This is a genomic window from Microbacterium sp. NPDC055442, assembly GCF_053644215.1.
In genome coordinates, this window is record NZ_JBSHLF010000006.1 from 114,964 (window position 1) to 162,596 (window position 47,633).

The 47,633-nt window shown below is 70.2% G+C and carries 48 protein-coding genes (1 of these 48 running past the window's edge); 31 read left to right on the forward strand and 17 right to left on the reverse strand.

What is annotated here, in order from left to right:
• On the reverse strand, positions 1 to 418 hold the start of the coding sequence (locus ACWIBS_RS14010; protein WP_454137038.1) for an FUSC family protein. The gene continues 668 nt to the left of window position 1, outside the view; 418 of the gene's 1,086 nt are visible here — the first part of the coding sequence; it begins with the start codon at positions 416 to 418; its stop codon lies beyond the left edge, outside the window.
• 41 nt (positions 419 to 459) lie between these two features.
• Between ACWIBS_RS14010 and ACWIBS_RS14015 the strand changes: the two genes are divergently transcribed.
• On the forward strand, positions 460 to 606 hold the full coding sequence (locus ACWIBS_RS14015; protein WP_376128703.1) for a hypothetical protein: 147 nt from the start codon (positions 460 to 462) through the stop codon (positions 604 to 606).
• Between the two features lie 2 nt (positions 607 to 608).
• On the opposite strand, the gene ACWIBS_RS14020 is transcribed toward ACWIBS_RS14015, so the two are convergent.
• From ACWIBS_RS14020 to ACWIBS_RS14035, 4 genes are all read right to left on the reverse strand, one after another.
• Entirely contained in the window at positions 609 to 1,025 is a 417-nt protein-coding gene (locus ACWIBS_RS14020) for a CBS domain-containing protein (RefSeq protein ID WP_376128701.1), read from the reverse strand.
• Between the two features lie 123 nt (positions 1,026 to 1,148).
• Positions 1,149 to 1,970: a MetQ/NlpA family ABC transporter substrate-binding protein gene (locus ACWIBS_RS14025; protein WP_376128699.1), complete on the reverse strand. Its 822-nt coding sequence runs from the start codon at positions 1,968 to 1,970 to the stop codon at positions 1,149 to 1,151.
• A gap of 45 nt (positions 1,971 to 2,015) precedes the next feature.
• Positions 2,016 to 2,687, reverse strand: coding sequence for a methionine ABC transporter permease (locus tag ACWIBS_RS14030; RefSeq protein WP_376128697.1), 672 nt, complete (start codon positions 2,685 to 2,687; stop codon positions 2,016 to 2,018).
• Complete coding sequence (locus ACWIBS_RS14035) at positions 2,684 to 3,448, reverse strand: methionine ABC transporter ATP-binding protein (RefSeq protein WP_376128695.1); 765 nt, start codon at positions 3,446 to 3,448, stop codon at positions 2,684 to 2,686. The genes ACWIBS_RS14030 and ACWIBS_RS14035 overlap by 4 nt, the downstream gene beginning before the upstream one ends.
• Before the next feature lie 73 nt (positions 3,449 to 3,521).
• On the opposite strand from ACWIBS_RS14035, the gene ACWIBS_RS14040 reads away from it, so the two are divergent.
• The 3 genes from ACWIBS_RS14040 (at position 3,522) to ACWIBS_RS14050 (ending at position 6,417) form a co-directional block, all read left to right on the forward strand.
• Positions 3,522 to 3,938 carry an OsmC family protein gene (locus tag ACWIBS_RS14040; protein WP_376128694.1) on the forward strand — a complete coding sequence of 139 codons (417 nt, stop codon included), beginning with the start codon at positions 3,522 to 3,524 and terminating at the stop codon, positions 3,936 to 3,938.
• A 62-nt stretch (positions 3,939 to 4,000) separates the two neighbouring features.
• Positions 4,001 to 5,719: an acyl-CoA dehydrogenase gene (locus tag ACWIBS_RS14045; protein ID WP_376128692.1), complete on the forward strand. Its 1,719-nt coding sequence runs from the start codon at positions 4,001 to 4,003 to the stop codon at positions 5,717 to 5,719.
• Positions 5,720 to 5,757: 38 nt separating this feature from the next.
• On the forward strand, positions 5,758 to 6,417 hold the full coding sequence (locus ACWIBS_RS14050; RefSeq protein ID WP_376128691.1) for a hypothetical protein: 660 nt from the start codon (positions 5,758 to 5,760) through the stop codon (positions 6,415 to 6,417).
• Between the two features lie 10 nt (positions 6,418 to 6,427).
• Here the strand turns inward: ACWIBS_RS14050 and ACWIBS_RS14055 are convergent, their stop codons facing one another.
• Positions 6,428 to 7,129 carry a GTP pyrophosphokinase gene (locus ACWIBS_RS14055; protein WP_376128689.1) on the reverse strand — a complete coding sequence of 234 codons (702 nt, stop codon included), beginning with the start codon at positions 7,127 to 7,129 and terminating at the stop codon, positions 6,428 to 6,430.
• A 206-nt stretch (positions 7,130 to 7,335) separates the two neighbouring features.
• On the opposite strand from ACWIBS_RS14055, the gene ACWIBS_RS14060 reads away from it, so the two are divergent.
• Genes ACWIBS_RS14060 through ACWIBS_RS14075 form a run of 4 tightly spaced genes read left to right on the forward strand, consistent with a single transcriptional unit; the run spans position 7,336 to position 10,422 of the window.
• On the forward strand, positions 7,336 to 8,319 hold the full coding sequence (locus tag ACWIBS_RS14060) for a zinc-dependent alcohol dehydrogenase (protein WP_376128687.1): 984 nt from the start codon (positions 7,336 to 7,338) through the stop codon (positions 8,317 to 8,319).
• Positions 8,316 to 8,717 (forward strand): 6-pyruvoyl trahydropterin synthase family protein, encoded by a 402-nt coding sequence (locus tag ACWIBS_RS14065; protein ID WP_376128685.1) that lies wholly within the window; start codon positions 8,316 to 8,318, stop codon positions 8,715 to 8,717. Before ACWIBS_RS14060 ends, ACWIBS_RS14065 begins: the two co-directional genes overlap by 4 nt.
• Positions 8,714 to 9,715 carry a glycosyltransferase gene (locus ACWIBS_RS14070; protein ID WP_376128683.1) on the forward strand — a complete coding sequence of 334 codons (1,002 nt, stop codon included), beginning with the start codon at positions 8,714 to 8,716 and terminating at the stop codon, positions 9,713 to 9,715. The genes ACWIBS_RS14065 and ACWIBS_RS14070 overlap by 4 nt, the downstream gene beginning before the upstream one ends.
• Positions 9,712 to 10,422, forward strand: a complete 711-nt coding sequence (locus ACWIBS_RS14075) for a RibD family protein (RefSeq protein ID WP_376128681.1) — start codon at positions 9,712 to 9,714, stop codon at positions 10,420 to 10,422. Before ACWIBS_RS14070 ends, ACWIBS_RS14075 begins: the two co-directional genes overlap by 4 nt.
• 20 nt (positions 10,423 to 10,442) lie before the next feature.
• Here the strand turns inward: ACWIBS_RS14075 and helR are convergent, their stop codons facing one another.
• Both helR and ACWIBS_RS14085 read right to left on the reverse strand, forming a co-directional pair.
• Positions 10,443 to 12,605: an RNA polymerase recycling motor ATPase HelR gene (helR, locus tag ACWIBS_RS14080; protein ID WP_376128679.1), complete on the reverse strand. Its 2,163-nt coding sequence runs from the start codon at positions 12,603 to 12,605 to the stop codon at positions 10,443 to 10,445.
• A gap of 138 nt (positions 12,606 to 12,743) precedes the next feature.
• Positions 12,744 to 14,192: an aminotransferase class I/II-fold pyridoxal phosphate-dependent enzyme gene (locus tag ACWIBS_RS14085; protein ID WP_376128677.1), complete on the reverse strand. Its 1,449-nt coding sequence runs from the start codon at positions 14,190 to 14,192 to the stop codon at positions 12,744 to 12,746.
• A 72-nt stretch (positions 14,193 to 14,264) separates the two neighbouring features.
• On the opposite strand from ACWIBS_RS14085, the gene ACWIBS_RS14090 reads away from it, so the two are divergent.
• Genes ACWIBS_RS14090 through ACWIBS_RS14105 form a run of 4 tightly spaced genes read left to right on the forward strand, consistent with a single transcriptional unit; the run spans position 14,265 to position 17,935 of the window.
• Positions 14,265 to 15,029, forward strand: a complete 765-nt coding sequence (locus ACWIBS_RS14090; protein WP_376128675.1) for a DUF2520 domain-containing protein — start codon at positions 14,265 to 14,267, stop codon at positions 15,027 to 15,029.
• Complete coding sequence (panC, locus tag ACWIBS_RS14095) at positions 15,026 to 15,883, forward strand: pantoate--beta-alanine ligase (RefSeq protein WP_376128673.1); 858 nt, start codon at positions 15,026 to 15,028, stop codon at positions 15,881 to 15,883. The genes ACWIBS_RS14090 and panC overlap by 4 nt, the downstream gene beginning before the upstream one ends.
• Positions 15,880 to 16,767 carry a 3-methyl-2-oxobutanoate hydroxymethyltransferase gene (gene panB / locus ACWIBS_RS14100; RefSeq protein WP_376128671.1) on the forward strand — a complete coding sequence of 296 codons (888 nt, stop codon included), beginning with the start codon at positions 15,880 to 15,882 and terminating at the stop codon, positions 16,765 to 16,767. The genes panC and panB overlap by 4 nt, the downstream gene beginning before the upstream one ends.
• 40 nt (positions 16,768 to 16,807) lie before the next feature.
• A complete protein-coding gene (locus ACWIBS_RS14105) occupies positions 16,808 to 17,935 on the forward strand; it encodes a glycerate kinase (protein ID WP_376128669.1) in 1,128 nt (375 codons plus the stop codon).
• Positions 17,936 to 18,000: 65 nt separating this feature from the next.
• On the opposite strand, the gene ACWIBS_RS14110 is transcribed toward ACWIBS_RS14105, so the two are convergent.
• Positions 18,001 to 18,651, reverse strand: a complete 651-nt coding sequence (locus tag ACWIBS_RS14110; RefSeq protein ID WP_376128667.1) for a GntR family transcriptional regulator — start codon at positions 18,649 to 18,651, stop codon at positions 18,001 to 18,003.
• 71 nt (positions 18,652 to 18,722) lie between these two features.
• Here ACWIBS_RS14110 and ACWIBS_RS14115 point away from each other — a divergent pair, with 71 nt between their 5' ends.
• The 3 genes from ACWIBS_RS14115 to ACWIBS_RS14125 all read left to right on the forward strand — a co-directional run bounded on the left by ACWIBS_RS14115 (position 18,723) and on the right by ACWIBS_RS14125 (position 23,226).
• On the forward strand, positions 18,723 to 20,135 hold the full coding sequence (locus ACWIBS_RS14115) for an FAD-dependent oxidoreductase (RefSeq protein ID WP_376128665.1): 1,413 nt from the start codon (positions 18,723 to 18,725) through the stop codon (positions 20,133 to 20,135).
• A 98-nt stretch (positions 20,136 to 20,233) separates the two neighbouring features.
• Entirely contained in the window at positions 20,234 to 21,826 is a 1,593-nt protein-coding gene (locus tag ACWIBS_RS14120) for a dihydroxy-acid dehydratase domain-containing protein (RefSeq protein ID WP_376128663.1), read from the forward strand.
• Positions 21,827 to 21,861: 35 nt separating this feature from the next.
• On the forward strand, positions 21,862 to 23,226 hold the full coding sequence (locus ACWIBS_RS14125; RefSeq protein ID WP_376128661.1) for an MFS transporter: 1,365 nt from the start codon (positions 21,862 to 21,864) through the stop codon (positions 23,224 to 23,226).
• A gap of 73 nt (positions 23,227 to 23,299) precedes the next feature.
• Here the strand turns inward: ACWIBS_RS14125 and ACWIBS_RS14130 are convergent, their stop codons facing one another.
• Together ACWIBS_RS14130 and ACWIBS_RS14135 are read right to left on the reverse strand one after the other, a co-directional pair.
• Positions 23,300 to 24,148 carry an SDR family NAD(P)-dependent oxidoreductase gene (locus tag ACWIBS_RS14130; RefSeq protein ID WP_376128659.1) on the reverse strand — a complete coding sequence of 283 codons (849 nt, stop codon included), beginning with the start codon at positions 24,146 to 24,148 and terminating at the stop codon, positions 23,300 to 23,302.
• A 96-nt stretch (positions 24,149 to 24,244) separates the two neighbouring features.
• The gene (locus ACWIBS_RS14135; RefSeq protein ID WP_376128657.1) at positions 24,245 to 24,910 is read right to left on the reverse strand and encodes an RraA family protein; all 666 of its coding nucleotides are present in this window, start codon (positions 24,908 to 24,910) and stop codon (positions 24,245 to 24,247) included.
• Positions 24,911 to 25,114: 204 nt separating this feature from the next.
• On the opposite strand from ACWIBS_RS14135, the gene ACWIBS_RS14140 reads away from it, so the two are divergent.
• On the forward strand, positions 25,115 to 25,633 hold the full coding sequence (locus tag ACWIBS_RS14140; RefSeq protein ID WP_376130979.1) for a gluconokinase: 519 nt from the start codon (positions 25,115 to 25,117) through the stop codon (positions 25,631 to 25,633).
• A 236-nt stretch (positions 25,634 to 25,869) separates the two neighbouring features.
• On the opposite strand, the gene ACWIBS_RS14145 is transcribed toward ACWIBS_RS14140, so the two are convergent.
• A complete protein-coding gene (locus ACWIBS_RS14145) occupies positions 25,870 to 26,325 on the reverse strand; it encodes an SRPBCC family protein (protein ID WP_376130976.1) in 456 nt (151 codons plus the stop codon).
• Between the two features lie 195 nt (positions 26,326 to 26,520).
• Between ACWIBS_RS14145 and ACWIBS_RS14150 the strand changes: the two genes are divergently transcribed.
• Positions 26,521 to 27,696, forward strand: a complete 1,176-nt coding sequence (locus ACWIBS_RS14150) for an alcohol dehydrogenase catalytic domain-containing protein (RefSeq protein ID WP_376130974.1) — start codon at positions 26,521 to 26,523, stop codon at positions 27,694 to 27,696.
• Positions 27,697 to 27,716: 20 nt separating this feature from the next.
• Entirely contained in the window at positions 27,717 to 29,924 is a 2,208-nt protein-coding gene (gene glgX / locus ACWIBS_RS14155) for a glycogen debranching protein GlgX (protein ID WP_376130985.1), read from the forward strand.
• On the opposite strand, the gene ACWIBS_RS14160 is transcribed toward glgX, so the two are convergent.
• Positions 29,900 to 30,763 carry a helix-turn-helix domain-containing protein gene (locus ACWIBS_RS14160; RefSeq protein ID WP_376130971.1) on the reverse strand — a complete coding sequence of 288 codons (864 nt, stop codon included), beginning with the start codon at positions 30,761 to 30,763 and terminating at the stop codon, positions 29,900 to 29,902. The genes glgX and ACWIBS_RS14160 overlap by 25 nt on opposite strands.
• Positions 30,764 to 30,954: 191 nt before the next feature.
• Between ACWIBS_RS14160 and ACWIBS_RS14165 the strand changes: the two genes are divergently transcribed.
• A complete protein-coding gene (locus tag ACWIBS_RS14165) occupies positions 30,955 to 32,124 on the forward strand; it encodes a thiolase family protein (RefSeq protein WP_376130968.1) in 1,170 nt (389 codons plus the stop codon).
• A gap of 402 nt (positions 32,125 to 32,526) precedes the next feature.
• Here the strand turns inward: ACWIBS_RS14165 and ACWIBS_RS14170 are convergent, their stop codons facing one another.
• On the reverse strand, positions 32,527 to 33,159 hold the full coding sequence (locus ACWIBS_RS14170) for a TetR/AcrR family transcriptional regulator (RefSeq protein WP_376130965.1): 633 nt from the start codon (positions 33,157 to 33,159) through the stop codon (positions 32,527 to 32,529).
• 115 nt (positions 33,160 to 33,274) lie between these two features.
• On the opposite strand from ACWIBS_RS14170, the gene ACWIBS_RS14175 reads away from it, so the two are divergent.
• The 11 genes from ACWIBS_RS14175 to ACWIBS_RS14225 all read left to right on the forward strand — a co-directional run bounded on the left by ACWIBS_RS14175 (position 33,275) and on the right by ACWIBS_RS14225 (position 43,659).
• Entirely contained in the window at positions 33,275 to 34,021 is a 747-nt protein-coding gene (locus ACWIBS_RS14175) for an enoyl-CoA hydratase/isomerase family protein (RefSeq protein WP_376130962.1), read from the forward strand.
• Entirely contained in the window at positions 34,018 to 34,923 is a 906-nt protein-coding gene (locus ACWIBS_RS14180) for a 3-hydroxyacyl-CoA dehydrogenase family protein (RefSeq protein WP_376130959.1), read from the forward strand. Before ACWIBS_RS14175 ends, ACWIBS_RS14180 begins: the two co-directional genes overlap by 4 nt.
• A complete protein-coding gene (gene paaZ, locus ACWIBS_RS14185) occupies positions 34,920 to 37,082 on the forward strand; it encodes a phenylacetic acid degradation bifunctional protein PaaZ (protein ID WP_376130956.1) in 2,163 nt (720 codons plus the stop codon). Before ACWIBS_RS14180 ends, paaZ begins: the two co-directional genes overlap by 4 nt.
• Positions 37,079 to 37,498, forward strand: coding sequence for a hydroxyphenylacetyl-CoA thioesterase PaaI (gene paaI / locus ACWIBS_RS14190; RefSeq protein ID WP_376130954.1), 420 nt, complete (start codon positions 37,079 to 37,081; stop codon positions 37,496 to 37,498). Before paaZ ends, paaI begins: the two co-directional genes overlap by 4 nt.
• A 44-nt stretch (positions 37,499 to 37,542) precedes the next feature.
• Complete coding sequence (gene paaA / locus ACWIBS_RS14195; protein ID WP_376130951.1) at positions 37,543 to 38,514, forward strand: 1,2-phenylacetyl-CoA epoxidase subunit PaaA; 972 nt, start codon at positions 37,543 to 37,545, stop codon at positions 38,512 to 38,514.
• A complete protein-coding gene (paaB, locus tag ACWIBS_RS14200) occupies positions 38,514 to 38,819 on the forward strand; it encodes a 1,2-phenylacetyl-CoA epoxidase subunit PaaB (protein ID WP_376130948.1) in 306 nt (101 codons plus the stop codon). Before paaA ends, paaB begins: the two co-directional genes overlap by 1 nt.
• Before the next feature lie 200 nt (positions 38,820 to 39,019).
• Positions 39,020 to 39,805 carry a 1,2-phenylacetyl-CoA epoxidase subunit PaaC gene (gene paaC, locus ACWIBS_RS14205; protein WP_376130982.1) on the forward strand — a complete coding sequence of 262 codons (786 nt, stop codon included), beginning with the start codon at positions 39,020 to 39,022 and terminating at the stop codon, positions 39,803 to 39,805.
• Positions 39,799 to 40,281, forward strand: coding sequence for a 1,2-phenylacetyl-CoA epoxidase subunit PaaD (gene paaD / locus ACWIBS_RS14210; RefSeq protein WP_376130945.1), 483 nt, complete (start codon positions 39,799 to 39,801; stop codon positions 40,279 to 40,281). The genes paaC and paaD overlap by 7 nt, the downstream gene beginning before the upstream one ends.
• Positions 40,281 to 41,402: a 1,2-phenylacetyl-CoA epoxidase subunit PaaE gene (gene paaE / locus ACWIBS_RS14215; RefSeq protein ID WP_376130942.1), complete on the forward strand. Its 1,122-nt coding sequence runs from the start codon at positions 40,281 to 40,283 to the stop codon at positions 41,400 to 41,402. Before paaD ends, paaE begins: the two co-directional genes overlap by 1 nt.
• A gap of 39 nt (positions 41,403 to 41,441) precedes the next feature.
• A complete protein-coding gene (locus ACWIBS_RS14220) occupies positions 41,442 to 42,212 on the forward strand; it encodes an enoyl-CoA hydratase/isomerase family protein (protein WP_376130939.1) in 771 nt (256 codons plus the stop codon).
• A 352-nt stretch (positions 42,213 to 42,564) separates the two neighbouring features.
• Complete coding sequence (locus ACWIBS_RS14225; RefSeq protein WP_376130936.1) at positions 42,565 to 43,659, forward strand: FAD-dependent oxidoreductase; 1,095 nt, start codon at positions 42,565 to 42,567, stop codon at positions 43,657 to 43,659.
• 55 nt (positions 43,660 to 43,714) lie between these two features.
• Here ACWIBS_RS14225 and ACWIBS_RS14230 read toward each other — a convergent pair whose 3' ends face one another.
• Genes ACWIBS_RS14230 through ACWIBS_RS14240 form a run of 3 tightly spaced genes read right to left on the reverse strand, consistent with a single transcriptional unit; the run spans position 43,715 to position 46,318 of the window.
• The gene (locus ACWIBS_RS14230; RefSeq protein ID WP_376131493.1) at positions 43,715 to 44,899 is read right to left on the reverse strand and encodes an acetyl-CoA C-acetyltransferase; all 1,185 of its coding nucleotides are present in this window, start codon (positions 44,897 to 44,899) and stop codon (positions 43,715 to 43,717) included.
• Positions 44,896 to 45,546, reverse strand: a complete 651-nt coding sequence (locus tag ACWIBS_RS14235) for a CoA transferase subunit B (RefSeq protein ID WP_376131490.1) — start codon at positions 45,544 to 45,546, stop codon at positions 44,896 to 44,898. Before ACWIBS_RS14235 ends, ACWIBS_RS14230 begins: the two co-directional genes overlap by 4 nt.
• A 1-nt stretch (position 45,547) precedes the next feature.
• Complete coding sequence (locus ACWIBS_RS14240; RefSeq protein ID WP_376131487.1) at positions 45,548 to 46,318, reverse strand: CoA transferase subunit A; 771 nt, start codon at positions 46,316 to 46,318, stop codon at positions 45,548 to 45,550.
• A gap of 199 nt (positions 46,319 to 46,517) precedes the next feature.
• Here ACWIBS_RS14240 and ACWIBS_RS14245 point away from each other — a divergent pair, with 199 nt between their 5' ends.
• Positions 46,518 to 47,303, forward strand: coding sequence for an IclR family transcriptional regulator (locus ACWIBS_RS14245; RefSeq protein WP_376131484.1), 786 nt, complete (start codon positions 46,518 to 46,520; stop codon positions 47,301 to 47,303).
• Positions 47,304 to 47,633: the final 330 nt, after the last annotated feature.

The following is a 47,633-nucleotide window of genomic DNA, read 5'->3' on the forward strand; positions in this document are numbered from 1 at the left end:
CGACGAGGACGAACAGCGCGGCGAGCGCGATCCAGTCGCGGCCCGCGCCCAGACGACGGAACCCGCCGATCAGGATCGCGATCAGCACGATACCGGCCAGCACGAGACCCGCCGGCATATCCAGGCGCGCGAGCGCCATGCCGCCGAGTCCGAGCGCGATGCCGAGCGCGAGGCCGAGCAGGGCCTGCGCGCCGACCCGCAGCGATCGCGCGACCGTGGGGTGCATCGTGACGAGCACGCCGAGGGGTCCGTAATAGGAGTACTGGTCCTCGGCGAAGGGGATGAGAGGCGCCAGGTACCAGGCCAGCGTCGCGGCGAGGGCCGTCTTCGCCGCCAGCAGCAGGCGAGGCTGTCCCGCCACGCGCGCCATCCACCCCGCGGCACGCCGCAGCGGCGGTGGATCGTCACGCCGTGTCAAGGGCGTTCCCCTCTCGCAGGGCGCGACGCACGATGGTGGGTATGGACAGAGACGACCCGAACCGTACCGGCCCAGGATCCGACCTCGCGGGCGACGACTTCACCGAGCAGATGCACGAGGGGGAGCAGCAGGCCGACGCCGCGAGCGGAGCGACCGAGGGTGCCACCGATGCCCCACAGGACCGTTAGCGTCAGTCCTCCGAGATCTCGGCGACCGTCTCACCCGTCTGAGTGGCGGACAACTCGCGGGCGATGTCGGCCTGACTGATGATCCCGACCAGGTCATGGCCGTCGATGACGGGAAGACGCCGCACCTGGTGGTCCTGCATCACCGTCAGCGCCTCGCGGATGTCGTCGTCGGCGCCGATCGTGACGGGCTTGCCCTGCGCGAGGCTGCCGGCCGTCGTCGTGACGGGGTCGCCGCCGTCGGCGATGCAGCGCACGACGATGTCGCGGTCGGTGAGCATGCCCTTCAGTCGGTCGTCTTCGCCGCAGATCGGGAGCGCGCCGACGTCGAGGTCCCGCAGCAGCCGGGCCGCGTCGACGAGGGTGTCGTTCTCTCGCACGCACGTCGGGTCGAGGGTCATGATGTCGCGTGCAGCAGTCATGGGATGACTCCTTTCTCTCCTGCACGCGACGCTAGGCGAGCCCGCGCACCGCAGCACCGGGGTTGACGTCCGGCCCATCGCGTGGATCGACCCGGCGCCGCCCCCGGTGCATCCGGCTTCCGGTCAGAAGGCGGGCTGGATCGTGCCGTTCGATTCGATGACCTCGCGCACTTCGTCGCTCGCGAACGCTGTCTTGAGGGCGGCCGTGGCGGCGGAGTCGGCGTCTTCGTCGCGCACGACCAGGTGCAGCACGAAGCGGTCGTCGAGCTCGGTGATGAGGCCGTCCTGCTCGGGCGTGAGGCCGAGTGCGGCGATGTGCGACGGCCACTGGAAGACGAGATCGGCCTCGTCGTATGCGGCGTTGAGGGCACTGATGCCGACCTCGAGGAACTCGAGGTTCTTCGGGTTCTCGGCGATGTCGGCGACGGTCGCGTCGTAGGGATCGACGGAGGCGTCGAGGGTGATGACCCCCTCATCGGCGAGCAGCTTCAGCGCGCGGCCCCGGTTGGACGAGTCGTCGGGCACCGCGACCGTGCCGCCCTCGGGAAGATCGGCGATGTCGTCGATCGTCTTCGAATAGAACGCGATGACGAAGTTGTAGACGGGCTGCACCGCGACGAGGGTGCCGTCGTTGCCGGCGTTGAACGATTCCATGTACGGCTCGTGCTGCGAGAAGTTCGCGAACACGTCTCCGGCGTTCACGATCACGTTGGCCGTCACATAGTCCGACACCTCCACGAGCTCGATCTCGTAGCCGTCCTCGATGGCCTCGGCGGCCGCCGTGACGACATCCGTCATGGGAGAGGTGACCGCGGCGACCTGGATCGTCACCGTCTCATCGCCGCCGGGCTCGGGCTGCGCGTCGTCGCCGCCCGACGCGCAGCCTCCGATGAGCAGCGCGGAGGCGACGAGGCCGGCGAGGATGCCGAAGCGGGCTTTTGCCATGGTGGTACTTCTCTTTTCTGTGGTGGGGGTTCTGTGCGCTGAAGATCAGCGGTGGTCGAGGCGCTGCGACGTGCGGTAGCCGACGGCCTGGATGGCCAGGACGCACACGATGATGATGAGGATCGTGATGTACATGAGGGCGTCGTTGTATTCCTGGTAGCCGTAGCGCATCGCGAAGTCGCCGATGCCGCCGCCGCCCACGACACCGAGCACGGTCGAGTACGACAGCAGGCTGATCGCGGCCGAGGTCAGCGCGTAGACGAGACCGGACCGCGCTTCGGGGAGGAGCACGCGGAACACCGCCTGGGGAAGGGTCGCGCCCATCGCATCGGCGACACGCGATATGCCCGCGGGGATCTCGCGCAGGATCTGCTCGACCAGGCGGGCGTAGATCGCGACGGCGACGAAGCACAGGGGGAGGGTCGCCGCCTGCGTGCCGAAGCTCGTGCCCATCACCAGGCGCGTGAATGGGATGAGGAACACCACGAGCAGCAGGAACGGGAAGGAGCGCACGATGTTGATGAACATGTTCGCCGCCGACCAGAACACGCGGTGCTCGGCCAGTCCGCCGCGCTGGGTCAGGAAGACGATGACGCCCAGCGGCAGACCGATGAGCACGGCGGCGGCAAGAGACACGACGAGCATGTAGCCGGTCTCGGCGAGCGACTCGACGATCGCGTCGCCGTACTCGTCGAACAGCTCGGTGAGCCAGGTCATCTCATCAGCTCCCGTCGCACCTGTTCGCGGTAGCTGGGAAGGGTCGGATACTCCGTGCGCGCGACGCGGAAGAGCTCCTGCAGCACGCCGCGCTCGAGCAGTGCCGCACGGTCGCAGAGCGCCTTGACGACGTCGAGGTCGTGCGTGATGACGACGACGGTCGTGCCGAGCTCGTCGCGAGCGTTGCGCAGCACACGCAGCACGTCGGAGGTCGTCGCGGCGTCCAGTGACGAGGTCGGCTCGTCGCACAGCAGCAGGGCGGGTCTGGCCACGAGCGCCCGCGCGAGACCGACGCGCTGCTGTTCGCCGCCGCTGAGCTGAGCGGGGTAGTGGTCGGCCCGATGCGAGAGCCCGACGAACGCGAGGATCTCGTCGACGGCTTCCCGCTGCGCCCGGCCGTTCGTCCGCTTCGCGAGCGTGAGGGGCAGGGCGACGTTGTCGCGCACGGTCCGGCTGCTGAGGAGGTGGATGCCCTGGAACACGACGCCGATGTCGCGACGCAGCATCCGGAGCGCTCGCCGACCGAGCGTCGCGACGTCGGAACCGTCGACCGTGACGGTTCCCGAGGTCGCGGTGGTGAGCCCGTTGACGAGCTGCAGCAGTGTCGACTTGCCGGCGCCGCTTTCTCCGATGACGCCGAAGATCTCGCCGCGCTCGATCGTGAGATCGATGTCGCGCAGCGCGGGCCGTCCCTCGGCGGGTGCGCCGAAGTGCTTCGTGACGGCGTCGAACGTCACGATCGCCGGCTCGGCTGTGCCCATCGCGTCGGGTCGCTTCCTGCTTGCGCCGCGCATTCCGGCGAATTGATGTACAGCGTCCAATTATACTGGCCGGATGCGTGCACGGTACCGGACGGCGGCCTTCAACACAGACGGCGGTGACGGCGTGAGCCGCGTGCCCGGAGGGCTCGAGGTGGCCGTCGCGTCGCCGCTGTCGGATGCCGCGGACTCAGACGCGACCAATCCGGAGCAGCTGCTCGCCCTGGCCTGGGCGACGTGCCTCAACGCGACGGCGCAGGTCATCGTCGGCGGTGCTCGGCGCACCGCCGTGCGTGTCGAGGTGGCGCTGCACGATGCGCGGCCCGGCCCCGGACTGGAGTTCCATGTCGACGCCTACCTGTCCGCCGAGGGTGCCGGGGTCGCCGAGGTGGAGCGCGTGCTCGCCGCCGCGCACGCGCGCTGCCCCGTCTCGAAGCTGCTCGCCGGCGCTGCCACCGTCCGCGTGCACACCGAGGACTACGCCGCCGCGTGACACCTAGTCTCACGTAGACTGAACCGCAGTCCCACTGCCGTCGTCGTGTGAAAGAGGCTCTCATGGTCGATTCGTACCGTCCCCCGATCGAGGACTACACGTTCCTGCTGAGCGAGGTGTTCGGCACCGACCTCGTCTCGCGCGCGACGGCGGGAGAGCTCACGGCCGACGACGCGACCGAGATCCTCGCGGCAGCCGGAGAGTTCGCGGCATCCGTCATCGCTCCCCTCGAGCGGATCGGCGACGAGGTCGGCGCACGCCTCGAAGACGGCGACGTGCGCCTGCCCGACGGCTTCGCCGAGGCGTATCAGGCCTTCGTGGAGGCCGGATGGGTCACCGCCGAGGCTCCCGTCTCGGCCGGCGGCGACGGGCTGCCCGGCGGCATCCGCGCGGGCCTCGGCGAGATGTGGAACGCCTCGAACGCCGCGTTCGCGCTGTGCTGGCTGCTGACGGCGGGACAGATCCACGCCCTCGACGCCGCGGCATCCGAGGATCTGCGCGAGACCTACCTGACACAGCTGGTGTCCGGGCGCTGGACGGGCACGATGAACCTCACAGAGCCCGCCGCCGGCACCGATCTCGGCGCGATCCGCACGCTCGCGACGCCGCGCGATGACGGCAGCTGGGCGATCCGCGGGCAGAAGATCTTCATCACGTGGGGCGATCACGACATCGCCGAGAACATCGTGCACCTCGTGCTGGCGCGCACGCCCGGAGCGCCCGAGGGGGCGAAGGGCCTGTCGCTGTTCGTCGCGCCGAAGTTCCTCGTCGGCGGCGACGGCTCGCTGGGGGAGCGCAACGCCATCACGACGGTCGGGATCGAGCACAAGCTCGGCATCCACGGCAGCCCGACCTGCGTGCTCGACTACGCCGACGCGACCGGCTACCTCGTCGGCGAGCTGCACGGCGGCCTTGCCGGCATGTTCGTCATGATGAACTCGGCGCGCGCCGGCATGGGCTTCCAGGCGACCGGCATCGCCGACCGCGCCTACCAGGAAGCCGCCGACTACGCCGCGCAGCGCCTGCAAGGACGCGTCCTCGACCGGCCCGCCGGCACGCCGATCGCCGAGCACCCCGATGTGCGCCGTCTGCTGCTGTCGATGTCGAGCAAGATCTTCGCGATGCGCGCGCTGGGCGTCTACGTCGGCGACCTGCTCGATCGCGGCGAGACCGACCCCGCTGTCGCGACCCTCGCCGAGTTCTTCGTGCCGATCCTCAAGGGCTGGACGACCGAAGACGCCATCGGCGTCACGAGCGACGCGATCCAGGTCTTCGGCGGGATGGGCTTCGTCGAAGAGACGGGGGTCGCACAGCACTATCGCGACGTGCGCATCACGACGATCTACGAGGGCACGACGGCGGTCCAGTCCAACGACCTCGTCGGCCGCAAGGTGCTGCGCGACAACGGGGTGACGGCAGAGCACCTGTTCGACCTGATCGACGAGACGGTCGCCGGACTGCGCGCGCGGGATGCGCCGACGGCCGCACGCACCGCCGACCAGCTCGCGCGCGCCGTCGATGCGGCCCGCCGGGCGACGACCGATCTGCTCGCGTTCGAGGGATCGCGCGACGCGTACGCCGTGAGCGTGCCGTACCTGATGCTCCTCGGCACACTCGCCGGCGGATGGATGCACGCGCAGGCGGTCGCCGCTGTGCTCGCGCACCCGACCGAGACCGAGACGGATGCCGCGCGCCTGACGGCCGCTGACTTCTACGGCAGCCACCACCTGCCGCGCGTGCACGCGCTCGCCGAAACGGTCGCGAACGGCGAGATCGCCTGATCTCTGCGACGCGGAATCGCCCGCGTTAGGCTCGAACGATGGGTTCCGGGAAGAGGAAGCGAGCTGCACGGCGGGCCAAGCCCGGAGACGGCCATGTGCTGCCGGGATACCGGTGGTGGCAGCCCCTGTCTCGGTCGCTGTTCCACCTGCGACTGGCCGACGAGCACGGAAGACCCCAGGTCTGGTCCGTCGACGTGCGCCTGTGGGGCGACTCGAACGGTGAAGTGATCGCCCAGCTGTACCGTGACGGCCGCAACCTCGCGCGGTCGAAGCTTCCCGCAGCCTTCGCCGTGCCCGGCGGCACGATCGAGGTCGTCGCCAGCAGCTTCGGGCTCAAGCGCTGCCACTACATCGCCGACGACGGGACCGAACGGCAGCTCAGCCCCGATTCGGCGTCTGCGGAGGGCCGGCGCTCACGACTGAACACGACGCGCCCCGCGCTCAGTCGTGGCATCGGGATCGCCTCGGTCGCGGTGCTCCTCGTCGCCCTCGTTATCGGCGTGCCGCAGATCATCGAGCAGATCACGCGGATTCCGCCCGTCGCCGAAAGCGTCGGCACGTTCATCAGCCCGATCCACCTCCCCGCCTGGGCGAATATCTCGCTCCTGATCGCGACGCTCGTGGCGAGCACGGAGCGCGCGCTGCGGCTGCGCTACAACTGGCTCCTCGACGGCGGTGTCTTCGACGGCGGCGAATGACCCGTCTCGTCTAGACCGCCATGAGTCCGCGGCGATCCGGGGCGCGCAGTTCGCCGTGGAGTCGCTCCATCCGGGCGTCGAGTTCCGCGGCGGAGTCCGCCGCATCCTTCAGCTCGGCCAGCAGCCCGTCGGGGACGACACCGTCGTACTTGTAATAGATCTTGTGCTCGAGACTGGCCCAGAAGTCCATGGCGATCGTGCGGAACTGCACTTCGACCGGCACGCTGACGCGACCCGTGGACAGGAAGACAGGCACGTCGACGACCGCGTGCAGGCTCTTGTACCCGTTGGGCTTGGGCTCGGCGATGTAGTCCTTGACCGTGCGTACGGTGATGTCGTCCTGTCCGGCGAGAAGGTCGAACAGGCGGTAGGCGTCCGGGGCGAAGCTCGTCGTCACGCGCACGCCGGCGATGTCGGTGACCTCCCGGCGGATCGTGTCGAGTGAGGGGTCGATGCCCTTGCGCACGAGTTTGTCGATGAGGCTGTCGCTGGTCTTGACACGACTGGACACGTGCTCGATCGGGTTGTAGTCGTGAACGAGGAGGAACTCGTCGCGCAGGATGCCGAGCTTCGTCTCGACTTCGCGCAGTCCGAACTGGTAGTCGAGCAGAAAGCGCTGGAACTCGTCGCGCATCGTCCGCAGCTGATCGGGCGAGAACACGCTGGGCCCGTCCTCGGTCATGACGGTCACGGATTCCGGCCTCGCGCGCATGACCGAAACGTTAGCCGCCGGGCATAGGCGGGCGCTGTGAGCAACAGCGCTCCGCGGAAGCGACCGCTGTAGCCGAGCCGCGCGGCAAAGCAAGCCCTCGCGACCTCGCGCAGGATGCGGGAAGGTGGGGACGTCGGCCGATCACCCGCGAGACGTGGGCGCTGACCGGCCTGTGGCCGCGACCGAGGTGATGACGAACGGAGGGGATGGCGGTGCAGGCGACGTCGTTCTGGATCGAGGAGCCGGGCCGAGGGGCGTTGCGCCGAGAACGGATCCGCGACCCCGAGTTCGGCGACGTCCGCGTGCGCACCGTCTACACGGGCATCAGTCGCGGCACCGAGTCGACGGTCTTCCGCGGCGAGGTTCCCGAGCGCGAACACGCCCGCATGCGGGCGCCTCTCCAAGAGGGCGACTTTCCCGCACCCGTCAAGTACGGCTATCTCAACGTCGGGGTCGTCGAGACGGGACCGTCGACCCTCGAAGGCCGCACCGTCTTCACGCTCGCGCCGCACCAGTCCGCCTTCGTCGTGCCGGAGTCGGCGCTCGTCCTCGTGCCCCACGGTGTGCCCGCCCGCCGAGCGGTGCTCGCGGGAGCCGTCGAGACCGCGGTCAACATCCTGTGGGATGCCGCACCCCTCGTCGGCGACCGCATCACCGTGATCGGTGCGGGCATGATCGGCTGTGCCGTCGCGCGTCTGGCCCGCGGCATCCCGGGCGTGCAGATCGCCGTCGTCGATGTCGACGAGACGAAGGCCGAGGTGTGCGCCGCCCTCGACGTCGCCTTCCACGTGCCCGCGGACGCTCCGCACGGCCGGGAGATCGTGATCGACACGAGCGGCTCGGAAGACGGCCTGCGAACCGCTCTGCGCACCGCGGCGACCGAGGGCGAGATCATCGAGGCGAGCTGGTTCGGCAGCCGCGAGGTCAGCCTGCCGCTGGGCGAGGACTTCCACTCGCGAAGACTCACGATCCGCTCGAGTCAGGTCGGTGTCGTGCCCGCGCGCAGACGCGGCACGCGCACGACAGGCGACCGGCTCGAGATCGCGCTGCGGCTGCTGCGCGACCCCGCCTACGACGCACTCCTCACGGGCGAGTCGTCGTGGACCCGACTGCCCGAGACGATGGCGGCGATCGCTGCCGGCGACCTGCCCGGACTCTGCCACGTCATCGACTGGAAGGACGACGAATGACCTACACGCTCACGGTGCGCGACCACATGATGATCGCGCACAGCTTCACCGGCGAGATGTTCGGCCCCGCGCAGCGGCTGCACGGGGCGACCTTCGTCGTCGACGCGGCCTTCCGCGTCGCCGAGCTCGACGAGAACGGCGTCGTCGTCGACATCGGCCTCGCCTCCGAGGTGCTGAGCGGCATCCTGTCGTCGCTGACCTACCGCAATCTCGACGACGACCCCCGCTTCACGGGCGTCAACACGACGACGGAGCGCCTGTGCGAGTACGTCGCACAGCAGCTCGTGACGGCCGCGCGGAACGGCGATCTCGGAGCGGATGCCGGCAGGATCGACGCCATCGCGGTGACGCTGCACGAATCGCACATCGCGTGGGCGACCTACGAGGTCGCGTTGTGACGGATGCCGTGAGCTTCGTCGTGCCGCGCGGGCTCGATGATCCCGCGCGGGTGAGCGGGGGGAACGTGTACGACCGGCAGGTGCGCGACGGGCTCCTTCGCACGGGATGGCGCGTGCGCACGGTCGAGGTCGATCCCGCCCAGGCCCGGGGCGCGCTCGAGGCCGAACCCGACGGCGCCCTCGTGCTCGTCGACGGTCTCGTCGCGGGTGCCTCGGCGGCAGCGATCGAAGACGCCTCCGCGCGCCTTCGGATCGTCGTGCTCGCGCACATGGTGTCGTCGGCGTTCCCGCAGCCCGATCCCGCCGCGGCCGAGGGGGAGCGGCGTGCGGTGCGCGCCGCACGCGCCGTCATCGCGACGAGCGAATGGACGGCGGCGCAGCTCGATCGGGACGACGTCGCGGTGGCCGCGCCGGGGGTCGCCCCCGCCACCGTCGCGTCCGGGACGCAAGATGGCGGAGCGCTGCTGTGCGTCGGCGTGCTCGCCCCGCACAAGGGACAGGACGTCCTCGTCACGGCGCTCGCCGAACTCACCGGCATCCCGGACTGGCACTGCACCCTCGCCGGCGCGACCGACGCGGATCCCGCCTTCGTCGACGACCTGCGCGATCGGCTGCAGGATGCCGGTCTGCGCGAGCGCGTCGAGCTCGCGGGCGTGTGCACGGCGGACGAGCTCGACCGCCGGTACGACGGCACCGATCTGCTCGTCGCGCCCACGCGCGTCGAGGCGTACGGCATGGTCGTCGCCGAGGCGCAGGCGCGCGGCATCCCCGTCCTCGCGAGCGGGGTCGGCGGTGTACCCGAGGCGGTGGCCGACGACGCCGCGCTCCTCGTGCCGCCCGGCGATGCGGGAGCGCTCGCCGACGCGCTGCGGCAGTGGATGACCGACCCGGATCTGCGCGGCCGCCTGACGACGGCGGCCCGGCGTGCGCGCCCGCTGCGACGCGGGTGGGACACGACCGTGGCGCGGGTCTCGGACGCCCTGGCGGGTGTGCCATGACGCGGCCGTACGTGACGCTCAGCGCAGCGATGTCGCTCGACGGCTGCCTGGACAGTGCCGCGCCGCACCGGCTCGCGATGTCGAACGAGGCCGACTTCGACCGCGTCGACCAGCTGCGGGCCGACAACGACGCCATCATGGTCGGCGCCTCGACCGTGCGGCGCGACAATCCGCGGCTGCTCGTGCGCAGCGAGGAGCGACGTCGCGCGCGGGTCGCGCGGGGGCTGCCGGCCTCGCCCGCGAAAGTCACGATCACGGCGACGGGCGACCTGCCCGCCGACTCGGCGTTCTTCACGCTCGGCGACGTCGAGAAGATCGTGTACTGCCCGCGCGGTGAGGCCGGGCGCCTGACGCGCGCGCTCGGCGATCGCGCGACGATCGTCGGCTTGGACGGCGAGACGCCGATGGCGGACGCGATCACCGACCTCGGCGCGCGAGGGATCGGGCGGCTCATGGTCGAGGGCGGAGGCCGCGTGCACACGCAGTTCCTCGTGCAGCGGCTCGCCGACGAGCTGCAGCTCGTGATCGCGCCGTTCTTCGTGGGAGAAGCCGGCGCGCCGCGCTTCGTGCATCCGGGACGGTTCCCGTGGGACGACGAGCACCGCGCGCGGCTGCTCGACACGCGGCCCATCGGCGATGTCGTGCTGCTGCGGTACGCCCTGTCATCGCGGTGCCCGAGCAAGATCGCCGGCGCAGCGCCGTCGTGAATCATGGGCGATCGGACCGATCAGCGTGACACGGGATGCACCGGGGCGGGCCGCAGGAGGACGAGCCGGCTCGTCGTCCTCGTCATCGCGACGTAACGGTCCACCGCGCCGGTGACATCGTCCCCGAAGTCGTCGGGGCGGACGATCACCACGAGATCGAACTCCAGCCCCTTGGCGGCGGCGGGGCTGAGCGAGCGGACCCGCGGCCTCGGCGCGAAGCCCGGGTCTCCGATGACGCACGCGATGCCGTCGGGGTTCTCGGCGAGCCATTCGCCGATGATGCGGTCCCGCTCATGGACCGAGCCCTCCTGGACGGCGATGCCGCTGTCGCGGACGGAGGTCGGCACGTTCGCATCGGGGATCGCGGCGAGGATCACCGGCGCCGCGGCCGCCATCGCTTCGGACGGCGTGCGGTAGTTCACACCGAGGTGGGCGAGGTGCACGCCGCGGGCGCCGACGCGTTCGAGGCGCTCGGTCCACGTCTCCACGAAGCCGTGCCGGGCCTGGGCGCGGTCGCCGACGATCGTCAGGCTCTTCGACGGGCATCGCGCCAACAGCATCCGCCATTCGGCGTCGGTGAGCTCCTGCGCCTCGTCGACCACGATGTGGGCGAAGGGGCCGGCGAGCTCGTCCGGATCGGCGACCGGAGGCGCATCGGCGCCGGCGAGCACGTTCCGTGCGTCCTCACCGTGCAGGATGGACATGACCTTCATCTCGCTGTCGTCGTTCTCGATGAGGTGGTCGATGACGTGGGACATCCGGTCCTGCGTCGCGGCGATCACGGCCTGACGGCGATGCTCGCGTCGCGCCGCCTCGGGGTCGCCGATGCGTCGATGCGCGGCATCCAGCAGCGGAAGGTCGGCTGCCGTCCATGCCCGCGGCTGGGATCGCTGCAACGCCACGGCGTCGGCGGGGGAGAGATGCGGTGCGCAGCGCTGCAGGAGATCCGCGTCGCTCCACAGCCGGGCGACGATCTCCGTCGGAGAGAGCAGGGGCCAGGAGCGCAGGAACGTGCCGGTCAGCTCCTCGTCCTGGCGCAGCCAGCGGCGCACGACCTGCGGCGCGGCATCCGGGTCGTCGATCTGGTCGACGAGGAGCTCCATGAGCTCCTCCCACACACCGTCGCGTGCCTCGTTGTGCGCGACACCGCGGTCGGCGTTGCGGAACACATCCGCCCACTCGTCGCGGGTCACCCACAGCTCGCCCCACGGCGAATCGATCGGGAGTGCACGCCGAGGCGGCCGCTCGTGCTCGGCCGCGGCGGCGTCGATCACCGCGATCGGATCCAGAGCGGCCTTGAGGCCCGCGACCCGCGCGTCGCTCTCGTCGCCGGCGTCACGACCCTCGGGCACCAGGTCGCGCAGCGTGCACAGCCGCACCGTGTCCTCGCCGAGACTCGGCAGGACATCTTCGACGTACGAGAGGTAGTGCGGGTGGGGGCCGACCAGCAGCATCCCGCCGCCGCTCTGCGTGAGCCGCGGCTCGGCATACAGCAGATGCGCCGCGCGATGGAGCGCGACGACCGTCTTGCCCGTGCCCGGGCCGCCGTCGACGACCAGGGCGCCGGGGGAGGGTGCGCGGATGATCGCGTCCTGATCGGAATGGATGGTCGCGAGCACATCGCGCATCTTCGACGTCCGGTGCGAGCCGAGGCTCGCGATGAACGCGGACTGGTCGTCGAGCGACGCGCGATCGTCGAATCCCGCGGCGGCGAGCGCTTCGTCCCAGTAGTCGACGACGCGGCCGTGCGCCCAGCGGTAGCGACGGCGTGAGACGAGCCCGCGGGGATCCTCGAGCGTCGCGGCGAAGTAGGGCTCCGCGGCGGGCGTGCGCCAGTCGATGACCAGCCGCGTGCCGTCGGGCGCTGCGAGTCCGGTGCGTCCGATGTACACGCACTCGCCGCTCGCCCGGGTCATCCTGCCCAGGCAGAGGTCGATCCCGAACCGACCGAGCAGTCGAAGACGACTGCTGAGCCGGCGGATCTCGAGGTCCCGTTCGACGGCGGCCTCACCCGAGCGCGCCGGAATCCGTCGTGCGGCGGCGAGTCGGGCCTCGGCCTCGTCGTGCTGGTGTCGCAGCGCATCGGCGATGCGCGCGAAGTGCCTGCGGTCGGCGTCGATGAGCGACGGATCCGCCTTCGCGGGCGGAAGATCCGAGAACGGGTCCTTCGGGTCGTTCGTCATGCGGCCTCTCCCGCTCGGGCGCACACCGCGCGAGCGGGGATCGATTCTGCCCCAGGAGGGGGGTCTTGCGGCAAGGCCCCCCTCCGGCGATACTCTGAAAGTGGGAGGACATTCTGTTCTCCCTTCGTCTTTTCCCGCTCAGGCGGTCGCGACGACCTGGATCGTGGCCAGGGTGGGGTCGGCGGCGTAGGCGATGCGACCGCCGTCGGCGCGCGTCTCGCGCAGCGCGTCCAGCGCTTCCCGCGTGACGATCTCGCCCGGTGCGAGCACGGGTACCCCCGGCGGGTAGGGCGCGATCAGCTCGGCGCACACGCGGCCCACGGCGGCGTCGGCCGGGACGCTCTCGTGCGGGGCGAAGAACGCGTCGCGCGGGGTGAGCGCCTGATGCGGTTCGACCGCCCAGGCCGATGAGGGCGCGACCTTGCGCGGGCTGCCCCGGTGCCGGTCGACGGCCGCGATGAGGGCGTCGACGAGGCGATCGACCGAGCGCTCGTCGTCGGCGAGTGTGACCATCGGCACGAGCACGTCGCGGTCGGCCATCTCGAGACTGATCCCCTCGGCGAGAAGGTCGGCCTCGAGGGAGTGCCCGTGGGCGCCGGTGCCGGCGACGAGCACGACGAGCTTGGCCGGATCGACCGCGAGGCCGGGCCGGCTCTCGAGCACCTCGATGCCGTCGACCGCCGACAGCCGCGCCCGGGCGCGCGACACGAGCGCGACGAGTCGTCCGATGAGATGCTCGCCGTCGCGCTGCAGCAGTGCGCGTGACGCGTCGATGCTCGCGAGGATCGCGCCGGCGGGGCTCGTCGAGTTCGACGCCTCGAAGCCGCGCTCGAGCCGGTCGGGGTCGAGCAGGCCTCCGGCCCGGGTCGTACGGGCGACGAGCAGAGCCCCCTGGCTCCAGGCCGGCAGCGTCTTGTGGGCACTGGTCACGAGCGCATCCGCACCGCGAGCGAGAGCGTGAGCGGGGACGAGCGGCGAGAAGCCGAAGTAGGCCGCCCACGCGGCATCCACGACCAGCGGGACTCCGGCGGCGTGCGCCGCATCCGCGATCCCGCCGGTGTCCGACAGCGTGCCCGTATACGAGGGGTCGCCGATCAGCACGCCGCACGCGTCGGGGTTCTCGGCGAGGGCGGATGCCACGACCTCGGCCGGCACGGCACCCGGAAGCCCCGTCGCGGCGTCGACCTCGGGGCGCACCCACACCGGTCGCAGCCCCGCGAACACGATGCCGAGCAGCACCGAGCGGTGCAGCGTGCGCGACACGACGACGGACTGGCCGGGCCGGCCGAGCGCGAGGACCGCCGCCTGGTTCGCGTGCGTCGATCCGCCCGTCGACAGTCGCGCCCAGTCGACGCCCCACGCTGCGGCCGTGCGCGCCTCGGCGTCGGCGAGGAGACCGTGCGACTGCTTCATGGTGTCCAGCCCCGCGAACAGCGGCACATCGCCGCGGATCACCTCGCCGACGAGGTCGCGGCGGTGCTTGTGGCCCGGGATGCTGAACGGCGTGACGGCGCCGGCTTCGGCGGCCGCCGTGAAGCGCTGCCAGGCATCGAGGAGCGGCGCGTCATCGGGGTTCAGGGCGGGCACACGCACGACCCTAGCGAGGACGGCGGGCAGGGGCGTTCACCCGTGCCGCGCGTGCGCGGTAGCATCCCCACAGTGGATCCCGAAGCCCCGACCTCGACGCCCCGTGCGCCGTTCGGCGAGACCGTACTCGTCGTCGGCGCCGGACGGATGGGCACCGCGCTCACCGCGGCGCTCGCCGACGCGGGCGTCGCCGTGCGCGGGCCCGCCGGGCGCGGAGCGACGGGCGACGACGCCGACATCGTGCTGCTCGCCGTCCCGGACACCGCGATCGCCGCGGCCGCGGCGCACATCGCCCCCGGGCGCCTGGTGGGGCATCTGTCGGGATCGACGACGCTCGACCCGCTCGCCGCGCACGAGGCCTTCAGCATCCATCCGCTCATGACCGTCACGGGCGCCGGCGCCCGGTTCGCCGGCGTGCCCGCCGCCCTCGCCGCCTCGACTCCGCGGGCCGAGCGGGCGGCGCACGCCCTCGCCACGGCCCTCGGGCTCGATGCCTTCGAGGTCGACGACGCCGACCGCGTCGCGTACCACGCCGCGGCGAGTGTCGCCTCGAACTTCCTCATCACCGTCGAGGGGTTCGCCGCGGAGCTCGCGGCGACCGCCGGCATCGAGCGGTCGGCGCTCGTGCCGCTCGTGCGGGCGGCCGTGGAGAACTGGGCGGACCACGGCGCCTACGTCGCACTCACGGGACCGATCGCGCGCGGAGACGACGAGACCGTGCGGCAGCAGCGCGCCGCCGTCGCCGAACGTCTGCCCGGCCGCCTCGAACTGTTCGACGCCCTGGTGTCGGCGACGCGCGACCTGGCGGCCGCCGAGCCGCAGGGAAGGCCGTCATGATCACCGTGCGCACCGTCGCCGAACTGCGCGAAGCGCTCGCCCGGCGCGGCGAGGGCCGCATCGGCTTCGTCCCGACGATGGGTGCGCTGCACGAGGGCCACCTGACGCTGCTGCGGGCCGCCCGCGAAGCCGAGGACACCGTCGTGCTGTCGATCTTCGTCAATCCGACGCAGTTCAACGACGCCGCCGACCTCGACGCGTACCCGCGCACCGAGCAGCGCGACGCGGAGATTGCGGCATCCGTCGGCACGGACATCCTGTTCGCCCCGGCGCCCGCCGAGATGTACCCGGCGGGCTCTGCCACGACCGTCAGCGTGACCGGCCACATCGCCGAGACGCTCGAGGGCGCGCATCGCGGCCGCGGGCACTTCGACGGCGTCGCCACGGTCGTGGTCAAGCTGCTGCTCGCCGTGCGTCCCGACGTCGCGTACTTCGGCGCGAAGGATGCGCAGCAGGTCGTCGTGGTCCGTCGCGCCGTGGCCGATCTGGGCATTCCCGTGCGCATCGCCGTATGCCCGACGTCACGCGATCCCGACGGCCTCGCGCGCTCCAGCCGCAACGCACTGCTGTCGCGGTCCGAGCGGGAGCGGGCGCTCGCGATCCCCCGTGCGCTTCGCGCGATCCGGGATGCCGCGGCCGCGGGCGAGCGCGACGCGCAGGTCCTGCGGGCGCGGGCGATCGAGGTGCTCGGCGCGAGCGGCCTGACCGCCGAGTACGTCGCGATCGTCGACCCCGATACTCTCGAGGAAGTGCGGGCAGTCGACCGCCCGGCGCTCGTCGCCGTCGCGGTCCGGGTCGGAGCGACCCGGCTGATCGACAACGTCGTGCTCGCGCCGGGAGGAGAGCCGTCATGACGCACCGCGCTCCCATCACGATCACGCGCCTGGCCCAGATGAAGGCCGGCGGCGAGCAGATCGTCATGGTGACGGCCTACGACCACCCCTCGGGGCGCATCGCCGACGAGGCCGGGGTCGACATGGTGCTCGTGGGCGACTCGGGCGCGCAGGTCGTGCTGGGTCACGATTCGACGGTGTCGATCACGGTCGACGAGATGCTCGTGCTGGCCGGCGCCGTGCGGCGCGCCGTGCGCACGGCCTTCGTCGTCTGCGACCTGCCTTTCGGGTCGACCGAGACCTCGGACGAGCAGTCGGTGGCGACCGCCGTGCGCTTCGTGAAGGAGGCCGGCGCCGACGCCGTCAAGCTCGAGGGCGCGACCACGTCGCGGTTGTCGCGCATCCGCGCGATCGTGGATGCCGGCATCCCCGTCGTCGGTCATGTCGGCCTGACGCCTCAGACCGCCGTCGCGCTGGGTGGTCTGCGCGCGCAGGGGCGCACCGAGGAATCGGCGGCTCGCCTCATCGACGAGGCGCTCGCCGTGCAGGATGCCGGAGCGTTCGCGCTCGTCGTCGAAGCCGTGCCGGCCGAGCTTCTCGCCGTCGTGCTTCCGGCGCTGCGCATCCCGGTGATCGGCATCGGCGCGGGGCCGGCCGACGGACAGGTGCTCGTGCTGCACGATCTGCTCGGCATCACGCCGGGAAGGCTCCCGACCTTCGTGAAGCGTTTCGCCGACGTCGGCGACGCGATGACCGCAGGGGTCGCCGCGTACACCGACGAGGTGCGCACCGGGCTGTTCCCCGCCGCCGAACACACGTACCGCTCCCGTCCGGAGGCTGTCGACGCCGCGCGGGCGGCGCTCGAACGACGGGCGACGAAGGACCCGGGTCCGCCGAATCCGTGAGCTCGGTTCGGATCCGACGACGCGGATGAATGGTGGTGCGATGAACGACGCTGCGCCTTCCCGTGACGTTCTGAACGTCGTCGTCGCGACGGATTCGTTCAAGGGCACGTTCGACGCGAGGGCGGCAGCCGACAGCATCGCGCGGGGGTGGCGGTCGGTCCGTCCAGACGACGCGGTCCTCCTGGTGCCGCAGGCCGACGGGGGAGAGGGCACGCTCGACGCGCTCGCCGCCTCGATGCCCGCCGCGCGGTGGGTGGAGACGGGGGCGGTGACCGGTCCCGACGGGTCGCCCGCGCGCGGGCGGTATCTGCTTCTCGCCGACGGCACGGCATGCGTCGAGCTCGCGCTCACGTCGGGGCTTCCGCTCATGCGTGCGCTCGACCCGGTCGGCGCGACGACGCGCGGTGTCGGCGAGGTCATCGCTCAGGTGCTCGCCGACGGTGCCCGGAGTGTGCTCCTCGGTCTGGGCGGATCGGCGTCGACCGACGGAGGGGCCGGCGCGCTCGCCGCGCTCGGACTGCGCCTGCTCGACGAGCGCGGGCGCCCCGTCGTGGACGGAGCCGGTGGGCTGCTCGCCGTGCGCTCGATCGACCGTACGCATCTGATCGCACCTCCGCCCGGTGGCATCCGGTTGCTGTGCGATGTGACGGCACCCCTGCTCGGTCCGCGTGGGGCGGCGGCGACGTTCGGTCCGCAGAAGGGTGCGACGCAGGATCAGATCGCCGGACTGGAGCGTGCGCTGCTGCGACTTGCCGATGCCGCGGGCGCGTCGGATGCCGCCAGGTCGCTGCCGGGCGCCGGTGCCGCCGGCGGCACGGCGTTCGGCTTCACGGAGTTCTGGGGCGCGACCATCGAGCCCGGAGCCGCGACGATCTCGCGCTTGACGGGGCTGGACGACGCGCTCACGGATGCCGACGTCGTGGTCACGGGAGAGGGCCGCTTCGACGCGACGAGCCTGACGGGCAAGGTCGTCGGCGCGGTGCTGGCCTCGGCCGGGCGGAAGGACGTCAGAGCGATCGTCGTCGCCGGAAGCGTCCGCTCGGTTGCCCCCGGCGCCACGACGCTGTCTCTGTGCGAACTCGCCGGCGGTGAGACCGCGGCGATGCGCGATCCCGGTCGCTGGCTCGAGGAAGCGGCGATGGTGGCGGCCGGTCGAACCCGCCGCTGAGCTGTGCAGACAGCGAGTAGCGCGATTCGTCGTCCGTGCCACTCGTGCGGGGCTGATTCGGGGCTTCAGATGCTCCGCGTCGGAAGAGTGGCGTAGGTGAACGCGATCAGGTAATCATTCAGATCGATCGAAGCAGCGACTGCTGCGTCCTCGTCGTGCGCGGCGATCGCGGCGAGAATCGCCGCGTGGAGGGCGCCGGCGCGGGCGAGCTCGGCATCGGGGTCTTTGACATGAGAGAACCAGAATCGCCGGGATAGGCCCTGGAGTGGCGCCATTGCGACACTCAGAAATTCATTGTGCGCGGCCGACACGATCAGTTCGTGGGCCTCGCGAAGGAACCCCGGAAACGACTCCAACTCCGTCGGCGCCATCACGGTGGCGCGACGAGCCAGTTCCTCGGCGCGTTGGCGCTGAGCTTTCGTCGCGCGAGCGGCAGCGAGTCGGGCGGAGAAGGGTTCGAGCTGCCGGCGGAGCTCCAGAAGCTTGAGCTGCGCTTCAACCGAGCTGGAGGGAACGAGAACTCCCCGCTGCGGGTGGATCTCCACCATGCGATCTCGAGCGAGCCGCTGCAACGCCTCACGGACCGGGGTGCGTCCGATGCCCGTGAGCTCCATGAGCTGCTTTTCGGAAACCAAACTGCCGGGCGCGATTTGCTGCAGCACGATGAGTCGTTCGATCTCCTCGAATGCGCGGTCGGCCAGATTCTTCCCCGTCATCGCATCCCTTCGCATTGGGGTAGACAATACCGCGTGAACATATGTACTCTCCATACATGACTCATATATCAGTGTCCGATTGGGCGCTGGATGGCGTTGTCGCCGACATCGACTCCCTCCCTCTGCTCGCCTCGGTGGACGTTCTTGTCGTCGGGGCGGGGGCTGCGGGAGTGGCAGCCGCTACCGTTACCGCAGAGAGTGGCCTCGAGGTCATGATCATCGAGAAATACGGCTTCGCCGGAGGGGCCGCCGTCGCCGGACTTTCAGGGACGATCTGCGGCCTCTATCTAGCCAGCGACAGGGCACACGAACCTGCACAGGTCGTACGCGGTTTCACCCAGCGCTTCATCGATGAGCTGGAATCGCGCGGCGGACTGACTCCACCTCAGGTCTACGGCAAGACCTTCACACGAGCACACGACCCGCTCAAGTGGCGCGAGTCCGCCGATCAGCTGCTCTTACAGGCGGGCGTTGAGGTGCTCTTCCACACGACGCTCGTCGGGGTGATCATGGAAGGCGACGACTTCCGCGGTGTCGTCGTGGCGTCGAATGCGGGATTGTCCAAGATCGGCGCCCAACGGATCGTGGACGCGTCCGGGGATGCCGCGGTCGTCTCACGCGCTGGCGGAGAATACAGTTTTGGCCAGAACGGACGGATCCAGAACCCGACGATGTTCTTCAGGATCGCTAACGTCGATACCGAAGCGTTCTGGAACGCGTGGGGGCCAGACACGATCTCGCCCGAGTGGGTGTCTGCCGAGATCCGAGATGCACGTGAGCGGGGACTCGACCTTCCGCGCGAGAAGATCTGGATCTTCGACACGGGACGGCCGGGTGAACTCCTGGTCAACGCGACGCGCCTCGTGGGCCCTGAAGCTCGGATGCTGAACGTGATCGATCCGGCCGACTTCACGATCGCCGAGGTCGACGGGCGTCGCCAGGTGCGGGAATATGCGCGCTTTCTCGCGGACAGCATTCCCGGATGTGAGGACGCATACGTCGTGGATACCGGGGTGGAAGCAGGCGTCCGGCAGACTAGAACGGTTGCGGGAATCGCCACGCTCACCAACGATGATGTGGTCGGGGCGGCGAGATTCGACGACGCTATCTGTCGCTCTCCCTGGCCCATCGAGTTGCACGACGGCGAGCGGCCGAAGCTGCACTGGATCATCGATGACTATTACGAAGTCCCGTTCGGCACTTTGGTGCCGTTGGCCGGTGAGAACATCATTGTCGCGGGACGATGCTTGAGCGCTGAGCACGAGGCGCTCGCATCGGCGCGGGTCACTGCGCAGTGCTTCGAATACGGTCATGCCGCCGCCGTCGCGACGATCATGTCGCTGGAAAGTGGGACGGCCTATCGGCGCATCGACGGCCGAGAGGTGCGCGCGCGGATGGTGCGAAACGGCAGCGATCTCGGCGTGCCTGCAGGTGATACCCCGGTCGAGGATTCCTTCGCCGGCAGTACAAGGAGGACAGAATGACCGGACCACTCGAGCGAAGCACCGTGCCGGGTCGCCTTCGCAGTAACTTCGAACCCGGGTCCACGCGATGGGCTGTTCGTCGGGCGCAATGGAGCGCGATGGGGATCAGTGTCGAGGACCAGGACAAGCCGAAGATCGCAATCGTCAACACGTCGTCGCGGCTGTCCGTCTGCTTCTCGCACATCGATGATGTCGCACTTCGAGTGGCCGACGCCGTCCGCGAGGCAGGCGGTCTCCCGTTCGAGATCCGCACGACCGCACCGAGCGATTTCGTGACCAGCGCCGGTCGCAAGGGTCGCTATCTCATGCCTACCCGAGATCTGATCGTCAACGATGTCGAATCGGCTGTGGAGGGTGCCGTGCTCGATGGGATCGTCTTCCTCTCGTCTTGTGACAAGACCACCCCGGCACACCTGATGGCCGCAGCACGACTCGATCTGCCGTCCATCATCGTGATCGGCGGTTACCAGCGGGGCGGCACGTGGAGCGGATGCTCGGTCGACATCGACACCGTTTACGAGTCTGTGGGCGCAATCGCGTCCGGTGAGATGACCGTGTGCCAGCTCGGTGAATTGGCGGACTCGGCCATCCAAGGCCCGGGGGTGTGCGCGGGATTGGCCACCGCCAACACGATGCACTGCCTCGCAGAGGCCCTGGGCATGACGGTGGCAGGCTCGGCCCCGACCCGTGCCAACTCCGAGTCCATGCTCGCCAATGCCAGCGCGGCTGGCCATCGGATCGTCGAGATGGTTGCCGAGGATCTGACAGCGCGCCAAATCCTCACAGAGGATGCGATCGAAAACGCCATCGAGGTCGCCTTGGCTCTCGGCGGCTCCGTCAACTGCATCCGGCACCTCACGGCGATCTCGGCTGAGGCCGACCTCAATCAGGATGTCGTCGCGCTCTTCGAGTCGAAGGGTCATGACGCCGTCCAGCTTGCGGCGATCCGACCCAACGGTGCTCACCAGGTGTGGGACCTTGATGACATCGGAGGCGTCCAGACGGTGATGCGCACGCTGCTTCCTCGGCTTCACGGCGATGCGATCACGGTCGATGGCTCGACCGTTGCCGCGCGAGCGGCGGTTGCACGTGCCGCAGACGGCGATGTCCTCCACACCCTCGACGACCCGATCAAGCATGAGCCCGGCCTCATCATCCTCCGCGGCTCCCTCGCGCCAGACGGCGCCATCGTGAAGGTCGCCGGTGTCGGGGCAGCGCGCCGCGACTTCTCGGGTCCGGCCAACGTCTTCGTGGGTGAGGACGACGCGATCGCCGCGCTCGGTGACGGACGAATCAACCGAGGCGATGTCATCGTCCTCCGCGGCATGGGCCCGCGCGGTGGCCCCGGCACGGTGTTCGCGGCGAGCTTCGTTGCGGCGCTCAACGGCGCGGGACTGGGCGGAGAAGTCGCGGTCGTGACGGATGGTGAGCTCTCCGGGCTGAACCACGGACTCGTGGTCGGCCAGGTTATGCCCGAAGCGGCCGACGGAGGTCCGCTCGCCGGAATCGAGCAAGGCGACGACATCAGCATCGACCTGGATCGGCGGCGAATCGACGCGACCCCCGTTCGTAACGGCGCTCCTGTAACAGCCGGCGATCCATCCGCAGAGCGAGGCTGGCTCGGGCAGTATGCCGCGCTTGTCAGCCCTATTCAGCAGGGAGCGGTCCTTCGCCGACCGGTGGCGCCGTGACCGCGAAAGACAATCCGCCGACAAAGGAGATGGCAATGACACACACCGGCACCGGTGCCACGAGAACCGACGCTCAGCGCAAGCAAGCCAGAAAGGCGGGCATCGCCGCGCTCGTCGGGACCACGCTCGAGTGGTACGACTTCCTCATCTACGGCACGGCCGCAGCTCTCGTGCTGAACTCTCAGTTCTTCCCCAGCGTGGATCCCGTCGTCGGGACCCTCGCCGCATTCGCCACCTACGCCGTGGGCTTCTTGGCGCGTCCGTTCGGCGGGCTCATCCTCGGAAACATGGGTGACAAGGTCGGTCGCAAGAAGATGCTCGTGTTCACGATCGTCCTCATGGGGATCGCCACGATGCTCATCGGACTGCTGCCGACCTACGCCGCGATCGGAATCGGCGCTCCCATCCTTCTCATCGCACTGCGGCTTGTGCAGGGCTTCGGAGCCGGAGGCGAATACGCCGGCGCGGTCGTGCTGTCAGTCGAGCACGGCAATCAGAAGCGCCGTGGACTTGCCGGTTCGTGGGCGCCCATCGGGTTCGCGCTGGCGACGCTGCTGTCCACGGGTGTCTTCCAGTTGATGACATCGATCCTCAGCCCCGAGGACTTCGAGAACTGGGGCTGGCGCGTGCCCTTCCTCCTCGGCGGTGTGCTCCTGATCGTCGGCTACTTCATCCGCCGCAACATTGACGAGACCCCCGCCTACGAAGATGCGATCCGCGCGGAGGACGAGGGGCTCGCGAAGCAGACGAAGGTCCCGGTCTTGGAAGCGATCCGCCGGCACCCGCGAAACTTCTTCGTCGTCGTGGGCGCGCGCTTCGCCGAGAACGGGTTCGCCTATTTGTTCCCCGTATTCGCCGTCGGCTTCGCGGTCAACACGCTCGGCGTGAGTAGCAGCGTCACCTTGACGGCGGTCGTCATCGCATCGGCGGTGCAGATCATTGCGATCCCCCTCTGGGCCGCGCTCAGCGACAAAGTGGGACGCCGGCCTGTGTATGCCGGTGGGGCGATCGCCTCTGTGGTGTGGCTCGTGCCGTTCTTCCTCTTGCTCGAGTCGATGGACCCGCCGTTGCTCGTCATCGGATTCGTCGTCGGCCTCGGCATCTTCTACCCCGCGATGCTCGCACCGCAGGCGGCCTACTTCGCTGAGCTGTTCGACACGCGCACACGCCTCTCGGGGTTCGCATTCGCGCGAGAGATCGGCTCCGTACTCGCAGGAGGGTTCCTGCCTCTCATCGCGACGGCGCTCATCGCTTCGTTCGGGCACTGGTGGATCATCATCGTCTATCTGGCATTCCTCACGGCAATCACCCTGGTTGCTCTGGCGTTCGGTCCGGAGACCAACAAGGAAGACATCGAGACGGTGCCCGCCGACGACGTCTCGCGTGTGGCCGCCGACTGAGCGAAGAAGATCAGACGTGCCCGGTCGTGACAATCGCGACCGGGCACGGGCGGTGTCGACACGCCCGCGCCCGTCAGGCGCCGGGGCGCCCCGTGAACTCGTCCATCGACGAGTAGACCTTGAAGACGCGCGCCGCTACCGTGTCCCACACTCTCGTCGGCAGGACGCCGCGCAGCGCCATCGCGAGTTTGACCGTCCACGGCCGCAGGACGACGGCGGTGCCCCGCAGCATCCCGTTCCAGGCGGCGGCCGTCGCCTGCTTCGGCGTCATGATGGGGGTCATCAGCGGACCGCGGGCGCCCGCGAACATACCTGTCGAGACGTAGCTCGGGCAGAACGTCGTGACGGCGACGTGGCGATGCCCGGCCTTCTCGAGCTCGAGTCGCACCGAATCGCTCCAGCCGATCATCGCCCACTTGGATGCCGCGTAGACGCTCATGTTCGGGTTGGCGAGGGTTCCCGCGGCCGAGGCGATGTTGAGGACGCGCTTGGGCTTGCCGGCATCCGCGATCATGTCGGGCAGCACTTCGCGCGTGAGCCACATCGCGGCGAGGACGTTGATGCGCATCGTCGCCTCGATGTCGCGTTCGGGGTCGTGCTCCCAGAAAGGTGCGCCGCGCACGATGCCGGCGTTGTTGATGACGACGTCCGGTGCCCCGAGGTCTTCGCGCACCCGCGCGATGCCGCGGCGGATGTCATCGAGCTGTGAGATGTCGACCCGATAGGCCCGCGCATCGACACCGGATCGTGACAGATCGGTGGCGACCTGCTGCGCGAGCTCTTCGTCGATGTCCCACAGGGCGATCGCGCGAGCACCGGCCGCGACGGCGCGGCGGGCATAGATCTCACCCATGCCGCGGGCGGCGCCGGTGATGAGCACCGTCGCACCTCGAACGGGGTTTCGGTCGCGTCGGTCAGTCATCGGGAAGCCCATCGTCGCAGCGGATACGTCGTTCCTGGAACCATAATCCAGCTGCGGCGGATGCCCTGATCCAGACGCGGGCGAACCCACCGCGCGTCAGGACACCGGGTTCGCGGGGCGTTCGGTGCCGGCCAGGCGGGCATCGGTCATCGTGTCGCGCAGACCGAGTCCGTTGCGGACGTCGTCGCTGATCGCTCGCCGCCGCGCGACGACCGTCTCGGCCTGGCGCAGCACCGTGTCGATGTGGGCGCGCGGCACGACGACGAATCCGGTCGGGTCGGCGAACACGAGGTCGCCCTCGTGCACGACACGACCGGCGATGTGCACAGGCTCGCCGGCCGTGCGCTGCTGCAGCCGACCGCGCGCCGAGGCGGGGACCGTGCCGCGGGCGTAGACGGCGAGGTCGAGCCGGCGGTTCTCCTGCACGTCGCGCATGGCGCCGTCGATGATGATGCCGCGCACGCCCCGAAGGCTCGCGCCCAGCCCGAGGATGCCGCCCCACGCCGCGACGTCGGTGCGCCCGTCGTTGTCGACGACGAGGACGTCGTCTTCGCCCGCGGCATCCACCACTTCGGTGAGGATGTGCGTGTGCAGCACGTCCTGATGACGGGGTTCGAGTTGCGCGGTGCGCGCGTACCCGATGACCGGTGCGTCGACCGTGAGGGGAAGGAGCCCGCCTACTCCCGACAGCAGACTCAGCGAGTCCAGGGCATCACTGACCGCGGAGGTCTCCAGCGTGGCGTAACGATCGAGCAGGCTCATGTGTCCATGACATCGCACTCCGCGCCGGGAGTACAGCGCGGCGCGCGGTCGCCGCCTGTTCGTGACCGCGCGACTGCTCCATGACCGCGAGACTGCAACGGCCGGCCGAGACAGCGGGTGGACCCCGCAGTCTCGGCGCGCCGTTGCAGTCTCGCCGTGGAGGGGGCGTGCTTCACTGGACGCGAGGTCGGGAACGGAGCCCACATGGACGCGCAGCACGTGCAGGTGTGCGTCATGGGGGTGTCGGCCGCCGGCAAATCGACGGTCGGCCTGCTGCTCACTCAGCGGCTGGATGCCGCGTTCATCGACGCCGATGACCTGCATCCCGTCGAGAACACGACGAAGATGGCGGCGGGTCGGTCGCTGACCGATGACGATCGGTGGGTGTGGCTCGACGCGGTCGGTGCCCGATTCGCGGATGCCGCGGCTCACGGCCGTGACCTCGTGATCGCCTGCAGCGCGCTCGCGCGCCGCTATCGCGACCGCATCCGCAGCGCCGCCCCCGGTGTCGTGTTCGTGCACCTGCACGGGGATGCCGAACTGCTCGCGCAGCGCGCGGGGGATCGCCGCGAGCATTTCATGCCGGCGGCGCTCCTCGCCTCGCAGATCGAGGCATTGGAGCCGCTCGCACCGGACGAGCCGGGCGTGACGCTCGACGTCGCCGAGAGCCCGTCCGCACTCGCGGCCCGCGCGGTCGCCTGGCTCGGCCGGCACCCCGCGTAGACGGGGCCCGAGGCCGCCGCGGGCGTGCGTCGGCGTGCCTCATGGCGAGACCAGCACGGAGTCCGAGCAGGCCTCCGGCCAGAGCGCGGCATCCTCTCTCTCCCCTCCCCGAGACTGCAACGGACCGCCGAAACAGCGGGTGAACCCCGCAGTCTCGGCGCGCCGTTGCGGTCTCGCGGTCAGGGGCCCGAGGCATGGGGCCAGGGGTCAGCGGCCAGAGGTCTCGCGGTCAGGGGTCAGGCTTCGACGTCGCCGCGCCAGCCGCCGGTCTCGACGCCGCGGGACTCGATGAACTCCTTGAAGTTCTGCAGGTCCTTGCGCACGGCGTGGCCGCCCGCGCCGACGAGCGACCCGAGCTTCTCGGCGAAGCCCTCGGGCTCCCAATCGAGCTGGACGGTCACGCGCGTGGACGTGTCGGTCAGCTTGTGGAAGGTCACGACGCCCGCGTGGGCGGTGTCGCCTCCCACGCTCGTCCAGGCCACGCGCTCATCGGGGTGCTGCTCGGTGATCTCGGCGGCGAACTCGCGCGTCGCCCCGGCCACGGTGACCGTCCACCGCGTGTGCGTGTCGTCGACCTGCGTGATCTCGTCGACCTCGTCCAGGAACTGCGGAAAGCTCTCGAACTGCGTCCACTGGTTGTAGGCCGTGCTGACGGGGACGTCGACGTCGATGGTCTCGATGATCTGCACCACGATGGGTCCTCTCTGTTGGTCGTCTTTGCTCTATTCCAGACGGATGCCGCGTTCCTGACCACGGGGTTGACACCGACGCACGTCGGTGAGATCGAGCCGGATTCTCTCGGGTCAGCGGCATCCGATCAAGGGTCTGCCCGATGGCGGCGTGAGCGGCCACGGTAGAACGACACCCCGAACGCAAGGAGACGCGCTATGAAGGCACTCACGTGGCAAGGCACGCGCACCGTGGCGGTCGAGGAGGTGCCCGATCCCGTCATCATCGAGCCCACCGACGCGATCGTGCAGATCACCTCGACCGCCATCTGCGGGTCGGATCTGCACCTGTACGAGCTGTTCGGACCGTTCATCGACCGCGGCGACATCCTGGGCCACGAGCCGATGGGCGTCGTCGTCGAGATCGGCGACGACATCACGAGCCTCGCGGTGGGCGACCGTGTCGTCGTGCCGTTCAACATCTCGTGCGGGCACTGCTTCATGTGCCGGCGCGGCCTGCAGTCGCAGTGCGAGACGACCCAGGTGCGCGAATACGGCAGCGGGGCGGCCCTCTTCGGCTACACGAAGCTGTACGGCCAGGTGCCCGGAGGGCAGGCCGAATACCTGCGGGTGCCGCTCGCCGACTACAACCACGTGCGCGTCGGGGCCGACCTGCCCGATGACCGCTACCTCTATCTGAGCGACATCCTGCCGACGGCATGGCAGGCGGTGTCGTACGCCGACGTGCCGGCCGGGGGCACACTGGCGGTGCTGGGACTCGGGCCGGTGGGACAGTTCGTCGCGCGCATCGGTGTGCACCACGGCTTCCGCGTGCTCGCGATCGACCCCGAGCCCGAGCGTCGCGCCATGGCCGAGCGGCACGGCGCGCTCACCTACGACCTGACCGATACGGTCGTCGACGAGCTGCGAGATCTGACCGAGGGCCGCGGTGCCGATTCCGTCGTCGACGCGGTCGGCCTCGAAGCCCACGGCAGCGGTATCGCCGGCTTCGCGCAGAAGGCCGTCGGCCTGCTGCCGGATCCGGTCGCTCAGCGCCTCATGGACAAGGCCGGCGTGGACCGGCTCGCCGCTGTCTACGGCGCGATCGACCTCGTCCGCCGCGGGGGCACGGTCTCGTTGAGCGGGGTCTACGCCGGCGACGCCGACATCCTTCCCATGAAGACCATGTTCGACAAGCAGCTGTCGCTGCGGATGGGGCAGTGCAACGTCAAGCGCTGGATCGACGACGTCATGCCGCTCGTCGAGGACCCCGCCGACCCGCTGGGCGTCATGGACCTCGCGACCCACCGCGTCCCGCTCAGCGAGGCGCCGCGCATGTACGACACCTTCCAGAAGAAGGAGGACGGGTGCATCAAGGTCGTCCTGACTCCGTGACACCGACGGATGCCGCGGGGATCGCGGCGTGGCCGGGTTCGGCCTACCCGCTCGGGGCCACCTACGACGGCAACGGCACCAACTTCGCGATCTTCAGCGGCGGTGCCGAGCGGGTCGAGCTGTGCCTGTTCGACGGTGAGGACGAGGCACGCGTCGACCTCGTCGATGTCGACGCGTTCGTCTGGCACGCCTACCTTCCCGGAGTGCAACCGGGACAGCGATACGGATACCGCGTGCACGGCCCGTACGACCCCGCCAACGGTGTGCGCTTCAACGCGAACAAACTGCTCCTCGACCCGTACGCCAAGGCGGTCGACGGGCGGATCCGATGGTCGCCGGACGTGTTCGGATACGACTTCGACGACCCCGACTCGCGCAACGACGCCGATTCGGCCGCGCACATGATGAAGGGCGTCGTGGTCAATCCGTATTTCGACTGGACGGGCGACCGCCACCCGAAGACGCCCTACGCGCAGACGCTCATCTACGAAGCTCACGTCAAGGGGCTCACGCGGCTGCACCCCCTCGTACCCGAAGAGCTGCGCGGCACGTACGCCGGCATGGCGCACCCCGCCGTCATCGACCACCTGACGAAGCTCGGCGTGACGGCGCTCGAGCTCATGCCCGTGCACCAGTTCGTCGACGATTCGACGCTGCAGGAGAAGGGGCTGTCGAACTACTGGGGCTACAACACGATCGGCTTCTTCGCGCCGCACAACGCCTACTCGTCGTCGGGTGAAGCGGGGGAGCAGGTGCAGGAGTTCAAGGCGATGGTGCGCGCCCTGCACAACGTGGGGATCGAGGTCATCCTCGACGTCGTCTACAACCACACCGCCGAGGGCAATCATCTGGGCCCGACGCTGTCCATGCGCGGCATCGACAACCGCGCCTACTACCGCCTCGACGGCGACGACCCGCGGTTCTACACCGACTACACGGGCACGGGCAACAGTCTCAACGCCGGCGATCCGCACGCGCTGCAGCTCATCATGGACTCGCTGCGCCACTGGGTCATCGACATGCACGTCGACGGCTTCCGCTTCGATCTCGCCTCGACGCTCGCGCGCGAGTTCTACGATGTCGACCGCCTCGCGACGTTCTTCGAACTCGTGCAGCAGGACCCCGTCGTGTCGCAGGTGAAGCTCATCGCCGAACCGTGGGATGTCGGCCCGGGCGGATACCAGGTCGGCAACTTCCCACCGCAGTGGACCGAGTGGAACGGCAAGTACCGCGACACGGTGCGCGACTTCTGGCGCGGAGAGCCTCAGGCCCTGGGCGAGTTCGCATCACGGCTCACCGGCTCCGCCGACCTCTACGAGCACTCCGGACGCCGGCCCGTGGCATCCATCAACTTCGTCACCGCCCACGACGGCTTCACGCTGCGCGACCTCGTGTCGTACGACGAGAAGCACAACGAGGCCAACGGCGAAGACGATCGCGACGGCGAATCGCACAACCGCTCGTGGAACGGCGGCGTCGAAGGTCCGACCGACGATTCCGACGTGCTCACGCTGCGCGCGCGTCAGCAGCGCAACTTCCTCGCGACGCTGCTGCTGTCGCAGGGGGTGCCGATGATCTCGCACGGCGACGAGCTCGGCCGCACGCAGGGCGGCAACAACAATGCCTACGCGCAGGACAATCCGACCGCCTGGGTGGATTGGGATGCCGCAGACCTGCCGCTCGTGGAGTTCACGGCCGCCCTCGCGCGCCTGCGGCGCGAGCACCCCACCTTCCGGCGCAGCCGCTTCTTCGACGGTCACCCCGTCGAGATGGCCGAAGGCGCGCCGATTCCCGACGTCGTCTGGCTGCGCCCCGACGGCACCGCCATGCGGCCAGAGGACTGGGACTCCGGCTTCGGGCACGCGATCGGGGTGTTCCTCAACGGCAGGGGCATCCGCGAGCGCGACCAGCGGGGCGAGCCCGTGAACGACCTGCATTTCATCGTGCTGTTCAACGCCGCCGCCGAGCCGGTCGATTTCACCATTCCGAGTGTCGCCTTCAGCCCGCAGTGGGCCGTGCGCGTCGACACCGCCGGCCGACTCCCTCCCGAAGATCCCGTCTCACCGGGCTCGACGGTCCGGGTCGAGGCCCGGGCGCTCGTCGTGCTCGGCGAGATCGATGCGGGTTCGGCCGACGTCGAGGATTCGGTCGCCGCCTCGCTCCGGCATCAGGCGCCCGCCGTCGTGCCGGAGGACCCCGACGATCACCGCGCGTTGTCGCTCGGGTAGCAGCCGTACGCGGCGCGATAGTGCTGCGCGAAGCGCGAGGGGTTCGAGAAGCCCCAGCGTCGCGCGAGCGCGGCGATCGTGCCGGCGGTTCCCTCGAGCAGCTCGGCGTGGGCTCCCGCGAGCCGCGCCGACCGCAGATACTCGCTCGGTGTGCGCCCGGTCGCACGACGGAATGCGTACTGCATGCCCCGGGTCGACATCCGCACTGCGGCGGCGACGTCATCGACCGTGACGGGCTCGCGCGCGTGGTCGTCCATGTACGCCATGGCGCGGCGCACGCTCGCGGGCGCGGCGGCGGTCTGGTGGGGGCGCTCCAGTGCGTGCAGGTAGCTCGTGGGAAAGGCCGACAGCGTCACGACGAGGGCGTGCCGGCGAATCTCCGATTCGAGGACGGGGTGGTCCTCGCCGATGGCGCCGAGACCGTTCATGACGTGGCGGAACGTCGATTCCCACGCGCGACCGGCCTGCGCCGTGCGCGGAGCGGGGTCCGTCACGTCGAGCACGAGACGGTCGTCGCCGCACGCCTGGCGGGCGAACTCCTCGGCTCTCGTCCGGTCGAAGACGAATGCACGCACGTGGGCGGCGCCGTCCCATTTCGCCCGTGTCGGGGCGTCCGCCGCGAGCCAGGGGAGTGACGCATCGAGCGTGCGCTGCCCGCTGCCGACCCAGCCGTTCTTCGCCACGACGCGGCACGCCATGAGCTGGCCCTGAGGATCTATCGACGAGCTGACGCGTGCCGTGAGCGAGTAGGAGACGACCGAGAGGCCCTCGATCTCGGCCGAGGCCCATTCGAACGGGAATCGCACGGGGTCGGCGTGCTCGAGTCGGGCCGATGGCACGTGCCGCTGCCACATCTCCTCGGCGGATCGGGCTCCGCGGCTTTGCACACGCAAGACTTCTGCCATGTCTTCTGGGTCTCCAGTTATGGCCGCCCCAGCGTCCGCCGCTGACATCCTGGCACGAAACCGACACGACGCGGCACACGGCCCGAGGCGCGAGCGGCGCCCCGCGACCTGACAGAATCTTCTCCATGCGGGAATCTTTCGTGTACGACGCTGTACGCACTCCTTTCGGTCGCGCGGGCGGCGCTCTGGCGGGCGTCCGGCCCGATGATCTGGCCGCGGTCGTCATGCGCGCGACCGTCGAACGCACGGGCATCGACCCGGCGCGGATCGACGACATCGTGTTCGGCGACGCCAATCAGGCCGGCGAAGACACGCGCAACGTCGCGCGCATGAGCGCCCTGCTCGCGGGATTTCCCACGACCGTCCCGGGCGTGACCGTCAACCGCCTGTGCGGATCGTCCGTCGAAGCGGTCATCCAGGCGTCCCGGGCGATCGAGGCCGGCGACGCCGACATCGTTCTCGCGGGCGGTGTCGAATCCATGAGCCGCGCGCCGTACGTCGTCGAGAAGTCGCCGCGGGCGTGGCCGTCGCTGGGCAATCAGACGATGTGGAACACCGCGATCGGCTGGCGCATGACCAATCCCCGGCTGCCCCGGGAGTGGACGATCTCGAACGGCGAGTCCGCCGAGAAGCTCGCCGGCATCCACACGATCCCGCGCGAGGAGCAGGACGCCTTCGCGCTGCGCAGCCACCGCCGCGCCGCCGCCGCGTGGTCCGAGGGCGTCTACGACGACGAGATCGTGCAGGTGCCCGGCGCGTCGCTCCTGCGCGACGAGGGGATCCGCGACGACACGACCCTCGACAAGCTCGGGAGCCTCACGCCGCTCTTCGCCGCCGACGGGACCGTCACGGCGGGCAACTCGTCATCGCTCAACGACGGCGCATCGGCCGTGCTGGTCGGCGGTGCCGGCGCGATCGACGCCGAGCCGCTCGCCCGGATCGCCGGTCGCGCGGCGTTCGGCAACGACCCCGACGTCTTCGGCGTCGCCCCTGTCGAGGCGGCGAATCGGGCTCTCGCGCGTGCGGGACGCACGTGGGCCGACGTCGACGTCGTCGAGCTCAACGAGGCGTTCGCGTCGCAGAGTCTCGCGTGCCTGCGCGGCTGGCCCGACCTCGACCCCGAGAAGGTCAACCTGCACGGCGGAGCGATCGCGATCGGGCATCCGCTCGGTGCGTCGGGCGGTCGCATCATCGGGCACGCGGCGCACGAACTGCGCCGCCGTGGACGAGGTGTCGCCGTTGCCGCCATCTGCATCGGCGTAGGGCAGGGTCTGGCCGTCGTCCTCGAGCGCTGAAGCACCTTCGGAAGAAGGTGGCGGCAGGCCGGAACGCGCAACAGGAACGCGCTGCGTGCGCGAGGGCGCGCCGGGACGGCATAAGATCGATCCTGAATCTGTCTCAGAGGGCCTGTTGTCGCGTGTCCCCAGCACGTAATGCACAGACCGTCCCCCAGCGGTCGACAACCGGCTGACAGATCGAAAGGGCCCCCTCGAGCGGTCAGCGCCAACTGCACCACTCGAGGGGGCCGCCACACAGTCTCGAAGACTGCGTGTTGAGCGCGTCGTGACCTCGCCAGGGGTTACGAGTAGTCCTCGGCGCGCTCCGCGACCGCTTTCCCCAAGAACGCGGTCGGCCCCAGTTGCTGAGTCGACAATACTCCCTGCGGTCGTGTCCACCAAATGGTGGACACCGCGATGTCACGCATTCGACACATTCCGGATGCCCAGACCGTCGAGTGCGACCCTCAGGGTGTCGGTCGCGAGTGTGTCGGCATCGAGGCCGCCTCCCGGCCGGTACCACTCGGTGACCGAGTTGACCATCCCGAACATGAGTCGCGTCGCGACCGCACCGTCGACGTCGGAGCGCACTTCGCCCGCGCGCTGTGCGGCGGTGACGAGCGCGGTCACGCGGTGATCGAACGTGCGTCGGCGATCGAGGGCACGTCGCTCGACGTCGCTGTTGCCGCGGACGCGCAACAGCAGCGTGACCGACGGCAGTCGTTCGACGAGCACGAGCACAGCGCCGTGCAGCACGAAGCGCAGGCGATCGATCGGCGTGCCCGAGGTGGCGCCGGGCGCGTCGAGCAGCGTCTCGAGGCCCGTCAGGGCGTCGTCGACCGCGACTTCGAGCAGCTCTTCGCGAGAGGCGAAGTGGTGGTAGAGCGCGGACTTGGTCACCCCGAGCCGGGACGCGAGGTCGGCGACCGACGTCGCGTCGTAGCCGCGTTCGTTGAACAGATCGACGGCGACGGCCAGGATGCGCTCACGCGAGTAGCCCGGGCGACCGCGGCGCGCGGGAGTCGCCTGCTCGGTTGCCGGAACGGATGCCACGCTTCAGTCTCCCATCGGCGCGCTTGGGGCTCGCGTTCGATTCTGGCATGATTACTGAACGATCGGTGAGAAATTGCCGGTCCGGATCACCGCGCACCGGGGCGAGAGGACGAGGATGTCAGGCGAACCGACCGCGTTGCGCGTCGAGCACGTGGAGTCCCACGTGCTCGCGACACTCGATCGTCCGGGCACGCGAAACGCGATCGACCAGGCGACGATCGACGCCCTGCACGCGCTCTGTGCGGAGCTCGAAGCGTCGCCGCGCGTGCTGATCCTCGCGGGCGCGGGTGGCGTCTTCGCGTCGGGGGCCGACATCGCCCAGCTGCGCGACCGCCGTGCCGACGACGCGCGCCGCGGCATCAACACGACGGCGTTCCGCCGTGTGCGCGCTCTGCCGATGCCGGTCATCGCGGCCGTCGACGGCTATGCGCTCGGCGGCGGCGCCGAGCTCGCGTACGCGGCCGACATCCGCATCGCCTCGCCCGCGCTCAAGATCGGCAACCCCGAGACGGGGCTCGGGATCATCGCGGCGGCGGGCGCGACCTGGCGTCTGCCCCAGATCGTCGGAGAGGCGCGCGCGGCCGAGCTGCTGCTGACGGGACGGATCCTCGACGCCGACGAGGCTCTCGCGTGGGGGCTCGTCTCGGCGATCCACCCCGCCGGCGACCTCATCGGCGCGGCGCGCGCGATCGCCGATCGGATCGGGCGCAACGACGCGCTCGCGACGATGCACACCAAGCGCGCCCTGCTCGCTCCCGCCGACGCGCACCCCGCGATCGAGCTCGACCTGCAGGCGGAGCTCTTCGAGAGCCCCGAGAAGGAGCGCCGCATGACCGCCTTCCTCGACCGGAGGTCGCGATGACCCCCGCGCTCCCCTCGTCTCCGGTCCCTGAGCCCGCCGAAGGGAAGTCACCCGCACCCCTCCGCGTCGGCGTCCTCGGCGGAGGACGCATGGGCGCCGGGATCGCGCACGCCTTCGTGCTCGCGGGAGCGCACGTCACGGTCGTCGAAGTGGATCCGGATGCCGCCGAGTCGGCCCGCGTCCGCGTGCTCGAGTCGCTCACTCGCTCGGTCGATCGCGGCGCGACCGCGCTGCCGCTCGACACCCTCGCCTCCGCACTGGCCGTCGCCAGCGACGTGCGCGCGTTCGCGTCGTGCGAGCTCGTCGTCGAAGCCGTCCCCGAGGACCGCGGGCTCAAGCGCGACGCCCTCGCCCGTGTGGAGGCGGTGCTCCCCGGCGACGCCGTGCTCGCCTCGAACACGTCGTCGATCTCGATCGACGACCTCGCCGCCGACCTCGAGCGCCCGCAGCGGTTCCTGGGGCTGCACTTCTTCAACCCCGTCCCTGCCTCGGCGCTCGTCGAGGTCGTGATCGGCGACGCGACCGCCCCCGAGCTCGCCGACAGCGCCCGCGCGTGGGTCGCCGCGCTCGGCAAGACCCCCGTCGTCGTGCGCGACGCGCCCGGCTTCGCCTCGAGCCGGCTGGGAGTCGCCCTCGCGCTCGAGGCGATGCGCATGCTCGAAGAGGGCGTCGCCTCGGCCGAGGACATCGATCGTGCGATGGAGCTCGGCTACCGGCATCCGGTCGGTCCGCTGCGCACGACCGACATCGTCGGCCTCGACGTGCGGCTGGGCATCGCCGAAGAGCTGCACGACAAGCTCGGAGACCGCTTCGCACCACCCGCGCTCCTGCGCCGGATGGTCGCCGACGGTCACCTCGGACGCAAGAGCGGTCGAGGCTTCTACGAATGGAGTGAGACATGACCCGGATCCTGCCGAGCTACGTGCGCGACGCGTGGTGGACTCCCGACCCTTCGACGATCGACCCTTCGGTAAGCTCAGGGACCGGGGCAAGCTCAGGGGCCGGGGCAAGCTCAGGGGCCGGGGCAAGCTCAGGGGCCGGGGCAGGCTCAGGGGTCGGGGCAGGCTCTGGGACCGAGGTGCGGGACGCGTCGACGGGGGAGGTCGTCGCGACGATCAGCACCGCGGGGCTCGACCTCGCGGGTGTGCTGGACCACGCGCGCACGACGGGACAGCGCACCCTCGGCGCCCTCACGTTCCACGAACGGGCGGTGCTGCTCAAGCAGTTCGCGACGATCCTCAACGGGCGTCGTGAAGAGCTCTACGACCTGTCGTTGCGCGCCGGATCGACCAAGCGCGACTCACTGAACGACATCGACGGCGGCATCGGGGTGCTCTTCACCTACTCGTCGAAGGGTCGGCGCGAGCTGCCCAACTCGACCGTGTACGTCGACGGGCCCGCCGAGCCGCTCTCGAAGGACGGCTCGTTCCTCGGCCGGCACGTGTACACGCGTCTCCCCGGCGTCGCGGTGCAGATCAACGCCTTCAACTTCCCCATGTGGGGAGCCCTCGAGAAATTCGCCCCCGCCTTCCTGGCGGGCGTGCCGACCGTCGTCAAGCCCGCCACACCCACGGCGTACATCGCCGAAGCGTGGGTGCGCATCCTCGTCGAGTCGGGGCTGCTCCCCGACGGATCGCTGCAGCTGGTCAGCGGTGCCGTGCCGGACCTGTTCGACCACGTGCGACTCGGCGACCTCGTCGGCTTCACCGGCAGCGCCTCGACGGCCGAGCGGCTGCGCGACAAGGCCGACCGCGACGTGCGCTTCACAAGCGAGACCGACTCGATCAACGCCTCCGTGCTGGGCCCGGACGCGACGCCGGGAACCCCCGAGTTCGACGCATACGTAAAGCAGCTCCTGGTCGAGATGACGACCAAGGCCGGGCAGAAATGCACGGCGATCCGTCGCGCCATCGTGCCCGCGGCATCCGTCGACGCGTTCGTCGAGGCGGTGCGCGAGAAGATCGCCGAGCGCGTCGTCATCGGCGACCCGCACGCCGAAGGCGTCACGATGGGGCCGCTCGTGTCGACGCAGCAGCGCGACGAGGTGCTGCGCCAGATCGCCGCGCTCGAAGACGCCGGCGGCCGCCTGCTGCTCGGGTCGACCGATGCACCCGATGTCGTGCGCGCCGACGGCACGACGGGCCCCGCCCCCGACGGCGGCTTCGTCGCCCCCGTGCTGATCGGGTTCTCGGATGCCACCACCCCGGCCGTCCACGACATCGAGGCGTTCGGGCCCGTCGCGAGCGTGCTCGCCTACGACACGCTCGAGGAGGCAGCGCACCTGGTCGACCTCGGCGGCGGGTCGCTCGTGACGAGCGTCGCGACGAACGACCCCGATGTCGCGGTCGAGCTCATGACCCGCATCGCGGCGTTCAACGGTCGCGTGCTGTTCCTCAGCCGCGACAACGCGCGCACGTCGACGGGCCACGGCGCTCCCGTGCCGCACCTCGTGCACGGCGGTCCCGGCCGCGCCGGCGGCGGCGAGGAGCTCGGTGGCATCCGCGCGGTGCTGCACCACATGCAGCGCACCGCCGTGCAGGGCTCGCCCGAGATGCTCACGGCGCTCACCGGCGTGTGGCACGAGGGCGCTCCGGCGCGGGCCGAGGGGCGGCATCCGTTCCGCAAATCCGTGTCCGAGCTCTCGCTCGGCGACCAGATCGCATCGGAATCGCGGACCGTGACGCTCGAGGACATCGAGACGTTCGCGCACTTCACGGGCGACACCTTCTACGCGCACATGGACGAGGAGTCCGCCGCGGCGAACCCGTTCTTCCCGGGGCGCGTCGCGCACGGCTACCTGCTCGTGTCGTGGGCGGCCGGGCTCTTCGTCGACCCCGAGCCGGGCCCGGTGCTCGCCAACTACGGGCTCGAGAACCTGCGGTTCATCACGCCCGTCTCGCCCGACGACGAGATCCGCGTGACCCTCACGGCGAAGCAGATCACGCCCCGCGAGACCGACGAGTACGGCGAAGTGCGCTGGGATGCGGTCATCCACAACCAGCGCGACGAGATCGTCGCGACCTACGACGTGCTCACGCTCGTCGCGAAGGAGCCGGCGTGACCGACCCGGCCGAGTGGTTCGCCGGCCAGCGCGCGATGCTCAGGGCAGATCGCGCGTCGGCCGCCCTCGGGATGGTCATCGAGCACGATGGTCCCGAATACTGCGCCGTGTCGATGCTCGTCCGCGACGACATGACCAACGGATTCGGCATGACCCACGGCGGCATGGTGTTCGCGCTCGCCGACACGGCGTTCGCCCTCGCGTGCAACGACGACGAGCAGGTGACGGTCGCCGCCGGCGCCGATATCTCGTTCCTCGCGCAGACGAAGGCCGGGCAGACGCTGCGGGCCGAGGCGCGACGCCGCGCGGGAACGGCGCGCACGGGCGTGTACGACGTGACGGTCAGGGACGAGGACGGAAGCGTCGTCGCGGAGTTCCGCGGGCGCTCGGTCACGACCCGCGCTACACTTACTTAACGAGTGTTCTGTTATTCGAGAGCACCCCGAACCCGGAGTCGACGATGACATCACCAGAACTGGCCGCAGTGGATGACGCGGACGAGCTCGCGACCTTCGACGCGCTCATCGCCGCCGAGCAGCGCATCGAGCCGCGCGACTGGATGCCCGACGCCTATCGGCGCACGCTCATCCGACAGATCTCGCAGCACGCGCACTCCGAGATCATCGGCATGCAGCCCGAGGGCAACTGGATCACCCGCGCGCCGAGCCTCAAGCGCAAGGCGATCCTGATGGCCAAGGTGCAGGACGAGGCGGGCCACGGGCTCTACCTCTATTCGGCCGCGCAGACCCTCGGGATCACGCGCGACGAGATGACCGACCAGCTCATCGAGGGCAGGGCGAGGTACTCGTCGATCTTCAACTATCCGACGCCGACCTGGGCCGACATGGGCGCGATCGGATGGCTCGTCGACGGCGCCGCGATCTGCAACCAGGTGCCGCTGTGCCGCGCATCGTACGGACCGTACGGTCGCGCGATGGTGCGCATCTGCAAAGAGGAGTCGTTCCACCAGCGGCAGGGCTTCGAGATCCTGCTGACGCTCATGCGCGGCAGCGAAGCGCAGCGCGAGATGGCGCAGGACTCGGTCAACCGCTGGTACTGGCCCTCGCTCATGATGTTCGGTCCGCCCGACGATGCCTCGCCGAACTCGGCGCAGTCGATGGCCTGGAAGATCAAGCGCTTCTCGAACGACGAACTGCGGCAGCGATTCATCGGGATGCTGGTGCCCCAGGCCGAGATCCTGGGTGTCACGCTGCCCGATCCCGAACTCCGGTGGGATGAGGACGCGCAGCGCTGGCACACGAGCGAGATCGACTGGACCGAGTTCAACGAGGTGCTCTCCGGCCGCGGACCCATGAACGCCGAGCGCATCCGGAACCGTCGCAACGCCCACGACGAGGGTGCGTGGGTGCGCGAGGCAGCGGCCGAGTATGCGCGCAAGCAGGCCGCGAAGGCAGAGGGGCGGGCAGCCTGATGGCGGCGCCCGGAGTCTCCGACCGCGAGACCTGGCCCCTGTGGGAGGTCTTCGTCCGCGCGAACCGCGGCTTGTCGCACGTGCATGCGGGATCGCTGCACGCGCCCGACGCCGACATGGCGCTGCGCAACGCGCGCGACCTGTATACGCGCCGCGGCGAGGGCACCTCGGTGTGGGTCGTGCCCGCAGAGGCGATCACGACGAGCGACCCGGACTCGAAGGGCGCGTTCTTCGAGAGTCCCGCGGGAAAGAACTACCGGCACGCCGTGTACTACACGGCGTCCGAGGGGGTGCCGCACCTGTGAACGGGCCGACGTCCAACCCGCTGGTCGGTGAGCGTGTCGAACCGTCGACCCTTCGGCAAGCTCAGGGACCGGGGCAGGCTCAGGGAGCGGGGCAGGCTCAGGGACCGGGGCAGGGGCCAGGGCAGGCTCAGGGACAGGGGCCGGAACACGGTCACGGGCCGGAGGCATCCGGCGGCCACGGCGAGGTCACGGTCGAGCAGATCGAGCTGTCCGCCGAGCTGTCGGGGGGCGACGCCGTCGCCTCGCCCGAGGCGGGGGAGTACGCCCTGTGGCTCGGCGACGACGCGCTCATCCTCGCGCAGCAGCTGAGCGCTTGGATCGCGAAAGCTCCCGAGCTCGAGGAAGACGTCGCGCTCGCCAACATCGCGCTCGACCTGCTGGGCCACGCCCGATCGCTCCTGCGCTACGCGGGAACGGCGAGCGGACGCACCGAAGACGACCTCGCCTACTGGCGCGACGAGCCCGACTTCCGCAGCGCATGGCTCTTCGAGCAGCCCAACGGCGACTTCGCGCAGACGATCGCGCGTCAGCTCGTGGCATCCGTCTATCTTTTCGAGCTCTACACGGCGCTGCAGCGTTCGACCGACGTGACGCTCGCCGCGATCGCCGCGAAGTCCGTGAAGGAGGTCGAGTACCACCGCGACCATGCCGTGCAGTGGACGCTGCGCCTCGCCGGAGGTACCGACGAGTCGCGGCGTCGCATGATCCGCGCCGTCGGCGACGTGTGGCCCTACGTCGACGAGCTGTTCCGTGACGAACCGCTCACGGATGCGCTCGCCGAGGACGGCGTCGCCGTGCGTCCGTCGACGCTTCGACCCGCCTTCGACGCCGTCATCGCGGCTGTGTTCGCCGAAGCAGAGCTCGAGGTGCCGCAGGTCCCCGGCTCGTCGGCGGGCGGTCGCCACGGCCGGCATTTCTCGACGCTCGGCTACCTGCTCGCCGAGATGCAGGTGCTCGCGCGACAGCATCCGGGGGCGACATGGTGACCGCACTTCCCGACGCCTGGTCCGTCGCGGCGGGCGTGCTCGACCCCGAGGTCCCGGCGCTCACGATCGAAGACCTCGGTGTGCTGCGTGACGTCCGCGTCGACGGCGCCCGGGTCACCGTGACGATCACGCCGACCTACTCGGGCTGCCCCGCGATGGACACGATCCGCGAAGACCTCGAGCTCACGCTCGGTGCCGCCGGTTACGACGACGTCGACGTCAGACTCGTGCTCTCGCCCGCGTGGACGACGGACTGGATGACCGATGCCGGCAAGCGCAAGCTCGAGGAGTTCGGCATCGCACCGCCGACCGGCCGGGCTGCCGTCGGTGTCGTGCGTCTGCAGCTGGGCGTGAAGTGCCCGCGCTGCGGATCGCTGGACACCCGCGAGATCTCGCGCTTCGGCTCCACCTCGTGCAAGGCGCTGTGGGAATGCCGCGCGTGTCTCGAGCCCTTCGACCACTTCCGGGTGCACTGATGACGACGACGCGCCGGCGCGGCCGCTTCCACACACTGCGGGTGGGCGCCGTGCGCCCCCTCACCGACAACGCCGTCGAGGTGACCTTCGCGGTCCCCGAGCAGCTGCGCGGCGATTTCGACTACTTCGCCGGCCAGCACGTCGCCCTGCGCACGCGCATCGACGGCCACGAGGTGCGACGCTCGTACTCGCTGTGCCGGGCGGTCGACGCGGGCGGCGGAGGCGACGGTCCCCGCACGATCAGCGTCGCGATCAAGCGCGACCAGGGCGGCCGGTTTTCGAGCTGGGCGCAGACCGAGCTCAAGCCCGGCGACAAGATCGACGTCATGAGCCCGCAGGGCACGTTCACGTCGGGTCTGGCCGATCTCGACGGCGCGCACGTCGCCGGCATCGCCGCCGGATCGGGCATCACGCCGCTCATGGCCCTCGCCGCGACCGTGCTGGGCCGGTCGGACACGTCGCGGTTCACGCTCGTCTTCACCAACCGCTCGACGACCGACGTCATGTTCCTCGAAGAGCTCGCCGACCTCAAGGACCGCTACCCGACGCGGCTCGCGCTGCACCACGTGCTCTCGCGAGAGCAGCGGTCGGCGCCGCTGCTGTCGGGCCGCATCGACGAAGATCGGCTGCGGCGCATCCTGGATTCGCTCGTCCTCCCCGAGACGGTCGACGAATGGTTCCTGTGCGGGCCGTTCGATCTCGTGCAGCTGTGCCGAGACACGCTCGAGGACGTCGGCGTCGACCCCGCCCACGTGAGATTCGAGCTGTTCACGACGGGAGAGCCCGGTGCCGAGCTGCCCGATGCCGGCCGGCCGGTCCTCGTGCGTGACGACGAGCCGGTGCGGCGCATCGAGTTCTCGCTCGACGGGCAGTCGCAGAGCGTTGACAGCCCGGTCAGCGCCAACGAGTCGATCCTCAACGCGGCGCTGCGCGTGCGCGGAGACGTGCCGTTCGCGTGCTCAGGCGGAGTGTGCGGCACCTGCCGCGCGCTTCTCGTCGACGGTTCCGTCACGATGACCGAGAACTACGCGCTCGAACCCGACGAGCTGGAACGCGGCTACGTGCTCACCTGCCAATCGCACCCGACGAGCGATCGGGTCGTCGTCGACTACGACGTGTGAACGGATGCCGCGGCTCGCAGCATCCGCGAGAGGAGAACCATGATCGAGCTCACCATCGACGGCACGGTCGCGCACGTCGTGCTCGACAACCCCGACAAGCTCAACGCGCTGGATGAAGCGGCGATCCGAGACCTCGACCGCGCGTATGCCGAGGCGGCCGCCGCGGGCGTGCGTGCCCTCGTGCTGCGCGGCGAGGGCCGCGCCTTCTGCGCGGGGCGCGACATCTCGGGCGTCGACCCCCGCGACGACGACGTCATGGGCTACCTCGGCGGGCTCGTGACGCCGCTGCTGCGCCGCATGGCGGAGTTTCCGGCGCCGACGTTCGCCGCGGCCCACGGCGCGTGCCTCGGTGTCGGCCTCGGTCTGCTCATCGCGACCGACGTCGTCTACGTGGCTGACTCGGCCAAGATCGGCTCGCCGTTCGCGGGGCTCGGCGCGACGCTCGACTCGGGCGGGCACGCCCTCTTCTATGAGCGGCTCGGGGCCCACAAGACGCTCGACCTCATCTACACGGGGCGCCTGATGTCCGGGACGGAGGCGGTCGAGTCGGGCCTGTTCTCACGAGTCCTGCCGGCCGAGGACGTACGGGCGGCGACCATCGAGGCCGCCGAGCATGCGGCATCCGGAGCGACCGCGGCCTTCGTCGCCAGCAAGAAGCTCGTCGCGCGCCTGCGCGATGAGCGGCTCGCCCTGTGGGAGTCGGTCGACGTCGAGAACGCCGCACAAGCGGCGCTGTGCGACACCGACGACTATCGCGAGGGGTTCGCGGCCTTCCAGGAGAAGCGCAAGCCCCGGTTCGAAGGACGCTGAGGCCCGCCGCCGAGGTCCGCCGCCGAGGTGATCGCGCATACGCGCGGTGTTCGGTGTGCGTCGCGCTACCGAAACCTGCGCGCGCCCCCTTTCGATCGGTAGCTCGTGCACGTATCGGTAGCGCGAGCGCGTATCGGTAGCTCGTGCGCGTGTCGGTAGCGCGAGCGCGTATCGGTAGCGCGAGCGCAGGGGTGATGGCGGCGGGCGCCCCCACCGCGCCGCGGATATCCGCGAGACTGCATCGGGACGGCGAGACTGCGGGGTCTACCCGCTGTCTCGACCTGCCGACGCAGTCTCGCGGTCGATGGGCGCGGGCGGAATGGGGGTGCGGGGGCGGGCGTTGGGAGCCGGTATGGAAGCCCGTGAAGTCGACGTCGTCGTGATCGGCGCCGGCCAGGCGGGACTCTCGGCCGCCTATCACCTGCGACGCCGCGGGTTCTCGGTGCAGGGCGATGCTCCGAGCTTCGTCGTGCTCGACGCGAACGAACGTCCCGGCGGAGCCTGGCAGCACCGCTGGGAATCCTTGCGGATGGGCACGGTCAACGGCATCCACGAACTGCCCGGATTCCCGGTTCCCGCGCTCGGGGATCACGAGTCCAGTCGCTCCGCGCTGCCGCCGTACTTCTCCGAGTACGAAGAACGGTTCGCCCTCGAGGTGCTCCGTCCCGTGCGGGTCACCGCAGTGCGCGACGCGGGCGAGAGGCTGCTCGTCGACTCGGATCGCGGCGCGTGGGCCGCGCGTTACGTCATCAACGCGACGGGAACATGGACCCGCCCGTTCTGGCCGCACTATCGCGGGCGGGAGAGGTTCCGCGGACGCCAGCTGCACGTGTCCGACTACACGGACGCGACGGACTTCGCCGGTCAGCGCGTCGGAATCGTGGGTGCGGGGATCTCGGCCGTGCAGCTGCTCGAGGAGATCTCGCACGTCGCGGAGACGGTCTGGTTCACGCGCCGCGAGCCGCAGTGGGCCGAGGAGGCGTTCGACATCCCGGCGAGGATCGCCGCGATCGCCGGCGTGGAGGATCGGGTGCGCCGGGGCCTGCCGCCCGGGAGCGTCATCTCGGTCACCGGCATGCATTGGACGCCGTGGGCGCGCGCCGCACAGGCGCGCGGAGTTCTGGTGCGGCATCCGATGTTCGTCTCGATCGAGGAGGACGGCGTCCGCATGCCGGACGGCTCGTTCATTGCGCTCGACACGATCCTGTGGGCGACCGGCTTCCGCGCGGCGATCGACCACCTCGCGCCGCTGCGGCTGCGCACGCCGGAGGGCGGCATCCGCGTCGCGGACTCACGTGCGCTGGATGAGCCGCGCCTCTTCCTCATCGGCTACGGACCGTCGCAGTCCACGATCGGCGCGAACCGTGCCGGTCACGCCGCCGTGCGGGCGATCCTGCGCGACGAAAAAGCCCGCGAGACTGCAACGGCAGGTCGAGCCAGCGGGTGAACCCCGCCGTCTCGACCTGCCGTTGCAGTCTCGCGGTATAGGTGCCGGGTGCCGGTCAGCGGGTGAGGATGAGGGCGTCGCCCTGACCGCCGCCACCGCACAGGGCGACCGCCGCCGTACCGCTGCCGCGGCGGACGAGTTCGTGCACGGCGTGCACGACGAGGCGGTTGCCGGAGGCGCCGATCGGGTGGCCGATCGCGATGCCGCCGCCGTGCGGGTTGACGACGTCATCCGACAGACCGAGCTCGGTCTGCGACCGGGCCACGACGGCGCCGAAGGCCTCGTTGATCTCGACGAGGTCGAGGTCGGACGCGCTCATGCCCTGCTTGGCCAGCGCCTTCTCGATCGCGCGCGCCGGCTGCGCGTGCAGCGAGTTGTCCGGCCCCGCGACCTGGCCGGAGGCGCCGACGACCGCGAGCACATCCCAGCCGTTCGCGTCGGCGTGCGCACGGGTCGTGAGCACGACGGCGGAGGCGCCGTCGGAGATCTGCGACGCGTTGCCGGCCGTGATCGACCCGTCCCTCGCGAACGCGGGGCGAAGCCCGGCGAGGGACTCGACCGTCGTGTCGGGCCGGATGCCTTCGTCGCGCGTCACGACGACGGGCTCGCCGCGCCGCTGGGGGATCTCGACCGGCACGATCTCGGCCTCGAAGACGCCCTCGTCGTATGCGGCGGCCGCGCGCTGGTGCGAGCGTGCCGCGACGGCATCCTGTGCTTCGCGCGTGATCTCGAACCGCTCGTTGTGGCGCTCGGTCGACGTGCCCATGCTCTCGTTGTCGTACGCGTCGGTGAGGCCGTCGTGCGCCATGTGGTCGAGCACCTCGACCGAGCCGTAGGTCCAGCCGTCGCGCGACCCCATGAGCAGGTGCGGCGAGCGGGTCATCGACTCCATGCCCGCGGCGACGACGACCGTCGCGTCGCCGACGCGCAGCATCCGCGCCGCGTCGATGATGGCCGTGAGCCCCGAGAGGCAGACCTTGTTGACGCTGCCGGCGTGCACGTCCCAGCCGATACCGGCGCCGACGGCGGCCTGGCGCGCGGCATTCTGCCCCGACCCGGCGGCCAGCACCTGCCCGACGATCACGGCGTCGACGGCCCCGGCCGGGATGCCGCTCTTGTCGAGCGCGCCCTTGATCGCGAGCGAGCCCAGCTGCGGTGCGGTCAGCGAGGCGAGCTGGCCCTTGAGGCGCCCCTGCGGCGTGCGCGCGGCGGCGACGATGACGATGTCGTCGGTGTTCATGCGGGTGTCCTTTCGATCGCGATGGTGAGCTCCGGCTCGGTCGCGGCGACGACCTCGTCGACCGTGACGCCCGGGGCGGTCTCGATGAGCACGAGACCATCATCGGTCACGTCGATGACGGCGAGGTCCGTGATGATGCGGTCGACTACGCCGCGGCCCGTGAGGGGCAGCGAGCAGTCGTCGACGATCTTGGCGGAGCCGTCCCGCGCGACGTGCTCCATGAGCACGATGACCTTGCCCGCGCCGTGCACGAGATCCATCGCGCCGCCCGGGCCCTTGACCATCTTGCCGGGGATCATCCAGTTCGCGAGGTCGCCCTTCGCCGAGACCTGCATGGCGCCGAGGATCGCGGCGTCGATCTTGCCGCCGCGGATCATGCCGAAGCTCATCGCCGAGTCGAAGAACGCCGTGCCCGGCAGCGTCGTCACGGTCTCCTTGCCGGCGTTGATGAGGTCGGGATCGACGTTGTCCTCCGTCGGATACGGCCCGACCCCGAGGATCCCGTTCTCGGACTGCAGCACGACCGTGACGCCGTCGGGGACGTAGTTCGGCACGAGCGTCGGCAGTCCAATCCCGAGGTTGACGTATGCGCCGTCAGCGAGCTCGAGCGCCGCGCGGGCGGCCATCTCTTGACGAGTCAGTGCCATGTCAGTTCCCTTCTCGAACGGTGCGGCGCTCGATGCGCTTCTCGATGTCGGTGCCCACCTCGATGATGCGGTGCACATAGATGCCGGGCAGGTGGATGCTGTCGGGGTCGAGTTCGCCGGGCTCGACGAGCTCCTCGACCTGTGCGATGCAGACGCGGCCGGCCATCGCGGCCAGCGGGTTGAAGTTGCGTGCCGCCTTGTTGAAGACGAGGTTTCCGTGCCGGTCGCCCTTGAGTGCGTGCACGAGCGCGTAGTCGGTCACGATCGCCTCTTCGAGCACGTACTCGCGCGGCTCACCCGAGGTCTCGAACGTGCGGACGTCCTTCGCGGGGGATGCCACGGCGATGCCGCCGTCGCCGTCGTAGCGGCGGGGGAGTCCGCCCTCGGCGACCTGTGTGCCGACGCCGGTCTGCGTGTAGAAGGCGGCGATGCCCGAGCCGCCCGCGCGGAGCTTCTCGGCGAGCGTGCCCTGGGGAGTGAGCTCGAGTTCGAGCTCGCCCGAGAGGAACTGCCGCTCGAACTCCTTGTTCTCGCCGACGTACGACGAGGTCATCTTGCGGATGCGCTTGGCGTTGAGCAGCACCCCGAGCCCCCAGTCATCGACGCCGCAGTTGTTGCTCACGATGCTGAGATCGCCCGTGCCCTGCGCGAGCAGGGCCTCGATGAGGGCGATCGGGTTGCCCGAGAGGCCGAATCCGCCGACGGCGAGTGAGGCGCCGTCCGGGATGTCTGCGACCGCGGCTGCGGCCGATTCCCACGTCTTGTCGATCACATGTGCTCCTTCGCGCGAGTGCTTGTGCACAACTCCAGAAGTCCTTTTGGTGCCGGCGCGGAGACCAGCGGATTTCCGCGGGTCGCCCACGGACGCGTGGTGATTCCTGAGGAGTTGTGCACACATCCTCCGCCAGCCGGACGCGCGAAGGCCAGGCCACGGTTGCCATGTGGACCGGGATCGGCGTACCGTCCATATCGTGGACACTCCCGCGACCATTCCCGGCGCGCAGTCGGTCGCCCGCGCGGCGCGCCTGCTCCGCCTCGTGACGCAGGGCGGCGGTGAGGGGGTGGCGGTGTCCGACCTCGCCCGCCGCGCTGAGCTCACCCGGCCGACGGCGCACCGACTGCTGCAGGCGCTCCGGAACGAGGGGCTCGTCGACCAGGACGAGCAGACGGGGCGCTGGACTCCGGGCCCCGAGCTCTATCTCATGGGCCAGGTCGCAGCATCCCGCTACGACATCACGGGGATCGCGCGCGACATCGTCCGCTCGCTCGCCGTGCGCACCGAGGAGAGCGCCTTCCTCTCCGTGCGCCGCGGCGATGAGACGGTGTGCCTGCTGCGCGAAGAGGGCAGCTTCCCCATCCGGTCGTTCGTGCTGTCCGAGGGCGTGCGGTTTCCGCTCGGCGTCGCGTCGGCGGGGCTCGCGATTCTGTCGTTCCTGCCGCCTCACGATGTGGACGAGTATCTGGAGCGGCATCCTGAACTCGATGGTCAGTGGGGCGTAGCGCACGGCGAGCCGCGCCTGCGGGCGCGACTTCGCGAGACGCAGGAGCGCGGCTACGCCGTGAACCCCGGCCTCATCGTCGAAGGCAGCTACGGCATCGGCGCGGCGGTGTTCACGCGCGAGGGGCATCCGCAGTGGGCGCTGAGCCTGACGGGCGTGCACTTCCGTTTCGGCCCCGACCGCCTCGCGACGCTCGGCCGCACGCTCCTCGCCCACGCTCATCAGCTGACCTCGCGCATCGTCGCCTCGGGCCGCTGACGCCCGTCGACCCCGTCCGTTGACTTGCGTCCTTTGTCGACGACGCGCGGGGCGGTTCACGCAAAAGCCGCAAGTCGATACAAGCGGCGGGACGGGGCGGGCAGGGCAGGGCGGGCGCACGGCGGCACAGCGGCGCGGCGGCACAGCGGCGCGGCGGGCGCGGCGGGACGGCGGCACGGGGCGCTGCGGGACGGCGGCACAGCGGCGCTGCGGGACAGCGGCGCGGCGGACGGGGCGCTGCGGGACGGCGGCACAGCGGACGGGGCGCGGCGGGCGCGGCGAGGCGGGGCGGGCGCGGCGGGGCGCGCAGGGCGGGACGGCGGACCGGCC

Coding starts and splice junctions, on each gene's coding strand:
- ACWIBS_RS14060 (WP_376128687.1), top strand. CDS start 7,336: ATGGCGGTGCAGGCGACGTCGTTCTGGATCGAGGAGCCGGGCCGAGGG.
- ACWIBS_RS14105 (WP_376128669.1), top strand. CDS start 16,808: ATGAACGACGCTGCGCCTTCCCGTGACGTTCTGAACGTCGTCGTCGCG.
- ACWIBS_RS14130 (WP_376128659.1), bottom strand. CDS start 24,148: ATGACTGACCGACGCGACCGAAACCCCGTTCGAGGTGCGACGGTGCTC.
- panC (WP_376128673.1), top strand. CDS start 15,026: ATGATCACCGTGCGCACCGTCGCCGAACTGCGCGAAGCGCTCGCCCGG.
- panB (WP_376128671.1), top strand. CDS start 15,880: ATGACGCACCGCGCTCCCATCACGATCACGCGCCTGGCCCAGATGAAG.
- ACWIBS_RS14025 (WP_376128699.1), bottom strand. CDS start 1,970: ATGGCAAAAGCCCGCTTCGGCATCCTCGCCGGCCTCGTCGCCTCCGCG.
- ACWIBS_RS14175 (WP_376130962.1), top strand. CDS start 33,275: ATGTCAGGCGAACCGACCGCGTTGCGCGTCGAGCACGTGGAGTCCCAC.
- ACWIBS_RS14040 (WP_376128694.1), top strand. CDS start 3,522: ATGCGTGCACGGTACCGGACGGCGGCCTTCAACACAGACGGCGGTGAC.
- ACWIBS_RS14230 (WP_376131493.1), bottom strand. CDS start 44,899: ATGAACACCGACGACATCGTCATCGTCGCCGCCGCGCGCACGCCGCAG.
- ACWIBS_RS14220 (WP_376130939.1), top strand. CDS start 41,442: ATGATCGAGCTCACCATCGACGGCACGGTCGCGCACGTCGTGCTCGAC.
- ACWIBS_RS14075 (WP_376128681.1), top strand. CDS start 9,712: ATGACGCGGCCGTACGTGACGCTCAGCGCAGCGATGTCGCTCGACGGC.
- ACWIBS_RS14030 (WP_376128697.1), bottom strand. CDS start 2,687: ATGACCTGGCTCACCGAGCTGTTCGACGAGTACGGCGACGCGATCGTC.
- ACWIBS_RS14065 (WP_376128685.1), top strand. CDS start 8,316: ATGACCTACACGCTCACGGTGCGCGACCACATGATGATCGCGCACAGC.
- ACWIBS_RS14180 (WP_376130959.1), top strand. CDS start 34,018: ATGACCCCCGCGCTCCCCTCGTCTCCGGTCCCTGAGCCCGCCGAAGGG.
- helR (WP_376128679.1), bottom strand. CDS start 12,605: ATGACGAACGACCCGAAGGACCCGTTCTCGGATCTTCCGCCCGCGAAG.
- ACWIBS_RS14150 (WP_376130974.1), top strand. CDS start 26,521: ATGAAGGCACTCACGTGGCAAGGCACGCGCACCGTGGCGGTCGAGGAG.
- ACWIBS_RS14035 (WP_376128695.1), bottom strand. CDS start 3,448: ATGGGCACAGCCGAGCCGGCGATCGTGACGTTCGACGCCGTCACGAAG.
- paaZ (WP_376130956.1), top strand. CDS start 34,920: ATGACCCGGATCCTGCCGAGCTACGTGCGCGACGCGTGGTGGACTCCC.
- ACWIBS_RS14050 (WP_376128691.1), top strand. CDS start 5,758: ATGGGTTCCGGGAAGAGGAAGCGAGCTGCACGGCGGGCCAAGCCCGGA.
- ACWIBS_RS14020 (WP_376128701.1), bottom strand. CDS start 1,025: ATGACTGCTGCACGCGACATCATGACCCTCGACCCGACGTGCGTGCGA.
- ACWIBS_RS14225 (WP_376130936.1), top strand. CDS start 42,565: ATGGAAGCCCGTGAAGTCGACGTCGTCGTGATCGGCGCCGGCCAGGCG.
- ACWIBS_RS14235 (WP_376131490.1), bottom strand. CDS start 45,546: ATGGCACTGACTCGTCAAGAGATGGCCGCCCGCGCGGCGCTCGAGCTC.
- ACWIBS_RS14140 (WP_376130979.1), top strand. CDS start 25,115: ATGGACGCGCAGCACGTGCAGGTGTGCGTCATGGGGGTGTCGGCCGCC.
- paaE (WP_376130942.1), top strand. CDS start 40,281: ATGACGACGACGCGCCGGCGCGGCCGCTTCCACACACTGCGGGTGGGC.
- ACWIBS_RS14120 (WP_376128663.1), top strand. CDS start 20,234: ATGGGGATCAGTGTCGAGGACCAGGACAAGCCGAAGATCGCAATCGTC.
- ACWIBS_RS14110 (WP_376128667.1), bottom strand. CDS start 18,651: ATGACGGGGAAGAATCTGGCCGACCGCGCATTCGAGGAGATCGAACGA.
- ACWIBS_RS14055 (WP_376128689.1), bottom strand. CDS start 7,129: ATGCGCGCGAGGCCGGAATCCGTGACCGTCATGACCGAGGACGGGCCC.
- paaD (WP_376130945.1), top strand. CDS start 39,799: ATGGTGACCGCACTTCCCGACGCCTGGTCCGTCGCGGCGGGCGTGCTC.
- ACWIBS_RS14135 (WP_376128657.1), bottom strand. CDS start 24,910: ATGAGCCTGCTCGATCGTTACGCCACGCTGGAGACCTCCGCGGTCAGT.
- paaA (WP_376130951.1), top strand. CDS start 37,543: ATGACATCACCAGAACTGGCCGCAGTGGATGACGCGGACGAGCTCGCG.
- ACWIBS_RS14165 (WP_376130968.1), top strand. CDS start 30,955: ATGCGGGAATCTTTCGTGTACGACGCTGTACGCACTCCTTTCGGTCGC.
- ACWIBS_RS14125 (WP_376128661.1), top strand. CDS start 21,862: ATGACACACACCGGCACCGGTGCCACGAGAACCGACGCTCAGCGCAAG.
- ACWIBS_RS14045 (WP_376128692.1), top strand. CDS start 4,001: ATGGTCGATTCGTACCGTCCCCCGATCGAGGACTACACGTTCCTGCTG.
- paaB (WP_376130948.1), top strand. CDS start 38,514: ATGGCGGCGCCCGGAGTCTCCGACCGCGAGACCTGGCCCCTGTGGGAG.
- ACWIBS_RS14015 (WP_376128703.1), top strand. CDS start 460: ATGGACAGAGACGACCCGAACCGTACCGGCCCAGGATCCGACCTCGCG.